At 69.2% G+C, this 57,333-nt stretch carries 51 protein-coding genes and 1 pseudogene (2 of these 52 only partly in view); 29 read left to right on the forward strand and 23 right to left on the reverse strand.

The window, feature by feature from the left end; all coding sequences use genetic code 11:
- Positions 1-73: the 5' end (the start) of a 2-phosphosulfolactate phosphatase gene (locus KCQ71_RS23510; RefSeq protein ID WP_223411063.1), read on the reverse strand. It extends 839 nt beyond the left edge of the window; the window shows 73 of its 912 coding nt (coding positions 1-73); it begins with the start codon at positions 71-73; its stop codon lies beyond the left edge, outside the window.
- The gene (locus KCQ71_RS23515; RefSeq protein ID WP_223411065.1) at positions 70-1,302 is read right to left on the reverse strand and encodes an MFS transporter; all 1,233 of its coding nucleotides are present in this window, start codon (positions 1,300-1,302) and stop codon (positions 70-72) included. The genes KCQ71_RS23510 and KCQ71_RS23515 overlap by 4 nt, the downstream gene beginning before the upstream one ends.
- Before the next feature lie 254 nt (positions 1,303-1,556).
- Between KCQ71_RS23515 and KCQ71_RS23520 the strand changes: the two genes are divergently transcribed.
- Complete coding sequence (locus KCQ71_RS23520) at positions 1,557-3,320, forward strand: nucleoside-diphosphate sugar epimerase/dehydratase (RefSeq protein WP_223411067.1); 1,764 nt, start codon at positions 1,557-1,559, stop codon at positions 3,318-3,320.
- A gap of 120 nt (positions 3,321-3,440) precedes the next feature.
- Here KCQ71_RS23520 and KCQ71_RS23525 read toward each other — a convergent pair whose 3' ends face one another.
- From KCQ71_RS23525 to KCQ71_RS23535, 3 genes are all read right to left on the reverse strand, one after another.
- Positions 3,441-3,776, reverse strand: coding sequence for a hypothetical protein (locus KCQ71_RS23525; protein WP_223411069.1), 336 nt, complete (start codon positions 3,774-3,776; stop codon positions 3,441-3,443).
- Between the two features lie 149 nt (positions 3,777-3,925).
- Positions 3,926-4,750 carry a DUF3027 domain-containing protein gene (locus KCQ71_RS23530; RefSeq protein ID WP_223411071.1) on the reverse strand — a complete coding sequence of 275 codons (825 nt, stop codon included), beginning with the start codon at positions 4,748-4,750 and terminating at the stop codon, positions 3,926-3,928.
- Between the two features lie 23 nt (positions 4,751-4,773).
- Positions 4,774-5,157 (reverse strand): cold-shock protein, encoded by a 384-nt coding sequence (locus KCQ71_RS23535; RefSeq protein WP_223411073.1) that lies wholly within the window; start codon positions 5,155-5,157, stop codon positions 4,774-4,776.
- 349 nt (positions 5,158-5,506) lie between these two features.
- Here KCQ71_RS23535 and KCQ71_RS23540 point away from each other — a divergent pair, with 349 nt between their 5' ends.
- From KCQ71_RS23540 to KCQ71_RS23595, 11 genes are all read left to right on the forward strand, one after another.
- Entirely contained in the window at positions 5,507-6,664 is a 1,158-nt protein-coding gene (locus KCQ71_RS23540) for an aminotransferase class I/II-fold pyridoxal phosphate-dependent enzyme (RefSeq protein ID WP_223411084.1), read from the forward strand.
- Entirely contained in the window at positions 6,661-7,278 is a 618-nt protein-coding gene (locus KCQ71_RS23545) for a sugar transferase (RefSeq protein WP_223411086.1), read from the forward strand. The genes KCQ71_RS23540 and KCQ71_RS23545 overlap by 4 nt, the downstream gene beginning before the upstream one ends.
- A complete protein-coding gene (locus KCQ71_RS23550; protein ID WP_223411088.1) occupies positions 7,271-7,915 on the forward strand; it encodes an acetyltransferase in 645 nt (214 codons plus the stop codon). The genes KCQ71_RS23545 and KCQ71_RS23550 overlap by 8 nt, the downstream gene beginning before the upstream one ends.
- A gap of 77 nt (positions 7,916-7,992) precedes the next feature.
- Positions 7,993-9,189, forward strand: coding sequence for a lipopolysaccharide biosynthesis protein (locus tag KCQ71_RS23555; protein WP_223411090.1), 1,197 nt, complete (start codon positions 7,993-7,995; stop codon positions 9,187-9,189).
- A gap of 115 nt (positions 9,190-9,304) precedes the next feature.
- Positions 9,305-10,438, forward strand: coding sequence for an O-antigen ligase family protein (locus KCQ71_RS23560; protein ID WP_223411092.1), 1,134 nt, complete (start codon positions 9,305-9,307; stop codon positions 10,436-10,438).
- A complete protein-coding gene (locus KCQ71_RS27985; protein ID WP_504739610.1) occupies positions 10,428-11,588 on the forward strand; it encodes a glycosyltransferase family 4 protein in 1,161 nt (386 codons plus the stop codon). The genes KCQ71_RS23560 and KCQ71_RS27985 overlap by 11 nt, the downstream gene beginning before the upstream one ends.
- A 146-nt stretch (positions 11,589-11,734) precedes the next feature.
- The gene (locus KCQ71_RS23575; protein ID WP_223411100.1) at positions 11,735-12,499 is read left to right on the forward strand and encodes a D-glucuronyl C5-epimerase family protein; all 765 of its coding nucleotides are present in this window, start codon (positions 11,735-11,737) and stop codon (positions 12,497-12,499) included.
- Positions 12,500-12,848: 349 nt separating this feature from the next.
- Positions 12,849-13,532: a glycosyltransferase family protein gene (locus KCQ71_RS23580; RefSeq protein WP_223411109.1), complete on the forward strand. Its 684-nt coding sequence runs from the start codon at positions 12,849-12,851 to the stop codon at positions 13,530-13,532.
- Entirely contained in the window at positions 13,529-14,746 is a 1,218-nt protein-coding gene (locus tag KCQ71_RS23585; protein WP_223411111.1) for a glycosyltransferase family 4 protein, read from the forward strand. The genes KCQ71_RS23580 and KCQ71_RS23585 overlap by 4 nt, the downstream gene beginning before the upstream one ends.
- 189 nt (positions 14,747-14,935) lie before the next feature.
- Positions 14,936-16,516 carry a tyrosine-protein kinase domain-containing protein gene (locus KCQ71_RS23590; protein WP_223411122.1) on the forward strand — a complete coding sequence of 527 codons (1,581 nt, stop codon included), beginning with the start codon at positions 14,936-14,938 and terminating at the stop codon, positions 16,514-16,516.
- A gap of 45 nt (positions 16,517-16,561) precedes the next feature.
- Positions 16,562-17,140, forward strand: a complete 579-nt coding sequence (locus tag KCQ71_RS23595) for an arsenate reductase/protein-tyrosine-phosphatase family protein (protein ID WP_223411124.1) — start codon at positions 16,562-16,564, stop codon at positions 17,138-17,140.
- A gap of 13 nt (positions 17,141-17,153) precedes the next feature.
- Here KCQ71_RS23595 and KCQ71_RS23600 read toward each other — a convergent pair whose 3' ends face one another.
- Positions 17,154-18,107 carry a hypothetical protein gene (locus KCQ71_RS23600; RefSeq protein ID WP_223411125.1) on the reverse strand — a complete coding sequence of 318 codons (954 nt, stop codon included), beginning with the start codon at positions 18,105-18,107 and terminating at the stop codon, positions 17,154-17,156.
- A 439-nt stretch (positions 18,108-18,546) separates the two neighbouring features.
- Here KCQ71_RS23600 and KCQ71_RS23605 point away from each other — a divergent pair, with 439 nt between their 5' ends.
- On the forward strand, positions 18,547-20,823 hold the full coding sequence (locus tag KCQ71_RS23605; protein ID WP_223411127.1) for a helicase-associated domain-containing protein: 2,277 nt from the start codon (positions 18,547-18,549) through the stop codon (positions 20,821-20,823).
- 105 nt (positions 20,824-20,928) lie between these two features.
- Here KCQ71_RS23605 and KCQ71_RS23610 read toward each other — a convergent pair whose 3' ends face one another.
- From KCQ71_RS23610 to KCQ71_RS23620, 3 genes are read right to left on the reverse strand one after another with little or no spacing between them, the layout of a single operon-like run.
- Positions 20,929-21,822, reverse strand: a complete 894-nt coding sequence (locus tag KCQ71_RS23610) for a carbohydrate ABC transporter permease (RefSeq protein WP_223411129.1) — start codon at positions 21,820-21,822, stop codon at positions 20,929-20,931.
- Positions 21,819-22,760 carry a carbohydrate ABC transporter permease gene (locus KCQ71_RS23615; protein ID WP_223411131.1) on the reverse strand — a complete coding sequence of 314 codons (942 nt, stop codon included), beginning with the start codon at positions 22,758-22,760 and terminating at the stop codon, positions 21,819-21,821. The genes KCQ71_RS23610 and KCQ71_RS23615 overlap by 4 nt, the downstream gene beginning before the upstream one ends.
- Positions 22,757-24,070: an ABC transporter substrate-binding protein gene (locus KCQ71_RS23620; protein ID WP_223411133.1), complete on the reverse strand. Its 1,314-nt coding sequence runs from the start codon at positions 24,068-24,070 to the stop codon at positions 22,757-22,759. Before KCQ71_RS23620 ends, KCQ71_RS23615 begins: the two co-directional genes overlap by 4 nt.
- A gap of 259 nt (positions 24,071-24,329) precedes the next feature.
- Here KCQ71_RS23620 and wecB point away from each other — a divergent pair, with 259 nt between their 5' ends.
- The 3 genes and pseudogenes from wecB (at position 24,330) to KCQ71_RS23635 (ending at position 28,056) form a co-directional block, all read left to right on the forward strand.
- Entirely contained in the window at positions 24,330-25,490 is a 1,161-nt protein-coding gene (wecB, locus tag KCQ71_RS23625) for a non-hydrolyzing UDP-N-acetylglucosamine 2-epimerase (protein WP_223411135.1), read from the forward strand.
- A 121-nt stretch (positions 25,491-25,611) separates the two neighbouring features.
- Positions 25,612-26,723 (forward strand): annotated as a pseudogene (locus tag KCQ71_RS23630) (IS630 family transposase).
- Between the two features lie 10 nt (positions 26,724-26,733).
- The gene (locus tag KCQ71_RS23635; RefSeq protein ID WP_223411137.1) at positions 26,734-28,056 is read left to right on the forward strand and encodes a UDP-glucose dehydrogenase family protein; all 1,323 of its coding nucleotides are present in this window, start codon (positions 26,734-26,736) and stop codon (positions 28,054-28,056) included.
- A gap of 69 nt (positions 28,057-28,125) precedes the next feature.
- Here KCQ71_RS23635 and KCQ71_RS23640 read toward each other — a convergent pair whose 3' ends face one another.
- Both KCQ71_RS23640 and KCQ71_RS23645 read right to left on the reverse strand, forming a co-directional pair.
- Positions 28,126-29,331, reverse strand: coding sequence for a serine hydrolase domain-containing protein (locus KCQ71_RS23640; protein WP_223411139.1), 1,206 nt, complete (start codon positions 29,329-29,331; stop codon positions 28,126-28,128).
- Positions 29,332-29,438: 107 nt separating this feature from the next.
- Positions 29,439-30,374: a hypothetical protein gene (locus KCQ71_RS23645; protein WP_223411141.1), complete on the reverse strand. Its 936-nt coding sequence runs from the start codon at positions 30,372-30,374 to the stop codon at positions 29,439-29,441.
- 199 nt (positions 30,375-30,573) lie between these two features.
- Between KCQ71_RS23645 and KCQ71_RS23650 the strand changes: the two genes are divergently transcribed.
- On the forward strand, positions 30,574-32,055 hold the full coding sequence (locus KCQ71_RS23650; protein WP_223411143.1) for an alanine/glycine:cation symporter family protein: 1,482 nt from the start codon (positions 30,574-30,576) through the stop codon (positions 32,053-32,055).
- Positions 32,056-32,079: 24 nt separating this feature from the next.
- Here KCQ71_RS23650 and mgrA read toward each other — a convergent pair whose 3' ends face one another.
- Positions 32,080-33,123, reverse strand: a complete 1,044-nt coding sequence (gene mgrA / locus KCQ71_RS23655; RefSeq protein ID WP_223411144.1) for an L-glyceraldehyde 3-phosphate reductase — start codon at positions 33,121-33,123, stop codon at positions 32,080-32,082.
- Positions 33,124-33,297: 174 nt separating this feature from the next.
- Here mgrA and KCQ71_RS23660 point away from each other — a divergent pair, with 174 nt between their 5' ends.
- Both KCQ71_RS23660 and KCQ71_RS23665 read left to right on the forward strand, forming a co-directional pair.
- Positions 33,298-34,665 (forward strand): FAD-binding oxidoreductase, encoded by a 1,368-nt coding sequence (locus KCQ71_RS23660; protein WP_223411146.1) that lies wholly within the window; start codon positions 33,298-33,300, stop codon positions 34,663-34,665.
- Positions 34,666-34,721: 56 nt separating this feature from the next.
- Positions 34,722-35,603 (forward strand): sigma-70 family RNA polymerase sigma factor, encoded by an 882-nt coding sequence (locus KCQ71_RS23665; RefSeq protein ID WP_223411148.1) that lies wholly within the window; start codon positions 34,722-34,724, stop codon positions 35,601-35,603.
- Position 35,604: 1 nt separating this feature from the next.
- Here the strand turns inward: KCQ71_RS23665 and KCQ71_RS23670 are convergent, their stop codons facing one another.
- The 7 genes from KCQ71_RS23670 to KCQ71_RS23700 all read right to left on the reverse strand — a co-directional run bounded on the left by KCQ71_RS23670 (position 35,605) and on the right by KCQ71_RS23700 (position 42,978).
- Positions 35,605-36,264: an aspartate/glutamate racemase family protein gene (locus KCQ71_RS23670; RefSeq protein WP_223411156.1), complete on the reverse strand. Its 660-nt coding sequence runs from the start codon at positions 36,262-36,264 to the stop codon at positions 35,605-35,607.
- Positions 36,261-36,947: an AroM family protein gene (locus KCQ71_RS23675; RefSeq protein WP_223411158.1), complete on the reverse strand. Its 687-nt coding sequence runs from the start codon at positions 36,945-36,947 to the stop codon at positions 36,261-36,263. The genes KCQ71_RS23670 and KCQ71_RS23675 overlap by 4 nt, the downstream gene beginning before the upstream one ends.
- A gap of 8 nt (positions 36,948-36,955) precedes the next feature.
- Positions 36,956-38,251 (reverse strand): alpha/beta fold hydrolase, encoded by a 1,296-nt coding sequence (locus tag KCQ71_RS23680; RefSeq protein WP_223411160.1) that lies wholly within the window; start codon positions 38,249-38,251, stop codon positions 36,956-36,958.
- Positions 38,251-39,318: a 2,5-dihydroxypyridine 5,6-dioxygenase NicX family protein gene (locus tag KCQ71_RS23685; RefSeq protein ID WP_223411162.1), complete on the reverse strand. Its 1,068-nt coding sequence runs from the start codon at positions 39,316-39,318 to the stop codon at positions 38,251-38,253. The genes KCQ71_RS23680 and KCQ71_RS23685 overlap by 1 nt, the downstream gene beginning before the upstream one ends.
- 66 nt (positions 39,319-39,384) lie before the next feature.
- Entirely contained in the window at positions 39,385-41,055 is a 1,671-nt protein-coding gene (locus KCQ71_RS23690; RefSeq protein WP_223411164.1) for an OPT/YSL family transporter, read from the reverse strand.
- A gap of 42 nt (positions 41,056-41,097) precedes the next feature.
- Positions 41,098-41,850, reverse strand: a complete 753-nt coding sequence (locus KCQ71_RS23695; RefSeq protein WP_223411165.1) for an IclR family transcriptional regulator — start codon at positions 41,848-41,850, stop codon at positions 41,098-41,100.
- Between the two features lie 180 nt (positions 41,851-42,030).
- A complete protein-coding gene (locus KCQ71_RS23700; RefSeq protein ID WP_223411166.1) occupies positions 42,031-42,978 on the reverse strand; it encodes a DUF1177 domain-containing protein in 948 nt (315 codons plus the stop codon).
- Positions 42,979-43,108: 130 nt separating this feature from the next.
- Here KCQ71_RS23700 and pepE point away from each other — a divergent pair, with 130 nt between their 5' ends.
- Positions 43,109-43,837: a dipeptidase PepE gene (pepE, locus tag KCQ71_RS23705; RefSeq protein ID WP_223411167.1), complete on the forward strand. Its 729-nt coding sequence runs from the start codon at positions 43,109-43,111 to the stop codon at positions 43,835-43,837.
- A gap of 55 nt (positions 43,838-43,892) precedes the next feature.
- A complete protein-coding gene (locus tag KCQ71_RS23710) occupies positions 43,893-45,548 on the forward strand; it encodes a DNA repair helicase XPB (protein ID WP_223411168.1) in 1,656 nt (551 codons plus the stop codon).
- A 42-nt stretch (positions 45,549-45,590) separates the two neighbouring features.
- Here the strand turns inward: KCQ71_RS23710 and KCQ71_RS23715 are convergent, their stop codons facing one another.
- Positions 45,591-46,361, reverse strand: coding sequence for an AfsR/SARP family transcriptional regulator (locus KCQ71_RS23715; RefSeq protein ID WP_223411169.1), 771 nt, complete (start codon positions 46,359-46,361; stop codon positions 45,591-45,593).
- A 182-nt stretch (positions 46,362-46,543) separates the two neighbouring features.
- Between KCQ71_RS23715 and KCQ71_RS23720 the strand changes: the two genes are divergently transcribed.
- Complete coding sequence (locus KCQ71_RS23720; protein ID WP_223411170.1) at positions 46,544-47,170, forward strand: LysE family translocator; 627 nt, start codon at positions 46,544-46,546, stop codon at positions 47,168-47,170.
- Positions 47,171-47,230: 60 nt separating this feature from the next.
- Here KCQ71_RS23720 and KCQ71_RS23725 read toward each other — a convergent pair whose 3' ends face one another.
- On the reverse strand, positions 47,231-47,683 hold the full coding sequence (locus KCQ71_RS23725; protein ID WP_223411171.1) for a hypothetical protein: 453 nt from the start codon (positions 47,681-47,683) through the stop codon (positions 47,231-47,233).
- Between the two features lie 68 nt (positions 47,684-47,751).
- The gene (locus tag KCQ71_RS23730; protein ID WP_223411172.1) at positions 47,752-48,489 is read right to left on the reverse strand and encodes a FadR/GntR family transcriptional regulator; all 738 of its coding nucleotides are present in this window, start codon (positions 48,487-48,489) and stop codon (positions 47,752-47,754) included.
- 91 nt (positions 48,490-48,580) lie between these two features.
- Here KCQ71_RS23730 and KCQ71_RS23735 point away from each other — a divergent pair, with 91 nt between their 5' ends.
- The 7 genes from KCQ71_RS23735 (at position 48,581) to KCQ71_RS23765 (ending at position 56,684) form a co-directional block, all read left to right on the forward strand.
- Positions 48,581-50,212 carry an ABC transporter substrate-binding protein gene (locus KCQ71_RS23735; RefSeq protein WP_223411173.1) on the forward strand — a complete coding sequence of 544 codons (1,632 nt, stop codon included), beginning with the start codon at positions 48,581-48,583 and terminating at the stop codon, positions 50,210-50,212.
- Positions 50,213-50,285: 73 nt separating this feature from the next.
- Complete coding sequence (locus KCQ71_RS23740) at positions 50,286-51,254, forward strand: ABC transporter permease (RefSeq protein ID WP_223411174.1); 969 nt, start codon at positions 50,286-50,288, stop codon at positions 51,252-51,254.
- A 1-nt stretch (position 51,255) separates the two neighbouring features.
- Positions 51,256-53,265 carry a dipeptide/oligopeptide/nickel ABC transporter permease/ATP-binding protein gene (locus KCQ71_RS23745; protein ID WP_223411175.1) on the forward strand — a complete coding sequence of 670 codons (2,010 nt, stop codon included), beginning with the start codon at positions 51,256-51,258 and terminating at the stop codon, positions 53,263-53,265.
- A complete protein-coding gene (locus tag KCQ71_RS23750) occupies positions 53,262-54,086 on the forward strand; it encodes an ATP-binding cassette domain-containing protein (RefSeq protein ID WP_223411176.1) in 825 nt (274 codons plus the stop codon). Before KCQ71_RS23745 ends, KCQ71_RS23750 begins: the two co-directional genes overlap by 4 nt.
- 77 nt (positions 54,087-54,163) lie before the next feature.
- Complete coding sequence (locus tag KCQ71_RS23755) at positions 54,164-55,117, forward strand: dihydrodipicolinate synthase family protein (protein ID WP_223411177.1); 954 nt, start codon at positions 54,164-54,166, stop codon at positions 55,115-55,117.
- The gene (locus KCQ71_RS23760) at positions 55,114-55,797 is read left to right on the forward strand and encodes an N-acetylmannosamine-6-phosphate 2-epimerase (protein WP_223411178.1); all 684 of its coding nucleotides are present in this window, start codon (positions 55,114-55,116) and stop codon (positions 55,795-55,797) included. The genes KCQ71_RS23755 and KCQ71_RS23760 overlap by 4 nt, the downstream gene beginning before the upstream one ends.
- Before the next feature lie 170 nt (positions 55,798-55,967).
- Positions 55,968-56,684, forward strand: a complete 717-nt coding sequence (locus KCQ71_RS23765) for a head GIN domain-containing protein (RefSeq protein WP_223411179.1) — start codon at positions 55,968-55,970, stop codon at positions 56,682-56,684.
- A gap of 68 nt (positions 56,685-56,752) precedes the next feature.
- On the opposite strand, the gene KCQ71_RS23770 is transcribed toward KCQ71_RS23765, so the two are convergent.
- A protein-coding gene (locus tag KCQ71_RS23770; RefSeq protein WP_223411180.1) for a type 1 glutamine amidotransferase crosses the window boundary here: on the reverse strand, positions 56,753-57,333 show its 3' portion. The gene runs 184 nt beyond the window's last position; 581 of the gene's 765 nt are visible here — the last part of the coding sequence; its start codon lies beyond the right edge, outside the window; the stop codon is at positions 56,753-56,755.

A 57,333-nucleotide genomic window follows, 5' to 3' on the forward strand; every position in this document is an offset into this window, starting at 1 on the left:
CCCGGCCCCACTCGAAGCGGACCCGAGCGCCTGCCTGGGTGTGCGCCGAGTCGGCAGCGTCGGACCGGTTCACAGGATCCCGGCCCGACGGCGGGTGGCCCGGTTCGCGTGCACGGACCAGCGGGGCACCCAGCGCCAGAGCGCGAGCGCCGCCACGGCGCCGAGGGCGCCCATCGCCCCGATCCCGGCCGCGAGGGACCCGAGCGCCGTCCCGGCGGAGACCACGAGCGGGCCAGAGGCGCTGCCGGAGTCGGAGAACAGCCGCCAGATGCCGAGGTACTGGGCGCGTTCGCCCGGCGGCGCGGTGTCCGCGCCGAGCGTCATCAGGATGCCGGAGCCGATGCCGTTGCCGAACCCCATGATCATGGCCACGATGCTGACGCTGACGAGGGTGTCGGTGAAGATCAGGGCGATCATCGCGGCGCCCATGACGAGCATGGACGGGATCGCCACCCAGAGTCTGCCGTACCGGTCCATGACCTTGCCGGCCGGGTAGAACAGGAGCATGTCGACGGCGCCGGAGATCCCGAACACCAGCGCGGTCGCGGAGGGCTCGAAGCCGAGGTGCTCGGTCCACAGCGGCAGCACCGTCTGGCGTGCGCCCCGGACCGCGCCGATGAGCAGCACGGCCACGCCGAGGGTGCGGAACACGGGCAGGTACTCACGCAGCACGGCCCGCATCGGGCGGCGCGGCGCGGCGTCGCGGGCGGCCACCGTGCGCTCGTGGGCCACCTCCGGGGCGATGACGACCACGATCGCCGCGGCCAGGGAGGTGCCCACCCCGAGCCAGTAGGCGTTCGCGGTGTCCGCGCCTCCGTGGATCAGTGCGGCGCCGGCGAACGGGCCGATGAACAGGCCGATCCGGGCGACCCCGCCGAGGGTGGACAGCGCCCTGGCCCGGCGCAGCGGGTGGATCACCTCGGTCAGGTAGGACTGCCGGGCGAGGGTGTACACGGAGTTCGTGGCCCCCACCAGCAGCACGCCGGCACCGATCACGATCAGGTTGGTCGCGAGCGCGATCGTGGCCATCCCGGCCATCGCCACGATCGAGGAGCCGATCATGGCCTTTCGGTCACCGAACCGGGCCGCGAGCATCCCGGCCGGGACGTCGGCGAGGATCTGCCCGATCGGCAGCAGCGCGGCCACCAGGGCCGCGGTGGCCAGGTCCGCTCCGAGGCCGATGGCGGTCACTGCGATCAGCGGAAGCATCGCCCCGACGCCGATCTCGAACAGCAACGACGGCAGGTACACGCCGGGGATCATCGTCCGCAGGGACGTGATGTGGTCGGGGGTGGGTTTCATCGCGGGGTCATCGTCTCGCACCCGTCGGGGCCGGCGCACGGGCGGTCAGTGGTCAAGACGAGTGCGTCGAATCCCAACGGACCGAGCTGAGGCCATGACGCCGGGCGCCCGGGGTGCGCTCCCACGCGCGCGCGCCTAGTTTGGGGACCGGGGCAGACAGGCTGCGGATCGCGTGCCGATGCCCGTCGGCTCACGCTCGATTCCAGTCACTAGTCATTGTCGATCGTCAGACATTTGGGGAATGAGATCAGCCGATGAATTCGGTGTGGGGACGAAGGGCCCTGCGTGCCGTCTGGGACTGCTTCAGTTGGGCGGCCGCCGTACTACTCGTGGTCGGGGCGCGGTACGACTTCACCCTGCCCGATGACCTCTGGGCCTCGGTCGGTTGGTACGTCGCTGCGACCTGCGTGCTCCAGATCGGCGTCGGCACCGCGCTCATGCTGTACCGCGGCCGCTACCGGACCGCGAGCTTCGACGAGTCGATCGGCATGGCGGTCACCGCCGTCACCGTCGGGGCGCTCCTGGCGATCACCTTCGTGGTGCTGCTCGGCTCATCGTTTCCCCGCGCCGTAGCCGTCTTGACCCCGCCCATCGCACTGCTATTCATGGGCGCGGGCCGCTGGATGTATCGGGCGAGCACGAGCTGGCAGAAGAACTCCCGGGTGCGCAACAAGCCGGTGCTCATCTACGGGGCTGGGGATGCCGGGCATCAGTTGATCCGGCTGATCGCTACCGACGACGCGACTCAGTACCGGGTGGTCGGGTTCATCGACGACGACAAGGCCAAGAGGAATCTCAGGCTGGTGGGCGTGCCGGTGCTCGGCCGCCGTGAGCACCTCCTCGATGTCGCGGCGAAGACCGGCGCCACCACCGTGATCTTCGCCGTAACGAACGCGGACGCAGCGACCATCAGGGAGATCTCCGACGTGGTGGTGGGTGGCGGGCTCAAGTTCCTGGTGCTGCCGCCCCTGACCGACCTGATCGGCGGGCGCGTCCGTCTCAGTGACGTCCGGGAGGTCGAGGTGAGCGACATCCTCGGGCGCCGTCAGATCAAGACCGACATCGACTCGATCGCCGGCTACCTCACCGGGCGTCGGGTGCTGATCACGGGCGCGGGTGGTTCGATCGGCTCCGAGCTCGCGCGGCAGGTACACCGGTTCGGCCCTGCCGAACTGACCATGCTCGATCGCGACGAGTCCGCGCTGCACGGCGTCCAGCTCTCGATCTACGGGCGGGGCCTGCTCGACACGCCCGACGTGGTGCTCTGCGACATCCGTGACGAGGATGCGCTGCGAAAGGTGTTCGCGGCCCGGCGCCCGGAGGTCATTCTGCACACGGCAGCGCTCAAGCACCTGCCGATGCTCGAGCAGTATCCGGAGGAGGCATGGAAGACCAACGTCCTCGGAACCCTCAATGTGCTCCGGCTCGCGGACGAGTACGACGTACGGCAGTTCGTCAACATCTCCACCGACAAGGCAGCAGATCCGAGCAGCGTCCTCGGCCACACGAAGCGGATCGCGGAGCAGTTGACGGCATGGCAGGCGGCGCGGGCCGATGGCACATACCTCTCGGTCCGGTTCGGCAACGTGCTCGGTTCCCGCGGATCCATGCTCCATGCGTTCAGCGCGCAGATCGCCAAGGGCGGGCCCGTCACGGTCACGCATCCCGAGATCACGCGCTACTTCATGACGATCCCCGAGGCGTGCGAACTCACGATCCAGGCCGCCGCGATCGGACGCGACGGCGAGGTCCTCGTCCTCGACATGGGTGAACCGGTCAGCATCCTCGACGTCGCCAAGCGCATGATCGCGAACTCCGGGAAGCGGATCGAGATCACGTTCACGGGGCTTCGCGACGGCGAGAAGATGCACGAAGTCCTCATCGGCCGGGCGGAAGCCGACGTCCGGCCGTTCCATCCCCTGATCACGCACGTCCCGGTGCCGCCACTGGCGCCGGAGGGCCTGCCGGCGGTCCAGTCACCTGCCGCAACGGAGGCCGTCGAGCACCGCGCCCGCTAGTCACCGTCGCTTGGGGCACCAGGCCATCTCAGGGGCAGAACCGAGCGGCGACCAGAAGACGAAAGGGCTCGTGTGGACACATCCAAGAGGACATGTCCACACGAGCCCGCGACCCGCAGGTCAGATCAGTTCGTCGCCCCAGCCGTTGCGGATGAGCTCATCGCCCCAACCTGCGCGGATGAGCTCGTCACCCCAACCGTTGCGGATGAGTTCGTCCCCCCAGCCCGCACGGATGAGCTCGTCGCCCCAACCGTTGCGGATCAGTTCGTCCCCCCAGCCCGCACGGATGAGCTCGTCGCCCCAACCGTTGCGGATCAATTCGTCGCCCCAGCCCGTGGCGACGGTGTCGTCGGATTGCGTGGCAGCGATGGCCGCTGGTCCGACGGCAACGAGTCCGAGTGCGGTCGCAGCAGCGACGGCGGCAATTCGGAATCTCAGACGGAAGGTCTTCTTCATATTCAGGCTCCTTTAGACGGGGTAAGGCGCGTGTGTCCACAAATGTGGCTTGCACGATCAAATCTACCCCAGCCCCCCCGTCCGGGCGAGCCCTCCGTATCACACTGAGCGGGTGAATCACCAACCGGCGTGTTGCCGGTCGAGGTGACTCAGTCGACCGGCGCCTCCTCGGGCTTCGGCTCCGCGTCGGGCCCACTCGGCGCCGACTGCTCGATGGCGACGACCTCGATGTCGGTCTCGTCCAGGTGTGGCGCACTCTGCTGCCACTCGTGGCCCTGCGCCGGGACATCGGTCTCGGAGTGGGCACCGCAGCCGTGATCGAGGGCGACGACCTTGCCGTCGTCGGGCGACCACTCGTTGGCGCAGACCCCGAACACGGTGCCGAGCGACCCGGCGATCCGCACAATGAAGCCGCACTCGGCGCAGTTCGCGCCGGCGGCCTTGGTGCCCGCCGTGTCCGGCCCTTGGGAGCCCTCGTACCAGCGGCTGGCCGCGGCATCGATCGCCTTGCGGTTCATCACCCGGTCGCGTCCGAGACCCAGCTCCGCGATCGCGATCCGGTCCTCCTCCGGGTCCCCGGTGGCCAGGTAGCCCGGCTCGAGCCGCTCGTCCTCCGCCACGTACGGGAGCCGGTCGGTCGGCCCGAGGTCCCCGGGCGCCAGGCGGTCCGCCCAGGGCAGCCAGGCGGGGGCCAGCAGGGCACCGTCGCCAGGCAGGAGTCCGCTCTCGCAGATGGTCGCGGTCCGGGACCGCGAGATCCGGGACATGGTCACGTACCAGCGCCAGCCCTCGTAGCCGGGCGAGGTGGCCGCGAAGTAGTGGGTCGCTAGCCGATCCGCCTCCAGCACCATGCCGAGGTGGTCGCCGACGTCCTTCGCACCCCCCTCGAGCAGTGCCTCGCGGGCCTGGTCGACGGCGGCTGCAAGGACGGCGTCCTTGGCGGGCCGGCGGGCGCTGGTGGTGGTTGAGGGCACAGTGAAGGTCTCCGTCATGGGTCTCAGGCGTCGAACTCGTCGGCCACGACGCGCAGCATCTGGGCCACCTTGGTGGCCTCGGCCTTGTCCGGGTAGCGGCCGGCGCGGAGCTTGTTGCCGGCGCGGTCGAGCAGTTTGATGAGGTCCTCGACGATCGGGCCCATGTCCTCGGCGGGACGACGGTGGGCCCGCGCCACGGACGGGGCGGCGTCGAGCACCCGCACCGAGAGCGCCTGGAGGCCGCGGCGGCCGTCGGCAACACCGAACTCCAGACGCGTGCCGGGCTTGGGGGCCGGGGTGTCAGGGGGCATCGCGGAGGCGTGCAGGAAGACCTCGCCGCCGTCGTCGGAGGCGATGAAGCCGAAGCCGCGGTCGGCGTCGAAGAACTTGACCTTGCCGGTGGGCACGAAGATCCCTGACTCTCTTGGTTCGTAGTGCGGGCGCGCCGAAGTGCGCTCGCAGACATGGTGCGGAGCCCAGTTTACCCGGACGCCCCGGCGACACCGAGCCAATGCCGTAATGACGTCCTTGCCCGGGTGGACGCCCGTACTGCGAACCGGGCGCGCCCAGGAATGCGACCTCCCCGGTGAGCGGTAGCCTGAAAATGAGGGCCCCACTCCGCATCCACCACAGATGGGGGCCATAGACCTTCGGGGAGTCTAGACGGGAAGGACCACAGCTTCCGATGTACGCGATGCATGGAGACCCGAACCTGAGCAAGGTGGCCCACGGTCCCTCCGGCCAGGGTAGAGCGATGTGAACGCCCGCATCCATCTGTCGCCGCCAGACGTCGGCGCGGATGAGGAGGCAGCGGTCCTCAGCGCGCTCCGGTCCGGCTGGATCGCGCCGCTCGGGCCGCACGTCGACGAGTTCGAGAGCGACCTCGCCGCGCTCACCGAACGGAAGCATGCCGTCGCATTGTCTTCCGGGACCGCCGCGCTCCATTTGGGACTACTCACGCTCGGCGTTGGGGAACGAGACTCGGTGATCACCTCGACGTTGACGTTCGCAGCAACGGCCAACGCAATCGTGTACACGGGTGCCCGGCCAGTGTTCGTTGACGCCGACAGGACAGGCAACATGAATCCTGCCATCCTTCGACATGCGATCGAAGACCAGGAGCATCGCGGCCGACGGGTAGCCGCAATCCTACCGGTTGACCTCTTTGGAAAGATGGCAGATCACGAATCTATAGGCAATATCGCAAACGAGTTCACGATCCCCGTGTTGACTGATGCAGCAGAATCGTTGGGTGCTTTGAGAGAAGGACGGCGTGCGGGTTCGACCGGCAACGCCGCCGCGGTGTCATTCAATGGCAACAAGATCATCACTACTTCCGGCGGCGGAGCATTGCTCACTGACGATGGCGCCATAGCACAACGTGTCCGGTATCTTGCGACCCAGGCGCGCCAGCCCACTCGACACTACGAGCACGTCGATATCGGATACAACTATCGCCTCTCGAACCTGCTCGCCGCATTGGGAAGTAGCCAATTGCGCCGACTGCCCGCGATGATAGAGCGGCGTCGAGCTCACCGCCTGATGTATCGTGAAATGTTTCGCGAGGTCCCTGGAGTGAGCGTCTTTGGTGGACCCGATGGTTCAAACGGCAGCGAAACCACTCAGGACAACTTCTGGCTCACGACAATCGTGGTTGACACCGAGACCGCTGGCTGGAGCGCTAACGACCTCATCACGCACCTGGAGGGCGCCGATATAGAAGCTCGCCCGATCTGGAAGCCGATGCATCTCCAGCCCGTATTCGCAAGCAACGACCGTTACGTCGATGGCACCAGTGAGTCGTTCTTCGAGCGCGGACTTTCCCTACCGAGCGGTTCATCTCTCGGACCGCCCGACACCCAACGGATACGTACGGCGGTCGAGAGGTTTCTGGAGGGTGGCCGAAGAACATGAGGTCCAGCCGATACGCACCGATCAAACGTTTCGGAGATGTCATCCTGTCCGCACTGGCTCTGGTTCTCACTGGGCCACTACAACTCACACTCGCCTGCCTCCTGGCAGCGACCCAAGGTCGCCCGGTACTTTTTCGGCAACCACGCCCGGGACTCGCCGAGGAAGAATTTGTTCTCGTCAAGTTCCGAACCATGCGCGACCCAGTGTATGAGCACGAACCGGACGCGCTTCGGATCACGCGAATCGGCCGAATCCTGCGCGAGACCAGTCTCGACGAGTTGCCGAGCTTCTACAACGTCCTAGTCGGGAACATGAGTATCGTCGGGCCACGCCCGCTTCTGCCGGAGTACCTACCGCTATACACCAACGATCAGCGACGTCGGCACGACGTTCGGCCCGGAATCACCGGATTTGCCCAGCTGGCTGGCCGAAACGCCGTACCATGGACCAGACGGATGGAGCTTGACGTGGAGTATGTCGAGCGCATGTCGGCTTTCCTCGACGCGTCCATCGCCGTGCGGACGCTGTACCTTGTTATACGTCGACGGGGAGTTTCCGAACCTGGGCATGCGACCTCGAGCCGATTCGACGAAGGGCCGCGCACGCATGGCTGACGGAACCGTGGTCTTCGGAGCCTCTGGATTCGGTCGGGAGGCGATCGACGTGATCCTCGATATCCGGGCCGCCGACCCGATGGCGTTACCACCACTCCTCGGCGTGATGGACGATCGTCCGAACGGACGGAGTCTCGAGAAACTCGCGGGTATCGGAGTGCCTTACCTCGGCCCCATCGCTCGATGGTCGGAGTACCAGGGCTCGGCACACTATGTCGTCGGCATCGGCGACCCTCGAACTCGGTACGACGTGGTTTCGCGGACAGACCCGTCTTCCGAGAGCGCGGCGACAATCGTGCACCCGTCAGCAACCGTGGGCCACGCCACGCACTTGGGCCGCGGCGTGATCGTCTGCGCCGGTGTGCAGATCTCAAACAATGTGACACTCGGCGAGCACGTCCACATCAACCCGAATGCCACAGTGGGTCACGACGCCCGTCTCCTTGACTTTGTCTCCATCAATCCCGGAGCGGTCATCTCCGGCGACTGCCTCATAGGCGATCGAGTGCTTGTCGGTGCCAACGCCACAGTGCTTCAAGGTCTCGAGATCGGCGCGGAGGCGATCGTGGGCGCCGCAGCGTGCGTTGTTCGTGACGTCTCGGCAGGACGCACGGTCAAGGGCGTACCCGCCGTATGAAGCGTCCCATCTCTCCCCGCCGCTCCACGGACTCGTCCGTGGGCGTCCGAGCCTCGGCCGAAGGCTCAAGGGCACCCTTGAGCACCGGGCACGCCATCGGGTTGGTCACCATCTCCCGCTTCGGGACACTCGGCGTCTCTCTCGTCGGTGGCGTCCTCCTGGCTCGCTCCCTCGAGGTGCCGGCTCGTGGCGTGCTGTCTGTTTCAATCACGCTCGTCTCCCTTCTGGCGTCCGTGGGCGCTGCCGGCCTCGAGACGGCCGCCCTACGGTCTGCGGGCGGCAGCGACGGCAGCGCCGTCCTCTACTCATCGATCAGGCGCTCGGCGCTCGTCACATGTGCGTGCGTGCCAGTCTCGCTTGTGCTGCTCATGTTCAAAGTGCCCATCGCCGGCCTCCAGCCCTTGGAGGCAGCGATTGCGGTTCTGACCATTCCCGTCATTGTCCTGAGCCAGCTCCTCAGCAACTGCTCCCTCGGAATGAGGCGCTACCGCGTCTGGGTCGCCTCCACCGTCGGGACCGTCTCCGCCTATGTGATAGGAATCGCGGGCCTCACAATCGCCGGCGTCACGTCGCTCGGCGCATACCTCGCAGCTTTCGCTCTCGGCTATGTCTTCAGTGCAATGGTGCTCTTGACCTCATTACGAGGTGCGGCTAGAAGGCCATCTCGAGACGCCGCCAGCAGAGTCGCTGCCAGCGCCAGCCGCATGACCGCAATCACGTTACTGCAGATGGTCTTCCTTCGCGTACACGCGCCACTTGTTCAAGCTCTCGGATCGAGCGGAGCTGCTGGCCTCCTCGCGGTTGCGACTCCACTGGTCGACGCCCTCTTGTTCCTTCCAGTCGCTGCCGGCCTCGTCCTTCTCCCCCGCTATGCGGCACAGAACCGCGGCTCAGCGAGACCGTTGCAGGACGCGCTCAGGGTCTCTCTCATCACAGCACTCGGAGCGATTGCGCTCGGTCTCCTCGCACCTATCGTCGTACCGTTCCTCTATGGGGCGGACTACGCGGACGCCTCCACACTCGTTCAATGGATGCTTCCCGGAGCCGTTGCATTTGCGTTCGCACGCGTGCTCCAGAGTCATCTCTTGGCGACCGAGAGTTACGCCACACTCGTACTCGGAAGCCTACTCGCCGTCATCTTCTCAGTGGCAGTGCAACTCATCCTGTCGCCCCACCTCGGCGCTACGGGCGCCGCCATCGCTATAGCCGCTGGCTACGTCACAATGACGGTCACGTTCTCTATCGGATACGCACGGAGACCAGCGAATGCGTAGTTCGGCAGGAAATCCTCAAGGGGGCAGTCGCAACCGAACTCGGGCGATCTGGCGTCCAAATCTGCCCGACAGTCCGAGCATGGGGCCGCGACCTTCGCAGGGATGGCCCATCGCCGTGCTGACGGCGACAATACTCACGACGCCCTTGGCCGGCGCCTCCAGTTTCCTATCATACGTCGGCCTTCCGATGCTCGGCGCTGGGGTCCTCCTCAACGCGCTACGTCGTAGGAGCACGACGGGAAGTCCGCCGAGTTCGGGTCCGGTGCTCTTAGCAACTTGGCTTGTCCTGACGACACTGGTGACAGCGCTCTTCTCTGACCGAGCCGAGGTAGCACCTCTGGCGCTGGTAGGGCTGGTTGCACTGACGGCCTGCTTAGCCGCCAGCTACTACCGATCGGCAAGCGACCTCCGTGTAGTTGAGTCGACGATTCTCGTGGCGACATCAATCCTCGCGATCGCGTTCATTGCTTTTGCTGGTCCCCGAGTCATTGGTGGAGGCGCCAACTCCTGGGCGCTCATCTATGAGAACTCGAACTGGATCAACTCCAACACACTCGGTCTTGTCTTCGCCATCGCAATTGGGGCCGGCGTCGGGCGGACTCTACGAAACGAACGGCGCCTCCTACCAGTACTCGCCGTCACGCTCTGCACCGCAGCGCTCGCCTTGACATTCTCGCGGAGCGCATACCTCGCCGCAGGCGCGATTCTGCTGCACGTGCTCGTGGGCAAGCGGAAGGCATTCCTCCTACTCCTACCAGTACTCCTGATTGGCTACGCGAACCTTCCGATGGCGGTCCAAGACCGCGTCACGTACACCACTGCTGGGAGCGGCCTGGATCCTTCGTCCTCGGTCAGGCTTGAGTTGTGGAGAGCAGCGCTAGCCATCGCTCGCGACAACCCGGTACTTGGCGTTGGCTTCCACTCGATCCGCCCCGCACTGGTCGAGTATGGTGCGCCTGACGGGCTCGCGTTTCCCCACAACGCTTATTTGACACTTCTACTGGGAGCCGGTGCGATCACCTTCGCCATAGTAATCGCGTGGATCGGCGGATATTGCGTGCGGCTTGTGAGGCAGTCTCGCCAGGACCCAACGGGGTCCGCCTGGACACGCCTCCTCACGTTGACGGCCGCGCTGGTTTGCTCATTCTTCGGCGAGCCGCTTCTGAGCCCGATCCCGACGATCATGCTCCTGGCACTGTTGACCGCGCCGTTCGTGAAGCCCGATCCTGGGAGGACCCGTGACCTATAGAATTCTCCAGATCAGTGGAACCGCGACGGGTGGCGGATGGTTCATCGATCAGGTCTCGGAGTTGGCCGATCGGGGCCACCACGTTGAAACCGTTGTCACGAACGACGGCCCGTTGAAGGATCAACTCGAGGCGCTCGGCATGCGGGTACACGTGATCCCATTTCGGGGATACCGACCACGAGACTGGTGGCGCGTTTGGAGAGCATATAGGCATTTGGTGAGATTGATCCGCGATGGAGAATTCGACGTGGTGCACGCTCATTTGTACAAGACAATGATCACATGCCGCATGATTCTGCGCGGGCGGTCGCGCCCCGTATTGATCTCACAGGTGGCAGGGACTGTCCACCTTAAGAGCACACTGCTGTCCGCAATCGATCGCGCCACCCTGCGGTGGGATACGACACTGGTTGCATCGTGCACGGACTTTGCGGAGACGTACCGGCGAATCGGTGCACGTAATGTTCGAACGAATTTCTACGGATGCCACACGGAGAACTTTGCACCTTCGGACACGCCTTCACCCTTTCGCGAAGAGTTCTCCTTGGATAGATCCGATATTGCTGTCGGCATGGTTGCACACATGTATCCAACGACTCTGCGCGCGTTCAGAGATGTCGGCGTGAAAGGACACGAGACGTTCATTGATGCGGCAGCGATTCTTGCAGAACGTTTTAGGGACGTTCGTTTCTTCGTCGTAGGCGACGAGTTCAGCGGGGACGGCAGCTATCGCCGCGCTCTGCAACAGCGAGCGTCGAAGCTCGTCTCGACGAACAGACTTCAATTCCTAGGCCACCGGACCGACATGCGGAACGTCCTTTCAGGTCTTGACATTCTGAGCAACCCATCCCTGAGCGAATCCGCCTCGTATACGATGATCGAAGCCGCACTGATGGAGAAGCCGGTTGTCGCGACCCGTGTCGGAGGACTGAAGGACACTGTGCTAGACGGACGAACCGGTCGGCTCGTGGACCCAGCGGAGGCCACCCAGTTGGCCGAGGCCATCAGCTCGTTGATCGTGGACGCAGACCTGCGGCGTGAATTCGGTAGGGCAGGGAGGCGTCACGTCCTCGGGCTCTTCGACATCCATGCAACGGTCGATGTTCTCGAGGCCATTTACGCGGACACCATCGACGGAGAGCACTCGTGACGAGTCGGTGGCCACGCCTCCTCCTGAAGGCTACGAGAGGGACTCGGGCCCGCAACTATCCGCTCTTTCCGCGCGATACCTGGACAGCGCGATACCCGCTGGACTGGCGCAGCCTCGCGGCATCGACTGACGCCCGTGGTGCAGTGATGGTCGGTCAGGAGGATGGCGAGCCCTGGCTTCATCCGGTTGCGACCAGTTTCGCCCTGCTTGCCCGGCTCCAGACCACTCCAGGGCCCTCGGAGGTCAAGATCATCGAGGCTTCCGTTCGTAGCCTCATAGAGGCTCAGTGCGCAGATGGCTCGTGGCGCTACCCCGTGGCCGTGCCGAGATACGGAGCACGCCCGGGATGGTCCTCCGGCATGGCCCAGGGACTGGCGATCTCTGCCTTGACCCGGTCCGCCGGGGTACTCACGAGCGCCGCGCTCGGCGTCACGATCGAGGCCAGTGTCCGTCGCGCTCACGATCACATGATGCTGCCGACCACCGCAGGCGGTTGCTCGGTATTCGACGCCGCAGGCGCACCATTCTTCGAGGAGTGCCCGGTCGAACCAGTTCCGTACATCCTGAACGGCGCCTGCTTCGCACTGATCGGGCTCTGGGACTTCGAGCGGACCTTCGGAGGAGAGGCTGGCGCCGCAGCGGCGCGCCGACTGTCCTCATTGTTGCCAGCATGGGATCTGGGCTACTGGTCGCGCTACGACCTCCGATCGGGCGCACCGAGTTCGCCCGATTACCACAGCCTCCATGTTTCCTTGCTGCGGGTCCTCGACGACCTGTACACCGAGGACTTCGCTGAGTACGCAACCCGCTTCCAGCAGTACCGCACGTCCCGCCCCCACAGATGGAAGGCCCTAGCAGTGCTTGCTGTTGAGCGGCTGTTGGTCCCAGTCGAGGTACGGCATGAGACGTGACACGCGAACAGTACGGCTCGTCGCGCCGCGGCGATCACCACATACGCAGACTTGGGTGCGCGCATTCACGTCACGGGGCTGGGAGGTCGAACTCGCATCTTTGACCTTTGGCCGCAGCGCCGTGTCATGGTGGATGCTCCCCTGGCGCGCACTCAAGGGCCGATTCAGTCCGAGACCAGCCGTGACGGTATTCCAGTCCATGGGCGCCCACGGACTCCTGGGTGCGCTCCTACCCCGGTCTCGACGGACCGTTGTTGTGCCCTGGGGTAGCGAGGTTGAGGCTGCTCGACGCTCGCGGTGGCGCTCCTGGATCGGAGGCTTCATTCTCCGGCGGGCCGACGTCGCACTGGTGACATCGAACGACATGGCGGAGACACTGCGGAGTCTCTGGCCGTCCTCGGCTCCGGAACTCATCGTCATCTCCTGGGGCGTTTCCGACGCCGCGCTGCGGCAGCATGACCACACCGCGGCGCGGCGCACGGTTGAACGAACAACGACCGCAGACCACAACTCGACCGTCGTGCTAGCCCCACGCGGCGTCGGCGGCGTCTATCGCCATCACCTTGTCCTTGAGGCATTCCGGCAAGCGCGCCGAACGAGGCTCGATCTCCACCTCCTCGTGATCGACACGAGGCGAACGGATGCCACCGAGTACGAACCGTCCGACAGCGATGGAGTCACCATCCTCCCGATGCAGCCGCGGTCGGAACTGCACACACTCCTCGCCGGAGTTGACGGTGTCGTTTCGATCCCCGCAGCAGACCAGCGCTCGACATCCGTACTCGAGGCGATCGCACTAGGTGCTCGCGTCCTTCTGAGTGACATTCCAGCGTACAGAGAACTTCTGGTCGAAGGCGCGGATGTCGACATTCTCGGAGAACCTGTCCTGGAATCCCTCACTTTGGCCTTTCGCTCGATTCAGCCGACGACACTCGCCGCACGGGAAGCGAACCAGCAATGGGCGCGTGCCCATGAGCGCGAGTCGATCCAATTCGATAGGATCGTGACGGCGTGCACCAGGGACGCCCGATGAAGATCGCCCTCGTCAACCAGTACGTGGTCCCCCCGGGCGCGGGTGGTGGCTCCCGCCACTTGGACCTGGCGCGAGAATGGGCGGCAGCGGGCGACTCGGTCGAAATTCTCTCAGGTTCCTTCAACCATTTCGCCCAGGAGGCTCCGCATGGGCACCGAGACACACTCTCGGTGCACGATGGCGTTCGCATCCACCCACTCTGGACACCGGGTTACCGCGGGAACGGCCTGCGCAGAATTCTCGACATGGTCTGGTTTGGGGCGCGGGCAGCGTTGTGTCGCAAATCCCTGAGCGGCGTTGACATCGTGATCGGGTCCTCTCCTCACCCGTTAGCAGCCTGCGCCGCCGCCATCCTCGCGAGACGCTTGCGCGTCCCATTCATCTATGAGGTTCGCGACCTTTGGCCCGAGACTCTGATCGACCTCGGATCGTTGGACCGCGAAGGGGTTGCCGCCCGTTCGCTCTTCGCGATCGAGGCAAAGCTCGTGCGTACTGCGGCAGTCACGGTCGGGGTGCCCCCACTGATGCGGTCGTACCTCGATTCGCGGAACCTCCACCCCCGCCAGTACGTGCACATCCCAAACGGGGCGGTCCTATCCGACGAGGTATCGAACGAGCGGTCGCATCGCGTCTCACGAATGATCGATGATCTGGGTAGCAAGGGTAGAACGGTCTTCGTCTACGCGGGTTCACTCGGGCGGGCGAATGGCGTGAAGGCGGTGGTCGTCGCAGCCACTCGCCTCGAGTCCCGCGGCGCCGACCTCGTTGTGCTCGGGGACGGACCAGAGCGTCGCAGTCTTGAAGAGCTCGTGGCAAAACTGGGCTCCACCAATGTCCACTTCACAGGCCAACTGCCCAAGCCGGTAGCCCTTGCATGCATGAGCGCGTCCACCGCGTCCATCTTCCACCTCCTCGATGCGCCAGTCTTCAAGTACGGTCTCAGTCCGAACAAGCTCATCGATTACCTTGCTGCTGGTCGCCCACTGATTTACGCCGGACCCCAGGTCGAAAATCCGGGCACCCGATCGGGGGCGTGCGTCATAGCACGCCCGGGCGACTCCGCGTCGATCGCCGAGGCGATGCGATCGATCATCTCCATGCCCGTCGAAGTACGCGACGCGTTGGGGACCAAGGCTCGCGACCACGCAACTCGGGAGCACTCAATTTCAACTCTCGCGGTCCGATACCGCGATGTCCTGAATCGAAGTGCATGACCGGTGGACCACCATCGGCCCATCACGGAGTCCCGGTCCTCGAGGACCTGGACAGCCTCAAAACCGTCACGGCATCAGCCCGCACGGTGGGCCGTGCCCGCACCCCGTAGTATGAGCGGACGTATCGTCCGGCCGGGGTGATGTCATGGCCGGGTTGGCTGGATGCAACCCAGTGTGCTTGGAGAATTCGTGGATCTGCGGGACTACCTGACACTGATCCGAAAGCGTTGGACGAGTGTGGCGATCGTGACGCTCGTCGTTCTCGCGATGACGTCGATCGTCACGGTGCTATCTCCGACGAACTACACCGCTCGGACCACCATCTTCTTCGCGGTCCAAGGCGGTGGATCCGTGAGCGACCTGGTGCAGGGTTCCACGTATGCCGAGAAGCAGGTCCAGTCGTATGCCGAGGTAGCCGTCGCTCCCATCGTCCTCGCGCCAGTGATCGACGAACTGGGACTGAACACCACCGTAGGCGCACTGGCCCAGCAGATCACGGCAACCGTGCCCGCTGGAACGGTCATCATCGAGATCTCTGTGGCAGATGAGAGCCCAAGTCGAGCAGCCGACATTGCCAACGCCATCGGCTCTGAACTCTCCGATGCGGTCGCCGCACTGTCCCCGAGCGGACCGGATGGCATCGAATCGGTTCGTGCAACAACTATCTCCTCAGCGACCGTGCCCGTCGCCCCAAGTTCTCCCAACGTCCCGCGGAACCTGTTGCTGGGACTTCTCCTTGGAGGCGCTCTCGGGGTCGGGCTCGCGATCCTCCGGGAGGTGATGAACACCAAGGTCCGAACGGAGGAGGACGTGTCACGGGTCACAGATGCCTCGATCGTCGCCACGATCGGTTTCGACAGCGACGCATCGGCCCATCCACTGATCGTCCAAGCCGATCCGCACTCGGCTCGGGCCGAGGCATACCGTCGACTGCGCACGAACCTTCAGTTCTTGGACATCGCGGATCGCTCGCATTCGATTGTCATCACGTCGTCCCTACCCGGTGAGGGCAAATCGACCACATCCATCAACCTCGCGATCGCGTTGGCGGAGGCGGGCACACGAGTTCTGTTGGTCGACGCAGACCTTCGGCGACCACAGATCGCAAAGTACATGCAACTCGAAGGTCGGGTCGGATTGACAACAGTCCTGATAGGTCGTGCTCAGCTCGCTGACGTGGTTCAGCCATGGGGTGCCGGGAATCTCCATGTCTTGCCCTCCGGACGCGTGCCACCGAACCCGAGTGAACTGCTCGGTTCGGGGGCGATGGAGACGCTCATGGAGTCTGCCGCCCAGGAGTACGACGTGATTCTGCTGGATGCGCCACCCCTGCTCCCCGTAACAGACAGTGCCGTTCTTGCTGGCAAGGCTGGAGGAGCGCTCGTAGTGATCGGGAGCGATGAGTTACACCTGAGCCAGCTCGAGGACTCGCTCGAGTCACTAGAAGCAGTCGACACCCGGCTCCTGGGTCTGGTGTTGAACAAGGTACGAAAAGCGCACGCGGGAAGCTACGTCGAATATGACTACCGGTCCACATATGCGTCACACGCCACACGCGGCAAACGAGGCAAGGGCCACGGCAGGCGAGGCAACCCGCGGCCGACGCCCCAGTTGGAGTCCTCCCCACGGACCACGCAAGCCGACGTCATGGACCCTCAACCCGTCGCCAGTGGCTCGCACACCACGAGCTCATCGGGAGCCGCGCCGCCACCGACGATCCCCCCTCGGCGCGCCAGCACCGACGCTAGACGTGGCACCGGCCAGCGCTAGCCAGACGGCTACCGCAGCGTTCTACCGAGGCACAGGCACATCGATATGACGAGACCCGAGCACTTCCCTTTCGCCGTCCTCGTGATCTGTACCGGCAACATCTGCCGGTCCCCCGCCGTCGAACGGCTCCTGACCGCCGGGCTCGACGCGAGTGTCTACGTACGCAGCGCGGGCACGCACGCGATGGTGGGGGAGCCGATCTCCGCACCGATGGGGCCACTGGTCAAGGAAGCCGGGGCCAACCCCGACCACTTCGCGGCGCGGCAGGTGACGGAGAACGCGGTCCGTCAGGCGGATCTCGTGCTGACCATGACGCGTGAGCACCGGGGCGCGGCCGTGGACCTGTGGCCCGGAGCCGTGCGCCGCACCTTCACCTTGCGGGAGTATGCCCGGGCGCTCGGGATCATCGACCTGCGCAAGGTTCCCGCCGGGCTGAGCCAGGGACAGCGCTTGGCTGCAGTGACGCCGATGGCCGCGGTGATGCGTGGGCAGGGCCAGCCGCACGACCCGAAGGAGGACGACGTGATCGACCCCTACCGGGAGTCGCCCGAGGTGTACCGGCAGGCGTTCGAGCAGTTGGAGCCGGCCGTGCGGACGATCGTGCGGGTCGCCCGGGGCGAGTGAGCCGGACTGGCGGTCACCAGGTCGTGCCGGCGTCGGCCGAGACGAGCACCTGCTCGCCGGCCCACAGCCAGGCGACGTCCTCGTTGAGGGCGAGGGCCACGGCGCCCGGCTGGGCGTCCGGCACCGGAACACAGGCGGCCGTGTCGGTGAGCCCCGCGACGTCCTCGGTGACGAACCTGACCGCGACCCCGTCGCACCCCTCCTCCAGCGAGGCGAACAGGTAGCCGAGGTTGTCGGCGTTGCTGCTGAGCTGAGGGGCCAGGGCCACTCCTCCGGCCAGGTTGCCCGCCGCCGCCCAGGTCGCGCCCGCGTCTCCGGTCAGGTGCACGGCGCCGTCCGTGCACAGCACCGCGGCTTGGGTGTTGGTCAGGCCGGCCACATCCACGACCTGCGTCGTGCACGGCGCCGCGGTGCCGCCTGGGCCGTGCACGGCGTTCCGGTCCGCCGGCTCGAGGTACCAGGCGCCGGGGAGTTCGTTGTCCTGGCTCTCCCACTCGGCCCCCGCGGAGGCCGTGATCGTGAAGGACGGCTCGCAGTCTTCGGCGCCACCGATCGCGAACGCGGTCGTCTCGGCCAGAGCCTTGAGCCGGACGACCGGGGCAAGGCCCGGATCGGTGGTTGCCCACGTCTGGCCACCGTCGCCGCTGAACTCCACCAGTCCCGGGGTCTCGCAGTCACCCACCGTGGCCCGCCACCCGATCTCCACGGAGGCGATCGTGAGGAGCCGGAGCGCCGGGACCGGCTCGACCGGCGCGGCGGTGGTGGGCTCGTCCTCGGGCGCAGTGGTCGTCGTCGACGGCACCGGCTCCGGCGCGGTGGTGGTCGGCTCGGGCTGGGTCGGCGGAATGTAGGGGTCGGCGCTCGGCGGCGTCCGCGGTCGGAACAGCAAGGCGATCAGAATGACGTTCAGCACCACGAGCGTGGCAAGGGCGATTGCGGCCAGTCGGTTCTCCTGGAGCCATCGCATGATTGTGGATCCTAGGTGAGGGCGGCAACCGGCCGCCCGTGGAGGCGGCCCCATCACCCGCCCGCGCCCGGCGAACTGCCGGGGTGAGGGCGCAACCTCACCCACCCTTCACCCGCGAGCACCACCCGGCCCCGAACGGCCATGGGGAAGTCTGGGACCCGTCCCGCCCCCGACACCGAGGTCGTCCGTCATGAGCACCAGCGCCAGGATCCGCCACCGCACGGTCCCGGTCCCCAGCAGCCCGCAGCTCGAGCGCGATCGCGTCGACGCCCGGCCGGCGGACCCCCCCGACGGACCAGCGCCCGCAGACCCGGCCCGCGACGGCGAAAGCGGGACCGGCGCCGATGCTGCGACCCCGCTGACCCATCCTGCTCCCATCGGGCGGTGCTCTCCCGCCCCCGGAGCCGAAAGCCCAGCGTTGACCCGTAGAATTGTGCGGATGACCACCCGCCAGAACGCCGCCGGTCAGCCCGCCGCCGGCGACGCCCTCTCGGCGGCCCTGCGCGGTTGGGACGACGCCCGCCTGCTGAACCTCCTGGCAGCCCGGCCGGACCTGGCGAGCCCGGCGCCGAGTTCGGTGACCGCGATGATCGCCCGGGCCGGCTCCCGTGCATCCGTCAGCCGCGCCCTGGCCAATCTTGACGCCCCGACCCTGACGGTCGCCGAGGCGCTCGTGGTGGCGGACGAACCCGCGGGTGTCCCGGCGGCCCGGCTCGCTGCGCTGCTGGGCACGGACGTGACCGGCTACCTGCAGCGCCTGCTCGACCTCGCGCTGGCCACCGGCGACCTCGACGGCGCCCGGGCCGTGCCTGCCCTCGCTGAGGCGATCGGACCGCACCCGCTCGGCCTCGGCCCGAGCCTGACCGACCTGCCGGTGAACCTCGCCGACGGCTGGCCCACCACCAACCGGGCGCTCACCGCCGTGCTCGCGAAGGCACCGCCCGGTCCGGTCCGGATGCTCGAGGCACTGACCTGGGGCCCGCCGCTGGGCACCGTGACCAACGACATCCCGCCGGCGGCCCGGTGGCTGCTCGATGCGCACGTGCTGTTCCGGATCGCGCCGACCCAGCTGGTCCTGCCCCGCGAGGTGGCGCTGGCCGCCCGGGCCGGCCGCCTGGTCCGCGAGTTACGCACCGCCCCTCCCCTGCCCGAGGCGACGCGCCGCCCGCCGGCGACGGTCGCCTCCGAGACGGTGCGCGTCGCGGAGGAGGCGATGCACGCCGTCGGGCTGGTCCTGGACGCCTGGACGAAGGACCCGCCGGCCGTGCTGCGCTCTGGCGGCCTGGGCGTGCGGGACCTGCGCCAGGTGGCGAGCGCGCTCGAGGCGTCGAGCACGCGGGCGGCGTTCGTGGTGGAGCTCACCGGGATGCTCGGCCTGCTCGGCCACTTCCACGACGTGGACGGCAGCGTCTGGGCGCCGGTCGCCGAGGCCGAGGACTGGCGCGAGGAGCCGATGCCGACCAGGTGGGCACGGACCGTGCGGGCCTGGCTGGACTCGCCACGGACCCCGTGGCTGGCGGGCTCCCGCACGGACAAGGGGGTGCTCCGCTCGGCGCTGGAGCCCGAGCTGGAACGGGCCTGGGCGTCCCCGCTGCGGCGACGGGTGCTGGAGTCGGTGCGCGCCTGGCCGGAGCACGCGGCACCGGACGCCGCGGCCGTGCACGCCCACGTCGCCTGGCACACAGCCAGGGCGGCGCCGCCGTTGAGTGCCGTGCAGGCGATCCTCGACGAGGCGGCCATGCTCGGGCTGACCGGCGCCGGCGCGCTCGGCGAACCCACCCGGCTGCTCCTCGACGGCGCCGGCGAAGGCGAGCTGGCCGTCGCGTTCGCGCGGGACCTGCCACCGTCGGTCGACGAGATCTTCGTGCAGGGGGACCTGAGCGGCATCGTGCCCGGCCGGCCGAGCGCCACGCTGGCGACCCTGCTCGCGACGAGCGCCGACGTCGAGAGCCGCGGCGCCGCGCTGACGGTGCGCTTCACGGCCGCGTCGATCCGGCGGGCCCTGGATAGCGGGCTCACCGCCGAGGTGCTGCTGGGCCGGTTGCGGGAGGTCTCCCGCACACCGTTGCCGCAGCCCCTGGAGTACCTGATCGCGGACACGGCACGCACGCACGGGCAGGTGCGGGTCGGCTCCGCGCGGGCGTTCCTGCGCTCCGACGACGCCCGCGCCCTGACGGCGGTGCTCGCCGACTCCCGGCTGGCGCACCTTGGGCTGCGGCTGATCGCCCCGACGGTGCTGGCCGCGCAGGCGAGCGCGCACGACGTCGCGGACGCCCTCCGCGCGACGGGTAGCGCCCCGCTCCTCGAGGGCGCCGACGGCGAGCTGCTGGTGCTCTCCTCCCGTGCCGTCCGCGCGGCTCGGCCGGTCTCCGGGCCGGCAACGCCGAGCCCGACGGCGGTGCCGCTCGCCGAGGTGGTGGCCGGCATGCACGCCGGGCAGGAGCGGGCCCGGCGGCTGCTCACGGAGCGCGCCGCCCAGCCGGACCTCACCGACCCCGGCCGGTCGGTCGACCTGCTCCGCGCCGCGGCGGCGCACGGCACCGAGGTGGATCTGGTGATGGCAGGCCCGAGCGGGCGCACCGAGCGACGCCGGGTGCGCCCGGTGAGCGTGGACGGCGGCCGGGTGCGGGTGCGGGACCTGAGCCGGGACTCCGAGATCACGGTGGCGGTGCACCGGATCGCGGCGGTGCGGCCGGTAGGGCCGACCCCGACCTGAGTGCGGCCGTTCCGAGCACACCCCGAGCGAGGTCAGGGCTCGTGGACCTCGCGCCGGTGGCCGAGGGTCACGACCCGGCCGGTTCGAACAGACTGCTTCGGACCGTCACTTGATCCCGGTGTTCGCGATCCCCTGCGCGATCTGCCGCTGGAAGAACAGGAACAGCACGATCACCGGGATCATCGAGACCACGGACATCGCCAGGATCAGGTTGAACGGGACCACCTCCTGGGCGTTGAAGCGGGCCAGGGCGACCGGGAGTGTGTAGACGTCCTCGCTCTGAGCGACCACGAGCGGCCAGAGGAAGTCGTTCCACCGCCAGATCACGGAGAAGATCGCCACCACCGCGAGAGCGGGCGTGCACAGCGGCAGCACGATCTGCACGAACGTGCGCAGTTCCCCGGAGCCGTCCACCCGGGCCGCCTCGATCAGCTCGTCCGGGATGGTGAGCATGTACTGGCGCAGCAGGAACACCCCGGTCGGGGTGGCCGCGGCCGGGATGATCAGCCCCCAGAGGGTGTTCACCATCCCGAAGCTCGCCACCACCTGGTAGACGGGGATCAGGATCACCTGCAGCGGGATCATGATCGTGGCGAGCGTGAGCAGGAACAGGGCGTTGCGGCCCCGGAAGTTGTACTTCGCGAGCGCGTACGCGGCCATCGAGTTGATCACCAGGGTCAGCAGGGTCGCCCCGATGACCACGATCACGCTGTTGCGCACATAGGTGAGGAAGTCGAACCGGGTGAGGGCGTCGGTGTAGTTCGTCAGTGCCCAGGAGTCCGGCAGGAACGTCGGCGGCACCTGCGCGAGTTCGGTTCGGGTCTTGAACGACCCGAGCACCGTCCACACGATCGGGACCAGCACCACGATCGTGACGGTGCTCAGCAGCACCACCCGCAGCGCGTCCACGTGGGTCCAGCGACGATGGCCCACCGATGTCCAGGTGCGCCTGCCGCTGCCGCCCGGCCCACCACCGGACTCGGTGACGTCGGAGCTCATACCGCCTCCCGCCGTCGGCCGATGAACCAGTTCACCAGGGTGAGGCAGAAGACCGTGACGAACAGCAGCACGCTGCCCGCGGAGGCCAACCCGTACCGGATCGGGGACACGAACCCGTTCTCGTAGATGTACTGGACGATGAGGGTGGTCGCCCCGACCGGCCCGCCGCCGGTGAGCGTGTAGATGAAGTCGAACGCCTGGAACCCGTGGATCGTGGAGAGCACCAGGACCACGAGCAGGCTCGGTTGCAACAGCGGCAGCGTGAGCGAGGTGAGCTGCTGCCACGCCCCGGCGCCGTCCATCCGAGCGGCCTCGTACAGGGACGGGTCGATGCCCTGCAGGCCGGCGAGCAGGATCAGGATGTAGAAGCCGACGTTCATCCAGACGCCCACCACGATCACGCTGATCATGGCGAGGTTCGATTCCACGAGCCAGCCGGTGTCGCCGCCGCCGAACGGGGTCAGGATCGTGTTGACGAGGCCGCCGCGGCGTTCCAGCAGCCAGTTCCAGACCAGGCCGACGACGACCGGTGAGAGCAGCACCGGAAGGAAGAACACGGCCCGGAAGAACGACTTGCCGCGCCCCTGGGCCTGCAGCAGCACCGCGAGCGCGGTGGCGATCAGTAGGCACAGCAGCACGAATGCGAGGGCGAACACGACGGTGTTGCGCACCACTTCCCAGAACTCGTCGTCGGTGAGGATGCGCCGGTAGTTGTCCAGGCCGACCCAGTCGAAGTTCCGGCCGTTGGAGGACTCGTAGAGGCTGATGTTGAAGCCGTTGATGGCCGGCCAGATCGTGAACAGGCCGAAGATGATCATGTTCGGCAGCACGAACAGGTACGGCGCCATCCGCAGCCCGAGCGGGACGCGGCGACGGCGGGGGCCGGCCGGCGTAGGTGCGCCGGCCGGCCGCGTGGTCGCCTGGGCGGGGGTGGTCACGAATCGAGTTCGGCGACGAGCGCCTCGATCTCACCCTGCAGGCCGGTGAGCGCCGTGGGCAGGTCGCTCTGGCCCGCGACGACCTCGTCCATCGCCGTGATCAGGGCCGTCGCCGAGCCGCTGAAGGCGGGGTCGGCGTTCGCGGCGAACGTGACGTCCGGGGTGCGGACCAGATCGGCGAGGAACACGTCCATGTCCGCCTGGCGGTCCGGGTAGGTGACGCCGTCCTCGGCGAGGTCGGCCCGGGTGGGCAGGAAGCTCGACGCGGCGACGAACGCCTCCTGGGACTCGGTGTTGTTCATGAACTCGATAAACGCTGCGGCCAGCGCCGGGTTCTCCGAGGCCGAGAACGCGGCCATGAACTTGCCGCCCGGGAAGCCACCGCACTCGGTGGCGCAGGGGTTCGGCGCGGCGGCCCACTCGAACTCCGCGGCCTGCGCGAACTGGGCCACCTGCCAGTTCCCGGACAGGTACACCGGCACGTCCTGGGCGAGGAAGATCTCGTTCGCGCCGGCGTACCGGGACCCGGAGCCGAGCCAGAAGTCCCGCGGCATCGTGTCCGCGGCCATCATGTCGATGAGCGGGGTGAGCGCCTCCTCGGCGGCGGCGACGTCCAGGCTGGCCTCGCCATCGCTGACGAGCTGGGTGCCGTACTGGGCGAGCACGGTCGAGACGCGGTGCCCGGACTTGTCCATCGCGAACGCGTACGGGGTGCCGGTCGCTGCCTGTACCTCCTGAGCGGCGGCCGTCATCTCCTCCCACGTCCACGGGTCCTCCGGGTCAGGCAGCTCCACGCCCGCCTCGTTGAACAGATCCACGTTGATGAACGGTCCGTTCAGAGTGAGGTCGGAGGGCACGGCGAGCAGCTCGCCGTCGTCGCCGGTCACGGCCTGGACCGGGCCGGGCAGGAACTCCTCGACGTAGTCCTCGCCGAGGTACGGGGCGAGGTCGAGCAGGTCCGCGCGGAAGTCGGTGAGGCCCGTCAGGCGGACCACGTCCGGGGCGTTGCCGCCGGACAGGCGCGCCTGCACGGAGGTGACCAGGTCCGCGTACGGCAGGATCTCCAGCTCGACCGTGACGTCGTACTCAGCCTCGAACTGAGCGATCAGATCCCGGGTGGCCTGCTCGTCGGGTCCGTCGGTGAAGTAGACGTAGCTTAGGGTCTCGCCGGCGAAGTCGGCGGGGTCGGCGGACTCGACCGGGGGCTGGGTGGTGTCGCCCTCGCCGGACGGAGCACCGGGGGCGCAGGCCGCCAGGGCGAGCACCGCTGCCGCACCGAGACCCAGGATCGTCAGCTTTCGACGCGTCATGTGTGTTCGTCCTCCTCCACTCACGCCGACGCCGTCGGCGGCCGATCTGCACTGACCGGTCGTTTCATCGTGGACGCGAACCCGTCGTGATGCAACGCGACCGGGCCCAAACTCCCGGTGAACACCTGATACCGAAACGGTCACGGCGGGCTGCGGGGCGGTCTCATGCGGGAGAGGCGAGCAGCACCATCGCTCTATCGCTCTATACGCTCACGGGGACAGCGCACCGCGCCGCCACCTAGCCAGCAGGGGACCTGTGATGACCGCCCACACGATCATGACCATCTACGGCACGCGCCCGGAGGCCATCAAGGTGGCTCCGGTGATCCGAGCCATCGAGGAGTCGAGCGCCCTCGACTCGGTCACGGTGGTGACGGGTCAGCACCGGGAGATGCTCGACCAGGTCAACGAGATCTTCGGAATCGTTCCCGACCACGACCTCAACGTCTTCGCACACGGGCAGACCCTCAACGCGCTGATGGCGAAGGTCTTCACCGGACTCGACCCCATCCTCGCCCAGGTCGCCCCCGCCGCGGTCCTGGTCCAAGGGGACACCTCAACCGTGGCGGCCGCCTCGATCGCGGCGTTCTACCGCAACATCCCCGTCGTACACCTCGAGGCAGGACTACGCAGCGGCAACATCCAGTCCCCGTTCCCGGAGGAGGCCAACCGCAAGATCACCGGACAGGTCACCTCGCTCCACCTGGCCCCCACCAGCACCTCACGGGCCAACCTCCTGCGCGAGAACATCGACCCGGCATCGATCGCTGTCATCGGAAACACCGTCATCGACGCCCTGCTGCACACCGTGGCGCAGGGGGCGCCCTTCACCGACCCCCGCCTGCAGGATCTCGCCGACGCGGCACAGCCCGTGCTGCTGGTCACGACACATCGCCGAGAGAACTGGGGCGGCGCGATGGAAGGGGTCGGTCGCGCCCTTGCCCGTCTGGCCACGGCACTACCGCAGTACACGATCGTGCTGCCCGCGCACCGCAACCCGATCGTCCGTGAAGCCGTCCTACCCCACCTCGAGGGCCTGACCAACGTCCTGGTCACCGAGCCACTCCCCTACGGAGAGTTCACCAGGCTCCTCGCCCTGTCCACGATCGTGCTCACCGATTCCGGCGGGGTCCAGGAGGAAGCGCCCAGCCTGGGCAAACCGGTCCTGGTCATGCGCGACAACACCGAACGCCCCGAGGCAGTCGAAGCCGGCACGGTCCGCCTGATCGGAACCGACGAGGAGCGCATCGTCACCGAGGTCGCCGCCCTGGCCACGGACCCCACCCACTACGAGTCGATGTCCCGGTCCGTGAACCCCTACGGCGACGGGCACGCGGCCGAGCGAGCCGTCGCCGCCATCGGCACCCTGCTCGGAACCGGGGAACGGCTGCCCGAGTTCACCCCGATCGCCACTCCCTGACCGGAGCCGCGTGCCGGGCGCGGCCACGTCGCCCGTCGATACGCCGGTCAGGTGCGGATCGCCCGACCTAGTGCCGCGTGTCGTTAGTTTTTGAGCACTTTGGTTCTTGAAATGAGGGGGCATGGCGAACCGTCCTGCCCCGGCCTTGGAGTTGCGTGATGGCGACCGGGAGATGTTGGAGTCCTGGCTGCGGTCTCGTTCGGTGAAGGCCGGCCTGGTCAAGCTGGCGCGGATGGTCTTGCTGGCCGCCGATGGTGTGGGCAACCAGGAGATCGCGGCTCTGGTGGGTGCCTCGCGCACGACGGTGATCACCTGGCGTAGCCGCTACCAGGCCCGTGGGGTGTCGGGCCTGGTCGATCACGAACGCTCCGGACGTCCCCGGCAGGTCGATCACGCGGCCGTGGTGACCGCGACGCTGACGCCGCCGCCGAAGAAGCTCGCGGTCACGCACTGGTCGTCCCGATTGCTGGCCGGGGAGCTGGGGATCAGCCATAAGACCGTGGCCCGGGCGTGGAAGGCCTACGGGATCAAGCCGTGGAAGGCGGAATCGTTCCGGTTCTCCACCGACCCCGAACTCGTCGGGAAGGTCAACCGATATCTGCGGGCTCTACTTGGGCACGAGCGCTGACATCCCGGCGAACGCGATCGTGCTGAGCATTGACGAGAAGTCTCAGATCCAGGCCCTGGACCGGACGGTCCCGATCCTGCCGATGCAGCCCGGTCGGATCGAACGCCGTTCGCACGACTACTACCGGCACGGCACCACAACCCTTGTTCGCCGCCCTGGAGATCGCCACCGGCCGGGTGACCGCGGCGCTCAAGCCCAAGCCCCGCCACCAGGAGTTCCTCGCCTTCCTGCGTCAGATCGAGCGGACCTACCGCGACGCCGTCGATGAACAGGGCCAACCCCTCGAGATGCACCTCGTGATGGACAACTACGCCGCCCACAAGCACGCCAAGGTCAAGGCCTGGCTCGCAGCGCACCCGCGGTTCAAGGTCCACTTCATCCCCACCCACGCCTCCTGGATGAACCTCGTCGAGGTCTGGTTCGGCCTGGTCGAACGCCAGGCCGTGCGCCGCGGCGTGTTCAAATCGATCAAGGACCTCAACGGCAAACTCCGCGCCTACATCGAGGGCTGGAACAAACGCGCCCACCCCTTCATCTGGACCAAGACCGCCGACGAGATCCTCACGAAGGCCAACCGTCCAACAACTTCAAATACGCGCCACTAGGATGGCAATCATGCATATCTCGGTGATCGGTTGCGGCTACCTCGGAGCGGTGCACGCGACCTGCATGGCGGAACTCGGACACGACGTGGTGGGGATCGACGTCGACGCCGAGAAGGTCGACCTCCTCAACAACGGCAAGGCCCCGTTCCACGAGCCGGGGTTCGACGAGATCCTCGAGCGTCAGGTCACAGGCGGGCGGCTGCGCTTCTCCACCGACTACGCCGACGTGCGTGGCGCGCAGGTGCACTTCATCACGGTCGGCACGCCGCAGTCCGAGGAGGGCTACGCCGCAGACATGACCTACGTGGACGCAGCGGTCACGGACCTGATCCCGCATCTGGTCGCGCACCCGGACGGGCCCACGGTGGTGACCGGCAAGTCCACGGTCCCGGTCGGCACCGCGGCGCGGCTCGCCGCCCAGCTCGCCGGCTCCCCCGCACATCTGGTCTGGAACCCCGAGTTCCTGCGCGAGGGCTTCGCCGTGCAGGACACGCTCACCCCGGACCGCATCATCTACGGGCTCCCCGCCGACCCGGACGCCGCCGAGGCCGCCGGCGCGGTGCTCGACGCCGTGTACGCCCCGATGCTGGCGGCGGGCATCCCGCGGCTCACGGCGGACTACGCCACCGCGGAACTGGTGAAGGTGGCCGCGAACTCGTTCCTCGCCACGAAGATCTCGTTCATCAACGCGATGGCCGAGCTGTGCGACGCCACCGGCGCGGACGTCACCCTGCTCGCCGAGGCGATCGGGCACGACGACCGGATCGGCCCGAAGTTCCTGCGCGCCGGCGTCGGCTTCGGCGGCGGCTGCCTACCCAAGGACATCCGGGCGTTCATGGCCCGCGCGGGCGAGCTCGGCGTGGACCAGGCACTGACGTTCCTGCGCGAGGTGGACACCATCAACACCCGGCGCCGCACGGCCGCCGTGGAGCTCGCACAGCGGATCCTCGGCGGCTCGCTCGGTGGCAAGCGGGTCGCCGTCCTGGGCGCCGCGTTCAAGCCCGACTCCGACGACATGCGCAACTCCCCCGCCCTGGACATCGCGAACGCCATCGCCGGCCAGGGTGCCCGGGTGATCATCACCGACCCGGCGGCCGGACCGAAGCTCGCGAAGGAACGGCCGGACATGGAGGTGGCCGCGGATGCGTTCGCGGCCGCGAAGGACGCGGACCTGGTGCTTCTGCTCACCGAGTGGCGTCAGTTCCGCGACCTCGACCCGACCGAGCTGCGTGAGGTGGTCGCCTCCCCGCTGATCATCGACGGGCGCAACGTCCTCGACCCGGTGGCGTGGCGGGCCGCCGGGTGGACCTACCACGGGGTGGGCCGCCCGTAACGGGTCGTACTCTCACGTCGAGAGTGACGAAGTGGCAGCCGCCACAGCACTCTCGCCCGCGCGGATGGCTCAGGTCAGCGGCACCGACTCGGCCAACACCGACCAGAACGCGTCGATCATGGCTGTCGGGTGCGGGAAGGACAACGCCTCGTTCGTGAGCAGGACCGCGCTGAGGCCGCGCGCGGTGTCGTTGCGCCAGGCGGAGCCGAGGCCACCGTCCCAGCCGTAACTGCCCACGACCGACGGAGTCGGCGCCAGCGTGACGCCGACGCCCAGTCCCCAGCCCGTGCTCCCGTCCGGGCTCGGGCCGTGGGCGGCGATCTGGGCCTTCGTGAGCCGGTTCGTCGTCATCGCGGCGACACTGCCCGGCAGGAGCACCCGGGTCCGTCCGATCGCGCCGCCGTCGCGGAGCATCGCACCGAACGTCAGGAGGTCGTCGACCGTGGAGACGAGCCCGGCGTCGCCGCCCTCGAACACCGGCGGCGATGCCCACTGCCCGTCCGGGGGGTCGTAGACCCCGACGGTCCCGGTCTCGGGATCCGGCGGCCAGAAGCAGGCACCGAACCGCTCGGACGCCGCGGCGGGAACGCTGAAGCCGGTGTCCCGCATGCCGAGCGGTCCGAGCACCCGCTCGGCCAGCACCGCGCCGAGGGAGGTCCCGGTGGCCCGGGCGATCAGGACCCCGAGCACCTCCGCGCCGGTGTTGTACAGCCACCGCTGTCCCGGCTGGTGCCGTAGCGGGAAGCCGCCGAGGACCGCGAGCCACTCGTCCGCCGGCAGGTGCTGCTGCGGGGCCGGCGGGCCTGTGGCCACGCCGGCCTCGGCCATCGCGGTGTCCAGCGGTGCCGGCGATCCCAACGCGCGGAAGTCCATGCCCTGGCCGAGCTGGAACGAGAGCAGGTCCTCGACCGTGATCGGCCGGCTGGCGGGCTCGGTCTCCTCGAGCGGGCCGTCGGGGCGTCGCAGCACTCGAGGGTCGGCGAGCTCGGGCAGCAGGTCCCCGACCGGCGCGTCGAGCGCGAGGGTGCCGTCCTCCACCAGGGCGAGGGCGGCGACGGCGGTGACCGGCTTGGTCACGGAACTGATCCGGTAGATGGTGTCGGCCGCCGTCGCCCGGCTGTGCTCGGCGTCAAGGCGACCGAGTGCGCCGACCCGGCGCTCGCCGTCGACGTCGATCCCCCAGGTGAGCCCCGGTGGGCTGCCGCCCTCGACGATCGGGGCGAGCGCGGTGGTCAGCGCCTCGGCGGCACGGTCTGCGGTATCGCGGTGGCTCATCGGTTCCCTTCCGGTGGTGTTCGCCCATACGGACCGCCAACCGGGCCGGAACTCATCGCGCGCACCCGGAGCGGTTCCCACCACCGGACGCACCGCGGTCCCTCGACTTAGAACGTGTACGCCAACTTCTTCATACTGTTGCCGACCGGCGCATCCTGCTGGTTCCAGCTGGCGGTGATGACCAACCCCTGGAGGGTGTACTTCCCCGGGTTCCCGGCCTTCGCCGTCAAGGTGCCGTTGACGACCTTGAGCCGGCAATGCTTGCGGATGCGCTCGAGGATCTGCGGGTGCTGGGTCTTGAGTCTCGGGATCCGATCCGCGACCCACGCATCTGACATCTGCAGCAGGGCACCGCCGCCGGCGCCGACGCCTCGGACCGCGAACCGATTGTGGGTGAGTTTGGCCCCCGGACCCTTGGCCTCGACTACGAAGTAGGCCTTCTGCGCCTTCGAGAACCACAGTTGGTCGATGCCCGCGCCGGCCGCGAAGCCGACGAGCATGACGGCATCGGGGATGTACGTCTTGACCTTCTCCGCGGCCACCGCCTCCCCGAGGAGCTCGGTCCGGTGTTGCGCGGTCTGCCTCAGCCTCTTGGACTTGTTCTCGATCGCGGCGTAATGCCTCCCGAGCGGGTCCGCGAGCGCCACCTTGTTCCGCAGACGGAGCAGCAGGACCAACTCGTCCTTTCCCAGATCGTTCATCAGGTTGCGGTGATGGATGGCGGCGTACTTGCGATACCCGTGATACTTACCGGCCATCTTCTTGGACAGAGCGTTCCACTTCTTGCGAGTCACCAGTCTCGCCCGGTCCTTGGAGGTCTTGAGCTCCAGGCGCCCGGCGAGCCCGAGGTCGGGATTTGTGCCCGACGAGAGTTGCTTTCCCCGCTGGACCGCCAGAGTCGCCAGCCGATTGCCGCCCAGCCGTTGCAGTGCCAGGACATCCTGTGGCGTGCGCGGTGCGAGCACGGGCGCCGCTGGCTGCCGTGAGGATCGGCGTGCGGGGCCCGGAACGAGCGTGGTCTCGATCGGGTGCCAGGTTCTCATCACCTCGTCCTACCAACCGGGAGCGGGCACCCCACGGCCCATGGCGCAGCCGGTCGGTCATCGCAACGTGCACGTTCGGGCAGCACCTCGGCTGCGGTCGCGGCGCGTCTTGCCGAGGGCCGCGTCGAACGTGCCCGTCCTCGGCAGGGCGAGCCCACCGCCCCGTGCGGTCTCCCCCGTCGAGCGACATACTGTCGCGATGGACGCCCTCAACGACGCGGTGCTGGCCATCGGCGACTCGTTCTGGACCTGGTTGGTGCTGCCGATCGTGGTGGTCCTCGGCCTGTACTTCACGGTGCGCACCGGTGTGGTGCAGCTGCGGACCCTGCCCCAGATGTTCAGCACACTGACCGATCGCACCCCGAAGGACGACGCCGGCGAGCCGCAGTCCGTCTCGGCGTTCCAGGCGTTCACCGTCTCCGCCGCCTCCCGCGTGGGCGTCGGCAACATCGCCGGCGTGGGAACCGCGATCGCCGTGGGCGGTGCCGGGGCGGTGTTCTGGATGTGGACGATGGCGTTCATCGGCGGCGCCTCCAGCTTCGTCGAGTCCACGCTCGGCCAGCTGTACAAGGTGCGCGATTCCGACGGGTTCCGTGGTGGCCCGGCGTACTACATCGAGCGAGGGCTGAAAGCACGCTGGGCCGGCATCCTGTTCGCCGTCATCCTGATCGTCTGCTTCCCGTTCGCGTTCTCCTCACTCCAGGCGAACACGATCACGGCCACCGTGGCCACCACGATCAGCCCGGATGCGGCCGCGCCCGGTTGGGTGGCACCCGTGGTGGGCCTCGTGCTTGCTGCGCTGACCGCGCTGGTGGTGTTCGGCGGGATCCGGCGGATCGCGAGCATCACGTCCGGCCTCGTCCCGGCCATGGCGCTGCTGTACCTGCTGATGGGCCTGGCGATCGTGGCCCTGAACATCACCAGGTTGCCTGAGGTGTTCGGGTCCATCTACGCGGACGCGTTCGGGGCGAACGAGATCGTGGGCGCGGCCCTCGGCACGATCGTGCTGCAGGGCATCAAGCGCGGCATGTTCTCCAACGAGGCCGGCCTCGGTTCGGCACCCAATGCGGGCGCCAGCGCGGCCGTCACCCACCCGGTGAAGCAGGGTCTGGTGCAGACCCTCGGCGTCTACTTCGACACGTTCCTGATCTGCTCGATCACGGCCTTCATCATCCTGGTCTCCAGCCCGGACCTGGCGAACGCCGAACGCGGCATCAGCCTGACCCAGACGGCCGTGATCGGCAACCTCGGCAGCTGGTCCACCTATCTGTTCGCGCTGATCATCTTCCTGCTCGCGTTCAGCTCGATCCTCGGCAACTACTACTACGGTGAGTCGAACATCGAGTTCATGACCGGCAGCAAGCGGATCCTCACCGCCTACCGCTGCCTGGTGGTCCTGGCCATCCTCGGCGGTTCGCTGGCTGCCGCGGACCTGGTCTGGAACCTCGCCGATCTGGTGATGGGAGCCATGGCTCTGGTGAACCTGATCGCCATCGCCCTGCTCTCCGGGGTGGCCTTCCGCCTGATGCGTGACTACGCCGCGCAACGGCAGGCCGGCCGTGACCCGGTCTTCACCCGAGACCGGATGCCGGATCTGGACGGCATCGAATGCTGGGAGGACGAGCTCTCGGTCACCGGCCCGATCCCGGTGATCGAGGCATCCGCGGCCCGCCAGAGCTGAGTTGACGGCGCTCGTTCGGCAGGCTCAGCCCTTGCGCGAGGACGACCAGAGATCGACCGGCGAGTCGGGCTGCTTCTCACCGAGCACGGACTCGATCGCGTCGAGCTCGTCGCCGGAGAAGTCGAGGTTGTCGAGGGCCCCGAGGCTGTCCTCCAGCTGACCCACGCTGCTGGCCCCGATGAGCACGGAGGTCACCCGCTCGTCGCGCAGACCCCAGGCGAGTGCGAGCTGGGCCAGGCTCTGCCCGCGACCGGACGCGATCTCGTTGAGCGCGCGGATCTTGGCGAGGGCCTGGTCCGTGAGCTGGTTCGGGTTCAGTGACTTGTGCTGGCTTGCGCGCGAACCCTCGGGGATGCCGCCCAGGTACTTGTCCGTGAGCATGCCCTGGGCGAGCGGGGAGAACGCGATGCAACCAGCGCCGACGTCCTCGAGGGCGTCCAGCAGGCCCTCGGTCTCGACCCACCGGTTCAGCATCGAGTAGGACGGCTGGTGGATCAGCAGGGGGGTGCCCAGGTCGGCCAGGATCTGCGCGGCGCGGCGGGTGTCCTCGGGCGAGTAGGACGAGATCCCGGCGTAGAGCGCCTTGCCCTGCTGAACCGCGGTGTGCAGGGCGCCCATCGTCTCCTCGAGCGGCGTGGTCGGGTCGAAGCGGTGCGAGTAGAAGATGTCGACGTACTCCAGGCCCATCCGGGTCAGGGACTGGTCCAGGCTGGCGAGCACGTACTTGCGCGAGCCGCCGCCCTGCCCGTACGGGCCGGGCCACATGTCGTAGCCCGCCTTGGAGGAGATGACCAGCTCGTCGCGGAACGGCCGGAAGTCCGCCGCGAGGTGGCGGCCGAAGTTGGCCTCCGCGGAGCCGTACGGCGGGCCGTAGTTGTTCGCGAGGTCGAAGTGGGTGACGCCCAGGTCGAACGCGCGGCGCAGGATGGCCCGCTGGCGCTCCATCGGCACGTCGTCGCCGAAGTTGTGCCAGAGCCCGAGGGAGATCGCGGGCAGGTCCAGGCCGCTGCGGCCCACCCGGCGGTAGGTGGCGTTGTCGTAGCGGTTCGGCTCAGCGGTGTAGGTCATCGTTCCTTCTTCGGTGAAGCGGGGGCAGGGAGGGCAGGAGCGCGGACGTGCGGGCGTCCGCCCCGGTGTTCGGGTCGTGTACCCACCGTAGTGCCGGTCACATTCCGCGACCGCTCGTCGTCCTCCAGGTGAACCGTCATCCGACGGTGTCATCGCAAGAGGAAGGAACACCCCATGACGTCAGCTCTGGACGCCTTGCGTCAGGACTTCAGCGGGTCGGTCATCGGTCCAGGGATGCCGGAGTACGACGGCGCCCGTCGCACGGCGCTGACCTTCGGCACACCCGACGTGGTGCTGCGCCCGGCCAGCACGGCCGATGTGCGTCGCGCCATCAGGTTCGTCGCCGCGGAACGGATACCGGTTGCGGTCCGCGGGGGCGGGCACGCGTTCGCCGGGTTCGGCACCCTCGACTCCGGTGCCGTCCTCGACCTCTCGAACCTCGCGGACGTCGAGGTCGACGCGGACTCAGGACGGGTGCGCGTCGGCGGCGGCGCGACGTGGGCCCAGGTCGCGAGCGCCCTCGCGCCGCACGACCTGGTCATCTCCTCCGGGGACACCGCGAGCGTGGGGGTCGGCGGTCTGACCCTCTCCGGCGGCATCGGCTGGCTGGTCCGGGAACACGGGCTGACCCTGGACAGCCTCGTCGCGGCCGAGATCGTGACCGCGGACGCAGCGGTCCTCACCGTGGACACCGACCGGCATCCCGAGCTGTTCTGGGCACTTCGCGGCGGGGGCGGGAACTTCGGGGTCGTGACGTCCTTCGAGTTCCAGGCACGACCCGGAGCAGGTCTCCAGTTCGGTCGGATCGCCTTCCCCGCCGACGAGGTGGGCGCCGTCCTACCCGCCTGGGCGGACATCATGCGCACGGCGCCGCACGAGCTGACCTCGATCGTGAACCTCGCCAATCCGTTCGCGGGTGGCCGTGAGGCTCCGGTGGAGGTGGTGGTCGCCGTCCACGGCGAGGACGCGAGCGCGGCCGAGGCGGTGCTCGACCCGATCCGCAGGCTCGGCACCATCGTCGCCGACGACGTCACCCGGCACCGGTACTCGGACATCCTCGTCGACGGAGCGATGCTGCCGCCGGGCCTGCGCATCTCGGCGAGCAATGCCTTCGTCGCCCCGGGTGGGGCGACGGACGCGATGGAGGTCCTCGCCCGCCGGGCGCGAGGCGAGGCACCGCCCGCGATCGCCGTGCGCAGTCTCGGCGGTGCGATGTCGCAGGTTCCGCCGGACGCCACGGCGTTCGGCCATCGGTCGGCGGAGTTCCTCGTCGTCATCGCGGCCGCCGGCCCGGAGGCGGTCGTCGACGCAGCCGCCGGCCGCATCCGGGACATCTGGCGGGACCTCGCTCCGCACGTCGACGGGGCCTACGCGAACTTCCTCGATACGGCGACCGCCGCCGATGTCGAGGCCGTCTACCCGCCCGACACGCTCCGCCGACTGCGCGGGATTAAGCGGACGTACGACCCGGGAAACGTGTTCGCCGGCAACCACAACATCACCCCGGCGCCCGCGAACACCGCCGAACCGGCACTGCGGTAGCGTCGATGACGGCGCACAGCGCGAGCCGGCAGCGAACACCGGCGGCAAGGAGTGGGATGACCGGCGCAGGTACCCCCGGGCAGGAACGGAGCGAAGCGGGCGAGTTCGAGGCGCATCGTCGCTATCTCACGACGGTCGCGTACCGGATGCTCGGTTCGTTCACGGACGCGGAGGACGCGGTCCAGGAGGCCTGGCTGCGCCTTCAGCGGACCGATGCGGCCACCATCGACGACCTCCGTCCCTGGCTCACGCAGGTCGTGAGCCGGATCTGCCTGGACACGCTCCGCTCCCGCGGGCGCCGCCGTGAGGAGCCGCTGGGCTCGGTGCCCGATCACGAGCCGGTGACGCGCGCCGATGACGACCCGGCGGCGCGGGCCGAGATCGCCGACGCGGTCGGCTACGCCCTCATGATCGTGCTGGACCAGCTCTCGCCCGACGAGCGTCTGGCCTATGTCCTGCACGACGTGTTCGGGCTCCCGTTCGGTGAGATCGGCGAGGTCCTCGACCGGACCCCGCAGGCGGCGCGCAAACTCGCGAGCCGGGGCCGGGCCCGGATCCGCGGCACCGAGTCCGGCCGGCAACTGCGCCGCAGCGGCGAGGACCGGGCCCGGCAACGCGCGGTGGTGGAGGCGTTCCTCGCGGCCGGCCGGGACGGCAACTTCGACGATCTGCTTGCGATCCTGCATCCCGACGTGGTGCTCCGGGTCGACCTGAGCCCGGAGGCCGGCGGGGTGCGCATCGTCCGCGGTGCGGCCGAGGTCGCGAGCGGCGCGAAGCGCCACCGCGTGGGCGCCGCGGATCGCGAGTTCCGGATCATCGAGATCGCGGACACCTTCGGCGTGCTCACCTACTCCGGCGGCAGGCCGACCGCGCTCCTGGTCATCACGTCGGAGAACGGCCTGATCACCCACCTGCACGCCCCGGCCTGGCCAGAGTAGCTCAAAGAGGTCTGACGTCGAGCGCGTCGGCAGCAACCAGCCCCGCGGCCCTGATCGCATCCACCACCGGCAGTCCGGTGGCCGCTCGGACCGGCCCGGCCAGGTTCAGCGTGGTCAGACCGGTGCAGGCGAACAGGATCGTCGTGGCGCCGGCGTCCCGAAGCTCGATGGCTGCCTCGACCGCCGCCCGCGCGCCCGCTGCCGTGGTCAGTTCCGTGGTGCGGCGCACCCCGGCAGGCACGCGCGACGCCACGAGCCGGTCGCCGAGCACGGAGGTGACGGACTCGGGCACCTCCTCGGTGATACCGAGGACCCCGACGGCGCCACCCATCGCCAGCGCGATCGCGGCACCCGCCGATCCGGCCCCGATGACCGGAACCTCCACGGCCGCACGGGCCCAGGCGAGCCCCGGGTCGGCGGCGCACGAGAGGATCACCGCGGCGGCGCCCTCGGCCACCAGGGCCCGGGCCGCAGCGGGCATCTTCTGGGCGGCGGCCGCGAACGTGCGGTCGTCGTAGACGCCGTGCGGCTGGTCCGGTAGGCACGCGGTCACGGTGCCGTAGCCGTAGGCCTGCTCGAGGACCCGGCCGTGCGCCTCCAGGAACTGCCAGTCATCGGAGGTCACCACGCGGATCACCCCGACGGTGCGGGGCGCGGTCACAGCACCGCGCCGAGGAGCCTGGCGGCGACGGAGCGGATGGTCACCACGGTGACGTCCGGCCCGACGGCGGAGGTCGCCGCCGCGCGCATGGTCTCGTCGAAGCCCATGCAGTCGAGCACGATCAGGTCCGCCTCCGGAGCGAGCGTCGCCGCCGCTGCGGCGATCGTCTCGACCGGGTCGGTGTACGGGCTCGCTGCGGTGGCCCCGCTCGGGCGCACCCCGATGCTGGCCTCCCAGTGCTCGTAGGCGTCAGCCACCTGCTCGGGCAGCGGGCGCACCACCCCCAGCCGCGCGCCGGCGCCGAACCCGCCGAGCAGGCCCCGGACGCCGTCGTGCGCCAGTCGCTCCACCCCGAAGAGCGGGCGCTCATGCACCAGTGCCGGGAAGAGACCGCCGCACATCAGCAGGCTCAGGTCGGCGCCGTCCCGCTCGGCGCGGGTGACGGCCTCCTGCAGCAGGGGTACCGCCCGGTCGTGACCGAAGACCGCCGAGCCGCCGTCACGCAGGCGCGACGTGAGCGCGGGCTCGCCGGGGCGTGGAGCGAGGGCGGCGATCTGCTCGGCGTCGAGGTCGTCCAGGGCGCCGTACTCGCGGAAATCGTCCGCCGGCAGCACGGGGAGGATCTCGGGGGTGACATCGGTGCGAGGTGCCTGGCCGATGGTGATCAGGGCGAGCGTGGTCATGGTTCCCCTCAGCGTCGGAGCGTGCGGATGAGCCGGTCGAGCAGGTTGCGCCCGTCCACCCGGATTCCGTCGTGCTGGTAGTCGTTGGTGATGATCGGGCGGAGCCCGCGGATGGCCGCGGCGGTGGCCAGGGAGGTCTGCCGCGGGACGAACATGTCGTCGTGGTAGATCGCCGCAGCGACCGGGACGGAGTTCTCGGCCAGCACGTCGGGGTCATACAGCGCGGGCAGGTCCGCACGCCGGGCGAGCAGGTCCGCGGCGTCCCGGAGCGGGACCAGGGCCGGGTCCTCCTCGAACTGCCACGGGTAGATGTGCTCGCCGGTGAATCGGAACGGGGCATCCGGGCCGGCGTCGAGCGCGAACTCGGCGAACTCCGCCCGGACCCGGTCGGCCGCCCATCGCGTGGCGCCGCCGGTGGCCGCACCCTGGGCGTAGATGCTCTCGTGCAGCACGGCGTACAGCGGGCGCGGTGCGAAGCTCAGGGCCCTGCCGACCTCGTCGAGGAAGGAATCGGCCAGCCGACGGGTGCCGTTGACCGTGGTGAACGGCGCCTCCATCCCATAGTGCAGCGAGTCGAAGCCGGTCTGGGTACCGAGGCTGATCCCGAGGGTGCGCAGCCTGCGGGAGCTGAGCCGCTCCCCGGTGGGCAGGATCTCCTCCTCGCCGTCCAGGTGTGCCGCGACCGCCCGGGCGGTCTGCTCGTCCTGCGGGTGCCGGGCGAAGTACTCCCGGTTGCGGCGCGCGGTGGCGGCATACGTGAGCCGGTAGGTCTCCTCGACGGGGGTGCGAAGGCCGGGTAGCCCGGCTGTGATCATGGCCTCCCGTATCCCCGCCGGGGCCTGGGACAGGTAGGTGGTGATGACGAAGCCGCCGAAGCTCTGCCCGAGCAGCGTCCACGGCTCGTCCCCGAGGAGCTCGGTCCGCAGCGCCTCGGCGTCGGCCACGATCGCGTCGGCCCGCAGGTGCGACAGGTACTCGGCCTGCGCCGCCGCGTCGCCGGTGAGGGTCTGCCGGTTCGCCGGCGTCGATCGGCCGGTGCCGCGCTGGTCGAGCAGCAGCACCCGGTAGTCCTCGAGCGCGCGGTCGAGCCAGCCACCGATCGAGTCGGGCCGGTTGGCCCGGTTACCCGGCCCACCCTGGAACCAGACCAGGTACGGACGGTGGGTTCCGCCGTCGCGCACGATCTCGCGGGCGAACACGCTGATGGTGCCGGGCGTGACACCGGTGCGGTCGAGCGGGACGTCGAGCTCGTGCTCGCGGACGTCGTGGCCATCGATCCGGTAGCCCGCCGTGGTCAGGGACATCAGTAGCCCTCGACGCCGAGCCTGCGGCAGATCTCGACGAGCTCGGGATGCACGTAGCGCCCGTCCTCCTCGATCGCGGTGCCGTCCACGAAGATGCTCGGGGCCACCGCGGACCCGTCGCTGTGCGCCGGCGCGACCCACGGCTCGCCGCCGATCCAGGCTCCCTTGGTGCCGATGCCGAACTCGACGCAGCCGAACACCCGCTCGTCCTCGACGATCCGGCCGGTGGACCGGGTCACGCCGGGGTTGTAGCCGAGCGACCAGTGCGCTACCCGGTACATGTTCGGGTCGTTCTGGGCGGCGAGCCAGTTGCGGTAGATCTGGGCGTCCCGGCCCTCGCCGGCCACCTCGGTGACCACACCGTTGGCGACGGTGAGGGTGATCGGGTTCGTGATCAGCCCGTTGTCGTCCGGCGGCCAGGCGGCGCCGTCGAAGACGATCGTGCCGTTCTGGCTCTCCTCGATCGGGTTCCAGGAGATCTGACCGGCGAGCATCACGGACATGCCGGGCTTGTCCGCCGGGATGCCGCGCACGTGGATGGGGCGGTCACCGGTGCGGCCGGTGATGTCCATCCCGTTGGCGGAGGTGATCCGGATCTCCTCACCGGCGCTGAGCAGCTCGACGAGCTTGTCCCCGAGCTCGCGGACGCCGGCGTAGTCGACCTTCGCCACGGTGTCCACGAGCATCTGCACGTCCAGGCCGGTCAGGCAGGTGTAGCGGGTGCCTCGGGCCATCGCGGCGCGGAACGCGTCCGAGTGCATGAGGTAGCCGAGCTGGAGCTCGATCCAGACGTCCGCGCCGAGGGCGGCGCCGGCGACCGGGGCCGGGGGCTCGACCGCGGAGGCCCACCGGGTCTCGTACCGGACGATCACGGGGTGCGCCCCGGCGGCCATCGCCGCGCCGCCGAGCAGATCGGCCACGCGCATGTCCGAGGACGTGTCGGTGGTGATCAGGACGTTCTCCCCCGGCTTGACGCACATGATCTCCTCGATCAGTTTGCGTGCGCCGACCATGGCCTCGAAGGACAGGTACTCGCTGCGGGATTCGATTCTGTTGGTGACCTCCATGGGTCACTCCCTTCGTTTCGCTGGACGCGACGGCGGAACCGTCGCTGGGTTGTCGATGGGCGGGCGTCAGCGGAAGACGCGGCCGAGGGAAGCGAGCGCGTCCCCGGCGATGAGGCCCGCTCCGACGAGGGAGAGCTCCTCCTCCGCCTCGGGGCCCTTGACCTGCCGGACGACCAGGCGGACCGCGAGCGCGCCCGCGACCAGGAAGCAGGCCCACGGCACCGAGAGGAGCAGACCGGTGGCGAGCATGACGCCCATCTGTCGCTTGGGGCCGCCGATGGCCTGGATGAGGGCGCCGGGGATCGCCCAGATCAGCAGGTTGCGCACGGCATCGGGGTCGGTCAGACCGGCCGTGATGGTGTCCGCGTAGACGACCGCCACCGGCGGGATCAGCCCGTCCTCGAAGTAGGAGCGCCACAGCAGCGCGACCACGACGAGCGCGACGACGAACCCGACGATCGCCGAGTAGTACTGCTGGCGACGCCCGTCCCGCTCGTACGCGTCGTACTGCGGGTGACGGGAGTGGACCTTGCGGAGCACCCAGCCCGCCTTGAGGTCGTAGCCCATGTCCGCGAACGCCGGGCCGGTGGCCGCGCAGTAGCCGACCAGCACCACCAGGGGAACCTCCGGGAGCCCGACGACCAGGCCGATCACCAGGAAGATCAGGGTCACCGCGAAGGCCGGGAACCAGCCGGAGTGCATGGCGGCGAGGCCGACGATGATCTCGTGGACGAACGCGGCGAACGCCGCGAACAGGGCCCAGCCGATGATCGCCGGGATGCTCATCTCGGTGATGAGTCCGGTGATGATGGCCAGCAGCACGGCGCCGGCGAGGAACATCACCACGCCGGAGGACAGTGCCCGCCGGAGCTGGCCGGGGGTGACCGAGTCGGCGTCGGCGGGGTCGGCCGCGGCGGGGTCGGCGGCCGCGGCCTTCGCCGCGGTCTCGTCGCCGGCCCGCTGTGCCTTGTTGCGCCGGTTGCTCAGCAGGACCCCGGCCTGGATGAGGGCCACGATGCCGGCGCCGATCATGACGCCGTGCGGGATGAACTGACCGCTGAGGGAGAAGTCCGCGAGGCCGGGCAGCAGGGTGATGAACTGGTTGACGGCGAGCCCGATGGCGAACATCAGCAGGGCGACGACGTTGCCGATCAGCGCGACGCCCGCGGCGGAACCGCTGAGCCCGACCCAGGCCAGTACCGCGCCGACCACGCCGCCACCGGCGAGCACGGCGGCGCGTTTGCCGCCCTTGTCACCGGCCTTGATGGTCTCGGCAGCGGCGATCCCGGGCGGCCACGCGGCAGTGGCCGGCAGGAACCGGGAACCGAAACTGCGGTAGAGCACCCAGGAGTCCACGCCGAGCCCGACGACGGCGCCGATCAGCAGCGGCCAGACGAGGTCGATGCGCCCGTACGCCCAGCCGATCGCCATCGGCGTGAGAAGGGCGTTCGCGGCGCCGAACGTGGCCGAGGAGATCGCGGTCTGGGCCAGGTTCTGCCGGTTCGTGTCGCGGAACTTCCCGAAGAACCCGATGCCGACCCGGCCGATCACCATCGCGATCAGCGCGCCCACCACGGAGGTGTTCGCGGAGATGCCGAGCGTGGTGATCAGGTGCAGACCGATGTAGGCACCGAGGACCGAGAGCAGGACGGTGAGGATGAGCGTGGCGGGCGCGAATGCCCGGGGGTGTACCAGTCGCTCCTCGGTCGCGGTGCTGGGCGTGGGTCGTTCGGCCATGGATGGCCTCCTTCATGGGGGGTGCTTGCCGGGGACGCCCGGTCAGCTCTGGAGGGTCGCTCCGATGTCGCTGGCGGCGTGGCGGACGGCGTCGATCAGCTCTGTGGAGCGATCTGCCATGTACTGCGGGGGGCCGAGGGTGGTCACGGATCCGAAGACCGCGCCCTCGAGGAGGATCGGCGCGGAGATCGCCATGACCCGCTCGTCGAACTCACCGGTCGAGACGGCATACCCGAGGCTGCGGACCTGGTCGTGGCGGGCCTGCAGCGCGGCCACCTCGACCGCCGGCGGGTCCTCGTCGCCGGCGGCGACGAGGATCTCGCGGGCGTCCAGCACCGTCGAGGACGCGAAGATCGCGTGCCCGGTGGCACCGAGGTGACCGGGGTAGGTGCGCCCGAGCGCGGTGTTGTACCGCACCATGCCCGGACCGTCGACGGCCGCCACGGTGCGGTACCGGGCGCCGTCGGGCACGCAGACGACCGTGCTCTCGCCGGTGACGGCCGAGAGCGCGGCCAGGTGCGGCTCGATGCGGTGCCGCACGCCCTCGCTGTGTTCGGCGAGGTGACCGAGCACCACGAGCGCAGGGCCGAGGGAGTACCGGCGGGTGGCCGGATCGAGCACGGTGAACCCCTGGGCGGCCAGCGTGGCGAGTGCCCGCTGTGTCTGGGACTTGTCCAGGCCGAGTTCTCGTGCCAGCTCGGAGACGCCTCGCGTCGGGTTCTCGTGGGTGAAGGCCCGAAGCACTGCGAGCGCGCGGCCGACCGTCTGCAGGTGCCCTGCGTTGGGTGCGGCCATGCGAATCTCCCGTTGCTCATATCGGGTCGAGCGAACCGATAGTAGCAACACTCGCACGAGCATGTAACAACGGGGTTAACGCCGTCGACCGTCCCGGACCCGAGCTCACCGGCAGACGCGGACGGGGCGGGACCGCGAGCGAAACTCGCGCGATCCCGCCCCGTCCCGCGGCAACTGGGCTCAGGCGGTGCCCACGCCCTGCAGGTGCGTGGCATCCCCGTACAGACGCGTCAGGGTCGTGAACTCCTGCTCGTCGCAGAAGGACAGCGAACCGTCGCCGAATCCCTTCGCGACCTCGAGGGCGTACCGGGCCGCGAGCGCGATGTCGACCTCGTGGCTGGCCCCGGTCGCCGAGCCGGCCACCGCCGTGACCGCCGTGAGCGCGACACCCACCACCGGCACCTGTGCGGCCACGGCCGGCTGCAGGATCGAGTTGATGTGATAGAGCCCGTTGGCGTAGGGCGTGATGTCCTGGGTGGACAGCGGGAACACCTGGGCCGGCTCACCGCAGACGCTCTCGTACACGGAGACCAGGTCCGGGCTGACCGGCAGGATGTAGCCCTGCCGCACGGTCGGTGAGATCGCGATGCCGCGGTGGTTGATGACGCGGTTGCCCTTCGTGGTGTCGATCGAGACGATCGCGTCCATCTCCGGCAGCACCTCGTTGTCGTTCATGATGCCCATGTCCACGGGCGAGTCCATGAACGGGACCGGCTCGTGCGGGCGGGTCGGCGCCCACGCGCACACGTGCGTGCCGATGATGACGTCACCGGGCAGCCGGTCGCCCCGGGCGTACATCTCGACCACCTTCGCCGCGGTGGCGAGGGCCGCCGTCGCCCCGTCTCCGTCGGAGACGTACCCGATCCGCTCGGGGCGGGCGCCGATCCCGCCGAGGCGGCCGATCACACCGAGGGTGCGGGCGTCACCGCCGGACGCGCGTCCATCGGTGCCGGGCACGCGGACGGTCACGAAGTCGGTGTGGCCCTTGTCGCCCTGCACTCTCGTCACGTCGATGCCGATCGCCTCGACCGCGTCGCCGGCGAGGTCGCGCAGGTGCGCGGCGACCCGTTCGCCGTCGACGCGTGGGTCGTCGAGGAGGTCGAGGATGGTCAGGACGTGCTTGAGCATGGGGGCTCCTGTTCATCGGTCAAGCGGTTGGCAGCACTGGGCGGTGGGCCCGGCGCGGCCTCAGACTAACCACCCCGATCGGGCCTGATGTTTCGCGCCGGGTGCCGGCGGCCCGGTCGGGGGTGGCACGATGAGCGGGCCCGACACCCACCGAGAGGCGACGATGGAACTCCTGCTGCTGTCCAACTCCACGGCCCCGGGCCGGGGCTACCTCAAGCATGCGCGGGACGCGATCGCGGAGGCGTTCACGGGGGTCTCCCGCATCGGTTTCGTGCCGTTCGCGCTCGCCGACCACGACGCCTACACCGCGCAGGTGCGCCGTGGGCTGTCCTTCCTCGACGCCGAGGTGGTGGGCCTGCACGAACGTCCGGGCGACCCGTTGGCCGGCCTCGACGCGGTGTTCGTCGGCGGCGGCAACTCGTTCCGGCTCGTGGACCAGCTGCAGCGGCGCCGCCTCGTCGAGGCGATCCGGGACGCCGTCACGGGAGGGCTGCGCTACCTCGGTTCGAGCGCCGGCACGAACGTGGCGACCCCGAGCATCCGGACCACGAACGACATGCCGATCGTGGAGCCGGCCTCGTTCGCTGGGATCGGCCTGGTGCCGTTCCAGATCAATCCGCACTACCTCGACCCGGACCCGAACTCGAGCCATCAGGGCGAGACCCGCGACGAGCGGCTGCAGCAGTACCTCGAGGAGAACGACGTCCCGGTGCTCGCGATGCGGGAGGGCACCTGGCTGCGTCGCAGCGGCGCCGCGCTCACCCTCGGCGGCGAGGCCACCGGCGCGCGGCTGTACCGCAGGGGCGAGCCGACGGCGGAGGTCACCACGGGCACGGACCTGAGCGACCTGCTGGGTTGAGTGGGGTCGCCCACACCCCAACGCAATCGGGGCGGACGTGGTGGAGAATGGACGGATGCCTGATGGCCCCCTGATCGTTCAGTCCGACAAGTCCCTCCTCCTCGAGATCGACCACGAACTGGCCGGTCCGTGCCGCCGCGCCATCGCCCCGTTCGCGGAGCTCGAGCGCGCGCCCGAGCACATCCACACCTACCGGCTCACCCCGCTCGGGCTCTGGAACGCGCGCGCCGCCGGCCATGACGCCGAGCAGGTCATCAACACCCTGCTCGAGTACTCCCGCTACCCGGTGCCGCACAACCTGCTGGTCGACATCGCCGAGACGATGTCCCGGTACGGCCGGCTCCAACTGACCACCCACCCTGCGCACGGGCTCGTGCTCACCGCCACCGACGTCCCGGTGCTGGAGGAGGTGCTGAAGTCCAAGCGCACCGCCGGCCTGGTCGGCGCCCGTCTGGACGCCAGCACCGTGGTGGTGCACCCGAGCGAGCGCGGCCACCTCAAGCAGGTCCTGGTCAAGCTCGGCTGGCCCGCCGAGGACCTCGCCGGCTATGTGGACGGCGAGGCTCACGAGATCGGCCTCGAGGAGAACGGGTGGGCCATGCGCACCTATCAGAGCGAGGCCGTCGAGAGCTTCTGGCACGGCGGCTCCGGCGTGGTGGTGCTGCCCTGCGGCGCCGGCAAGACGATCGTCGGCGCCGGGGCGATGGCGCAGTCCGGAACCACCACCCTGATCCTCGTCACGAACACCGTCAGTGCCCGCCAGTGGCGCGACGAGCTCGTCAAGCGCACCACCCTGACCGAGGACGAGATCGGCGAGTACTCCGGCTCCCGCAAGGAGGTCAAGCCGGTCACGATCGCGACCTATCAGGTGCTGACCACGCGCCGGAAGGGCGTGTACACGCACCTGGAACTGCTCGACGCGCGCGACTGGGGCCTGATCGTCTACGACGAGGTGCACCTGCTGCCCGCGCCGATCTTCCGGATGACGGCGGACATGCAGGCACGCCGTCGGCTCGGCCTGACCGCCACCCTGGTGCGCGAGGACGGCCGCGAGGACGAGGTGTTCTCCCTGATCGGGCCGAAGCGATACGACGCCCCGTGGAAGGACATCGAGGCGCAGGGCTACATCGCCCCCGCCGAGTGCATCGAGGTCCGGCTCGACATGCCGCACCACGCCCGGATGGCGTACGCCGTCGCCGAGCCGGAGGACCGGTACCGGATGGCGGCGACGGCGAAGGGCAAGCTGGACGTGGTGCGTCAGCTGGTCGCCAAGCACGACGGCGACCAGATCCTGATCATCGGCCAGTACCTCGACCAGCTCGAGGAACTCGGCGAGAAGGTCGGCGCCCCGGTGATCACCGGCGCCACCACCGTGCCGGAGCGGCAGCGCCTGTTCGCCGCGTTCCGCACCGGGGAGATCACCACGCTCGTGGTCAGCAAGGTCGCGAACTTCTCCATCGACCTGCCCGAGGCGGCCGTGGCGATCCAGGTGTCCGGATCGTTCGGCTCCCGCCAGGAGGAGGCGCAGCGCCTCGGCCGGGTGATGCGCCCCAAGGCGGACGGGCGCACCGCCCACTTCTACGCCGTCGTCACCCGCGACACCGTGGACCAGGACTTCGCCGCCCACCGGCAACGGTTCCTGGCCGAGCAGGGCTACGCCTACACGATCATCGACGCCGAGGACCTCGCCCCGGTCGAGGACGCCGGCTGACGCCTGTCGGCGACACCGGCCGCTCCGTGCCGAGGGAGCCGGCTACCGGCGGCTCGCCGGCTCCCCACCGTCGTCGCCGACTCGGCGGGCGTCCCGCAGCAGACCCCGTTGGATGGTCTGCAACTCCGCGGATGGGTCGACCCCCAGCTCGGACGAGAGCCGGGACCTGAGTTCCTCGTAGCGATCCAGTGCCTCGGCTCTTCGGCCCGAGACCTGCAGGGCCCGTAGCAGTCGCGCCCAGAGCGTCTCGCGAAGCGGGAAGCGATCGGTGAGGGCTCGCACCTCGCTCACCAGCGCAGGGTGCCGGCCGGTGGCCAGGTCGAGGTCGACGCGTCGTTCGAACGCCCACAGGTAGCGCTCGACCAGGCCGGGCGATTCGTAGCGCCGCAGCCATTCGGTCAACGCCTCCCCTGTGGGTCCATCCGGCCAGAGCGCGAGCGCCGCCTGGAGAAGCTGCCGCTGATCCGAGGGGACCGTGCACTCCTCGGCCTCCTGGACGAGCCGCCGGAACTCGACGGCGTCGACCCAGACAGGTGGGACGCTCAGCCGGTAGCCGGAGGGATCGGTCACGATCATCTCCTCGCCCAACACTCGGCGGAGGCGACCGACGTAGGTCTGCAGACTGCCGCGCACGTGGACCGGCGGCGTCTCGTCCCAGATACCAGCCGCCAGCCGCTCGAACGTCACGATGCGTCCGCCACCCAGTGCCAGCAGCACCAGCAGCGTGCGCACCCGCCGGCCGGGCAGTTCCACGGGTCGACCCCCGAGCAGGACCTCGAGCGGGCCCAACAGCCGGATCTCTGCCCCCGCCACAGCGCACCTCCGCTCGTGCAGCGGCCTCACGGTATCAAAACGCGCGGACGCCCTCCATCGACCCAAGGACCGGCCCGGCAGCGAAACGACAGCCGGATGACAGCGGTCCGGCACCGGCGAAACCTAGGTTCGACGCGCCAGACCGGCCGGCTCGGCTCGTTGGCGCCGTCGATCGGGGAAGAATGCCAACCGCTGCCACCATGCTGGGTTTCTGCGCTGCCACGCTGGCGATCCTGGTCATCCCGGGGCCCTCCGTGATGTACGTCGTGGCACGCAGCATCGCGCACGGTCGACGCGCCGGCCTGTACTCCATGTTGGGACTTGAGGTGGGCGCGCTCCTGCATGTCGCGGGGACAGCCGCGGGCCTCGCGGCCCTGCTCGCCTCGTCCGAGTTTGCGTTCACGCTGCTCCGCTACGCCGGCGCCGCGTACCTGCTCCACCTCGGTGTGCAGCAGCTTCGGGTGCGCCACGAACAGGTCGACTCCCCTGCCCACCGCACGTCGCCGGCATCGCGGCTGCGACTCTTCCGGGACGGCGTCCTGGTGGACCTGCTCAACCCGAAGACGGCACTGTTCTTCGTTGCCTTCCTGCCCCAGTTCGTGGACCCGGGACGAGGTCCCGCGACCGTCCAGGTGGTCGTTCTCGGCCTGGTCTTCGTCCTCCTCGCTGCCCTGTGCGACAGCACCTACGCCGTGGCGGCCGGGCGACTGGCCGCCCGGCTCCGTGACTCGCACCGCACCCGGCGCCGCATCGACCGGATCAGCGCCGGCGTCTACGTCGGCCTGGCGGGGATGGCCGTGCTCGTGTGAGCCGGCTGCACCGATCTCCGGGCGGTGACTCCCGCGACCTTGTGACTCGCGACCGCGGTCTCACCCGGCCTGGCTGGCGGCCTGGTTGGCGCGGGCCCGCATCAGGAAGGCGATCCAGAGCAGGAATACCGTGTCGGTGACCGGCACATCCTCGGCGATGTCCAGCGTGGGCTTGATCGACCAGAACCCGCCGACGCCGCTGCTGCCGACCCATTGGCCGTCCCGAGTGACCACGTACGCGCGTCGGAACGCACCCTCCGGCGCGATCTCGTACCGGGTCGTCGGGCCGATCGCGATCACCCAGTTCTGACGCCAGAAGCTCGGCCGGGCAGCGCGACATCGAGCCGCCGGTTCGCCCACGATGGTGCCGACGCGCTCTGAGCCGTCCTTGCCGAACTCCCAGGGCACGCCCTCGATGACGACCTGCGCCCGCTCGGACCAGAACGACCGGTCCACGTCGGCCACGACCCGCTGATCCAGCAGCACGTGGTCCTCGTCCCAGATGGCCTGCATCGATCCACCCTGACACGCCGGGTCCGGCCGACCAACCCCATTTGCGGCCTCCTCGCGCCCGGGCCGCCTCACTCGGACCGCTCGCGCCGGGCCCGATCCACCGCCCGGCGCAGTGGGGCGTAGTGCGCGCGCACCGCCTCCCGGTAGGCGTCCGCATCGCCGGCCTGCACCGCCTCGAGCATCTGACCGTGGGCGCGGGCGGTCTCGACGATGTCCGCGCCCGGCGCGACCCCCAGGTGCGGCTGCAGATCGGTGTGGATCGTCCAGAACGCCCCCACGAGTTCGGTGATGAGCGTGTTGTCCACCTTGTCCAGCAGCAGGTGGTGGAACGCACGGTCCTCCTCGAGGAAGAGTTCGCCGGCGGCAGCCTTGCGGGTCATCGCCTCGACCAGGCGGGACAACTGCTCGTCCTCGGTACCGGAGTGCTCGGCGATGAGCTTGTCCGCCATCGACAGATCCAGGGCGGTGCGCACGTCGAGGACCTCACGCAGCGTGCGCAGATCCTGGTGCGCGTCCGAGCGGGCCCGGAAGATCAGACCGTTCACCAGCGGGGCGAGCGAGAGCCCGCCCACGAACGTGCCGTGACCGTGCCGGACCTCCACGATGTCCAGGCTGGCGAGCGTGCGGATCGCCTCCCGCACCGAGGAACGCGAGGTCCCGAGCCGCTCACACAGCGCCGTTTCGGTAGGCATCGGGTCGCCTGGGCGAAGTCCCTCGGCCAGGATGAGGTCCTTGATCGCCTCCGTGGCGGACCAGGCGGACTTGCGTGGCCGCGCGATCGCGCCGGTCTCCGGGGCTGTCGTCATGAGAGTTGCTCTCCGCTCGGTGGGTCGTTTAGCATCACCCTACCAACATCGGACATCAGACATCAGATGTACCTCTCGAAGGGTGAGCTCAATGAAGACACTCAACACCACCGTCGACCGCCGGTCCTTCCTCCGCGTGGGTGGCAGCGTGATGGCAGCGGCCGCCGTGGTCTCGGCCATCGGCGCGTGCGCCCCGGACAACGGCGGCGGGCAGGCAACGGACGAGGAGACCACGGGTGGCGGCGCAGCCGCGAACCCGGAGGGCACCATCGACGCCGCGATCAGCTACGAGCTGGGCTCGAACGGGTACGACCCGATGACCACCTCCGCCGCGCTGACCGTCGCCGCGAACTGGCACATCCTCGAGGGCCTGACCGAGCTGGACCCGGCCACCGGCGAGACCTACAACGCGCTCGCGGCCGCGGACCCGGAGCAGGTGGACGACACCACCTGGACGGCGACCCTGCGGGAGGGAGCCACCTTCCACGATGGATCCCCGGTCACCACCGAGGATGTGGTGTTCTCCTTCGAGCGCGTCCTCAACCCGGACAACGCCTCGCTGTACTCGCAGTTCATCCCCTTCATCTCCTCGGTCGAGGCCACCGACGAGACCACCGTGACGTTCCACCTCGCCTATCCGACCGGCATCCTGGCCGAGCGGCTGTCCGTGGTGAAGATCGTTCCGAAGGCCGTGGTCGAGGCCGACCAGACGGCGTTCGACACCCTCCCCACCGGCACCGGGGCCTACCGGCTCACCGACGGCGGCGCCGGCGGCACCCTCACGTTCGAGCGGTTCGACGACTACAACGGCCCGCGCCCGGCGGTGGCCGCCGCGATGAACTGGCAGGTGCTGCCCGACGCGACCGCCCGCGTGAACGCCCTCTCCTCGCAGTCCGTGCTCGCGATCGACTCGGTCCCCTACCTCGACATCGAGACGCTGCAGGGACAGGGCAACGACGTCGAGTCGGTGCAGGGCTTCGGCCTGCTGTTCATGATGTTCAACAACGGCCAGGCACCGTTCGACGACGTGCGCAACCGGCAGGCGTTCCTGTACGGCCTGGACATGCAGAAGATCGTGGACAACGCCCTGCTCGGGAACGCCACCCCGGCGACGAGCTTCGTGCAGAAGGAGCACGCCAACTACAACGAGGCAGAGGTCGTCTACAGCTACGACCCGGACAAGGCCATGGCCCTCCTGGAGGAGACCGGGCTCGCCGGCCAGTCGATCACCCTGCTGTGCACCGACCACGACTGGGTGAAGAAGTGCACCCCGCTGATCAAGGAGGACCTGGACGCGCTCGGCCTGAACATCACCCTCGAGGAGGGACAGTCGGCCGGCCAGTACACCAAGATCGACAGCGACCCCAACGCCTTCAGCGTGTTCGTGGCTCCCGGTGACCCGAGCGTGTTCGGCAACGACCCCGATCTGCTGATGCGCTGGTGGTTCGCCAACGCCGTGTGGACCGACACCCGGATGCACTGGCAGGACAGCGCGGCCTACACCGAGTGCCAGGAACTGCTCGACTCCGGCCTTCAGGAGCAGGACGAGGCGGCCCGCCAGGAACTCTGGAACCAGACCTTCGACCTGATCAGCCGCGAGGTCCCGCTCTACCCGCTGTTCCACCGCAAGGCGCCAACCGCCTGGGACGCCGAGGGTCTGACCGACTTCCAGCCGATCTCGCTGACCGGCCTGTCGTTCCAGAACGTCGGCACCACCGAGTGAGCCCGGTCCCGGCCCCGGTGCGCCACTCGCGCCGGGGTCGGCGCCCGCGTCCCTGCTCCGAAGGAGATCCCCTGTGGCCAACCTGATCCGGCTGATCGGCCGGCGCCTGATCGCGCTCCCGATCATGGTGGTCGGAGTGACGTTCCTCGTGTTCGTGGTGATGTCGTTCTCGCCGATCGACCCCGCCCGCCTGGCGCTCGGCGAGTCCGCCAGCGAGGACGCCCTGAACAACTACCGGGAACTCAACGGGCTGAACGACCCGCTCTGGGCGCGCTACTTCACGTTCCTGTGGGGACTGATCAGCCAGGGCTACATGGGCGTCACCGCGGGCAACCGGGACGTGACCGACGTGGTCATGGCAGCGCTGCCGATCACGCTGCAGATCACCTTCATCGGCCTGCTGATCGGCGTCGCCATCGCCGCCGTGCTCGGCGTGGTCGCCGCTCTCTTCCGGGACCGCTGGCCCGACCAGATCATCCGGGTCATCTCGATCCTGTCCCTCGCGACGCCGTCGTTCTGGCTCGCGATCCTGCTCATCCAGTGGCTCGCCAACGTGCCCGGTGGCTGGGGCATCTTCCCGGCCCTGATCACCGAGTGGGTGCCGTTCTCGGAGGACCCGGCCGCCTACTTCAACCAGATCGCCCTGCCGGCGCTCGCGCTCGGCATCCCGGTCTCCGGATCACTGACCCGGGTGGTGCGCACCGCTATGGTCGAGGAACTCGACCGTGACTACGTCCGCACCGCCATCGGCGCTGGCATCCCCAAGCACGTCGTGGTGGGCCGCAACGTCTTCCGCAACGCCCTGATCACCCCGATCACCGTGCTCGGCCTACGGGTCGGCTACCTGATGGGTGGCGCCGTGATCATCGAGATCATCTTCAACATCAAGGCGATGGGACAACTGATCCTCGACGGGGTCAAACGCAACGACGTGTTCCTCGTCCAGGGGGTCACCCTGACGGTCGCGATCGCGTTCATCGTCGTGAACATCGTCGTCGACGTGATCTACGTCCTCGTCAATCCCCGGATCCGGAGCGTGTGACATGCGACGCCGTCTCACCGAACGCCTGAGCGTCCCCGGCCTGCGGTTCACAACCCGCCTGCGGCCACCCACCATCCTGGCCCTGGCCTTCATCGCACTGGTGGCCCTGGCCGCGATCTTCGCGCCGCTGGTCGCTCCCTACGACCCGCTGGCCTCGGGCACCCCGGTGCAGCCGCCGAGCGGCGAGCACTGGTTCGGCTCGGACGCCAACGGCCGCGACATCCTCTCCCGCATCGTCTACGGAGCCCGGTACTCGCTGGAGATCGGCATCGGCGCCACCCTCCTGGCCCTGATCGCCGCCGCGGTCCTCGGGTCGATCGCCGCCACGGGTGGCAAGACCCTGTCCGAGGTCGTGATGCGGATCATGGACGTCATCATGGCGTTCCCGGGCATCGCCCTGGCGGCCGTGTTCGTGGCCGTGTTCGGCAACTCGGTCGGCGTCCTGATGATCACCATCGCGTTCCTGTACACCCCGCAGCTGACCCGGGTGATCCGGGCGAACATCCTCTCCCAGCTCGGCGAGGACTACGTGGCCGCCACCCAGGTGATGGGGGCACGCATCCCGTGGATCCTGATCAAGCACGTGGCCCGCAACTGCGTCGCACCGATCCTCACCTTCGCCACCGTGCTGGTCGCCGACGCGATCGTGCTGGAGGCCTCGCTGTCCTTCATCAACGCCGGCATCCGCCCGCCCGACCCCTCCTGGGGCAACATCATGAGCGAGGGCAAGCAGCTGCTGCTGTCCGGCCGGTGGTGGCCCACGTTCTTCCCGGGCCTGATGATCCTGCTCACCACGCTCGCTCTGAACATCCTCTCCGAGGGCCTCACCGACTCCCTCGCCACCCCGAAGGCGAAGGCCAGGGTCAACGTGGCCGCCGACGAGCGCAAGCTCGTCGAGACCGTCGCGGACGAGCCTGCGACGGCGGAGGCGCCTGACGAGGTTCCCGTCCTTGGTCTTGGCGCGAGTCAGGAGGACCTCGACCGGCGCCTGTCCGAGTTGCGGGTGTCCGAGACGGTGCGCACCGACCGGCTGCGCTACACCGGGGATGCTGCCCCGCTGCTGGAGGTGGAGAACCTCTCCATCTCCTTCCCGGCCGCGCACGGTGACGTCGCGATCGTCGACAACGTCTCCTTCTCGGTCCGCCCCGGAGAGACGATGGGGCTGGTCGGCGAGTCCGGCTGCGGCAAGTCGATCACCTCGATGGCGGTGATGGGCCTACTGCCGCCCACCGCGAAGATCGAGGGCCGGATCGGCTTCGACGGCCAGGACGTGCTGTCGATGGCTCCGAAGCAGCGCAACGCCCTGCGCGGGCACGAGATGAGCATGATCTACCAGGATGCGCTCAGCTCGCTGAACCCCTCGATGCTGGTCCGCGCGCAGTTGAAGCATCTCACCCGCCGCGGCGGCAAGCGCACCGCCGACGAGCTCCTCGAGATGGTGGGCCTGGACCCGGTCCGGACCCTGAAGTCCTATCCCCACGAGCTCTCCGGTGGGCAGCGCCAGCGGGTGCTCATCGCGATGGCGCTGACCCGCAACCCGCGCCTGGTCATCGCCGACGAGCCGACCACGGCCCTGGACGTGACCGTGCAGCGACAGGTCGTGGACCTGCTCAACGATCTGCGCGAGCAGCTCGGGTTCGCGATGGTGTTCGTCTCCCACGACCTGGCCCTGGTGGCCAAGCTCGCCCACCGGATCACCGTGATGTACGCCGGGCAGGTGGTGGAGCGGGCATCGACCTCCGACCTCCTGATCGACCCGCGCCACGAGTACACCCGAGGGCTGCTCGGCGCGGTCCTGTCCATCGAGGCCGGCGCGGACCGGCTGCACCAGGTGCAGGGCACCGTCCCCTCGCCCGGCGACTTCGTGGCCGGCGACCGGTTCGCCCCTCGCTCCAGCCACCCGGAGCTCGGCCTGACCCAGAAGCCGGTGCTCCGCACCGTGCCGGGAACCGACCATGTCTTCGCGACCACCCCGGACGCCGAAGCCCTGCTGGACGGAGCCGTGCGATGACCACCGCGACCGATCGGACCGAGGCGACGGCCGCCGTCGGGAATGTTCTCGAACTGCGCCAGGTCAACGTGATCCACAAGGCGCGCACAGGCAAGTTGTTCCGTCCGGACACCGTGCATGCCGTCAAGGACGTGGACTTCGGCGTAGCCCGGGGTGAGACCGTGGGCATCGTCGGTGAGTCGGGCTGCGGCAAGTCGACCCTGGCCCGGGTGATGGTCGGGCTGCAGCCGGTCACCAGCGGCGAGGTGCTCTTCCGCGGCGCGCCGCTCGGTCACGGCAGCCGGGCCCGCCGGACCCTTGGCCGGTCGGTGTCCGCCGTGTTCCAGGATCCGGCCACCGCACTGAACCCGCGGATGACCGTCAAGGACGCGCTCATCGACCCGCTGAACGTGCACCGGATCGGTTCCCCGCGCGAGCGCGAGCACCGCGTCCGCGACCTCCTGCATCTCGTCGGGCTCCCGCAGTCGGCCCTCGCGGTGCTACCCCGGCAGATCTCCGGCGGCCAGCGACAGCGGGTCGCGATCGCCCGCGCGCTCGCGCTCGAGCCCGACGTGATCGTGGCCGACGAGCCGACGAGCGCCCTGGACGTCTCGGTGCGGGCGCAGGTGCTGAACCTGCTCACCGACCTGAAGAGCGAGCTCGGCCTCGGGCTGGTGTTCATCTCCCACGACATCAACACCGTCCGCTACGTCTCCGACCGGATCGCCGTCATGTACTACGGCGCCATCATCGAGACCGGGGACGCCGAATCGATCTTCGCCGACCCGCAGCAGGACTACACCCGCACCCTGCTCGCCGCGACCCCGTCGCTCCTCGAGTGACCGGGTCCCCGTTCCCCCCAGACCACGCGCAGCTGCGCACCACCGCCCGAACCGGGCACCATCAGGAAGAGAACGCGATGACCGCCGCCGCACCCGTACCCGCCGAGGCCAGAGCCTTCCAGGGCGTCATCCCCCCGCTCGTCACACCGCTCACCGCGGACGGCCGGCTCGACGTGCCCAGCCTGGGCCGCCTGATCGAGCACCACATCGCCGGCGGCGTGGACGGGCTCTTCGTGCTCGGGTCCAGCGGCGAGGTGGCGTTCTTCGAGGACGAGATGCGCGACGAGGTGCTCCGCGAGTCGGTGCGCCTGGTCGGCGGCCGGGTGCCGGTGCTGGCCGGGATCATCGACACCCAGACACGCCGGGTGCTCGCCCAGCTGCGCCGCGCGGAGGCGATCGGCGTGGCCGGCGTGGTCGCGACCGCACCGTTCTACGCGATCACCGGACCCGAGGAGATCGAGAACCACTTCCGCGCGATCGCCGCGGCCACCGACCTGGCCCTGTTCGCCTACGACCTGCCGGTCTGCGTGCACGTCAAGCTGGACCCGGCGATGCTGGTGCGGCTCGGCGCCGACGGCGTACTGACCGGCGTGAAGGACTCCTCCGGTGACGACGTGGGGTTCCGCCGGCTGGCCATGATGAACGATGCTGCCGGTGCCCCGCTTACCCTGCTCACCGGGCAGGAGACCGTGGTGGACGGCACCTATCTGGCGGGCGGGCACGGCTCCGTGCCCGGGCTGGGCAACATCGACCCGGGCGGCTACGTGCGGATGGACCGGGCCGCCCGCGCCGGCGACATCGACGCCGTGCGCGCCGAGCAGCAGCGGCTCGCCGCCCTGTTCGAGATCGTGTTCCAGCCGGAAGGCAAGACCGGCCCGGCGGCCGGCGTCGGGGCGTTCAAGACCGCGCTGTACCTGATGGGCATCTTCTCCACGAACACGATGAGTTCCCCGATGACCGCCCTGGAGGGTGAGAACGTGCAGCGGGTCCGCACGGTCCTCGCCGGTCTCGGCGTCGAACTGGTCCGGTGACCCACCCGCTGGTGGCGCCGCTGCGCGGCGGCCTGATCGTCTCCTGCCAGGCCTATCCCGGCGAGCCGATGCGGCACCCGGAGACGATGGCGCAGGTCGCCGCGGCAGTCGTCGACGGCGGCGCGGTCGCCGTGCGCGCGCAGGGCCTGGCCGACGTCCAACTCGTGGCGGGCCGGGTGCAGGTGCCGGTGATCGGCATCTGGAAGGACGGCGACGCCGGCGTGTTCATCACCCCGACGCTGCGCCACAGCCGCGCCGTGCTCGCTGCCGGCGCCGACATCCTCGCCCTCGACGGCACCGAGCGGGAGCGGCCGGACGGCCTGACCCTCGCCGAGACGGTGCGGCGGGTCCGGGAGGAGTCCGACGCCCCGATCATGGCGGACTGTGACACCGTCGCGTCCGCGGTCGCGGCGGCCGAGGCGGGTGCGGACCTCATCGGCACCACGCTCGCCGGGTACACCGATGCCAGGCCGAAGACCGACGGACCCGACCTGGACCTGCTCGCCGAGGTGGTGGCGGCGCTACCCGGGGTGGCCGTGGTGGCGGAGGGGCGGATCCACACTCCCGCGCAGGCCCGGGCCGCCGCCGAGGCGGGGGCGTTCGCCGTGGTGGTCGGCACCGCGATCACCCACCCGAGCACCATCACCGGCTGGTTCGACCGCGCCCTGCGCAGCAGCTGAGAGCCGCCCGCCGGCCACCGCGGGCGATCGAGCCCCTACTGGTGCACCCTGGCGCCCCGGGGGTGCACCTCAGGGTCAGATCGGGGGATATCCCCATGACGCCCGCGAGCTCCGGCTGAGAGGGTGGAGGTGGCCCGCTGGAGGGGCGGGCCACCAACTTCGGAGGATCAATGCACCGCTCGCGCGTCGCCGCAGTCACCGCCATCGCCGGCCTGTCCCTGGCACTGGTCGGGTGCGGTTCCGGCTCCGGCCCCCGCGTCACCGAGGAGCGCGACGACATCGACGCCGACGTCCGCGCCATCGAGCTCGAGGGCAGCGGAGACCTGTTCCTGGCGGTCGGGGACACCCCGGAACTACTGGTCACCGCACGCGAGAGCGTGCTGGAGGACGTCAGCACCGAGAACCGGGACGGCGTGCTCGTCCTGAACATCGACGACGGCTTCCGGCTCTTCGGCGGCATCGGCTCGGTGGACTACGAGGTGACGCTGCCCGCCGTCGAGGCGCTGAGCATCTCCGGCGCGGGGGCGATCGACGGCGAGGTCGCCCCGGGCGAGTCCCTGACCCTGGACATCCGCGGGGCGGGCGACGTGCGGATCGAGGGCGTGGACGTCCAGGACCTGACCGTCACCGTCTCCGGCGCGGGCAGCGTGGAACTCGTCGGCACGGCGGTGAACCAGAACGTCACGATCCAGGGTGCCGGGGACTACCTGGCCGGTGACCTGGAGTCCGAGCACGCGGTCGCGACGGTCTCGGGCGCCGGCAGCATGGATGTCTGGGTCACCGGCACCCTGGACGCAGAAGTGTCCGGCGCCGGGGACATCACCCACACCGGTGGTGCCGAGGTGACCGAGGAGATCAACGGCGCCGGCTCGATCTCAGGCGACTGATTCCGCACCACCGCACCCGACGGCCGGAACGCAACTGCCGCCGTCAGGCCGGCGAACTCGGCTGCGCCTCAGGCGACCCGGTCGTGGACCGCGAGCACCTGGGCCACGAAGCCCTCGCCGATCTCGCGGGTCAGGGACGCCAGCGCGTCCTCGGCAGCAGTAAGGTCGGCGGTGAGCGCCGTGGCGTCCACGTCCTGGTGGGTGGCTGCCCACCGCAGCATGAGGTCCGGGCCCGCCTCGGGGTGGAATTGGACGCCTAGGGCGCTGCCGAGCCGGAACGCCTGGAACGGGTACTGGTTCGAGCTGGCGAGCCAGACAGCTCCCTCGGGCAGGGTCGTGATCGCGTCGGCATGCATGGACGGCGCCGACACGGTGCGGCCGAGGGCGGTGACCACCCCGCGCAGGACCGGGTCCTCGGCGGCGTCGGGACGCAGCCGGAGCGCGATGACGCCACGCTCGGGGCCGATCGGGGCGTCCACGCTCACCTGGCCGCCACCGGCGACGGCGAGCACCTGGGCGCCGAGGCAGATGCCGAGCACCGGCACCTCCCGCTCGATCGCGGCCAGCATGAGGTCGCCCTCGGCGGCCAGCCACGGCGCTGCCTCGGTGTCGTAGGCGTTGTTGGTGCCGCCGAGCACGATAAGACCGT

Origin of the sequence: Occultella gossypii, assembly GCF_019947135.1 — a bacterium.
In the GTDB taxonomy this organism is placed as follows: domain Bacteria; phylum Actinomycetota; class Actinomycetes; order Actinomycetales; family Beutenbergiaceae; genus Occultella; species Occultella gossypii.

Bases quoted from the DNA above. Each gene is read 5' to 3' on its own strand.
- KCQ71_RS23520 (WP_223411067.1), top strand. From the start codon at position 1,557: ATGAATTCGGTGTGGGGACGAAGGGCCCTGCGTGCCGTCTGGGACTGC.
- KCQ71_RS23600 (WP_223411125.1), bottom strand. From the start codon at position 18,107: ATGCGATGGCTCCAGGAGAACCGACTGGCCGCAATCGCCCTTGCCACG.
- KCQ71_RS23685 (WP_223411162.1), bottom strand. From the start codon at position 39,318: ATGGAGGTCACCAACAGAATCGAATCCCGCAGCGAGTACCTGTCCTTC.
- KCQ71_RS23690 (WP_223411164.1), bottom strand. From the start codon at position 41,055: ATGGCCGAACGACCCACGCCCAGCACCGCGACCGAGGAGCGACTGGTA.
- KCQ71_RS23620 (WP_223411133.1), bottom strand. From the start codon at position 24,070: ATGACGCGTCGAAAGCTGACGATCCTGGGTCTCGGTGCGGCAGCGGTG.
- KCQ71_RS23730 (WP_223411172.1), bottom strand. From the start codon at position 48,489: ATGACGACAGCCCCGGAGACCGGCGCGATCGCGCGGCCACGCAAGTCC.
- KCQ71_RS23755 (WP_223411177.1), top strand. From the start codon at position 54,164: ATGACCGCCGCCGCACCCGTACCCGCCGAGGCCAGAGCCTTCCAGGGC.
- KCQ71_RS23645 (WP_223411141.1), bottom strand. From the start codon at position 30,374: ATGAGAACCTGGCACCCGATCGAGACCACGCTCGTTCCGGGCCCCGCA.
- KCQ71_RS23605 (WP_223411127.1), top strand. From the start codon at position 18,547: ATGACCACCCGCCAGAACGCCGCCGGTCAGCCCGCCGCCGGCGACGCC.
- KCQ71_RS23650 (WP_223411143.1), top strand. From the start codon at position 30,574: ATGGACGCCCTCAACGACGCGGTGCTGGCCATCGGCGACTCGTTCTGG.
- KCQ71_RS23665 (WP_223411148.1), top strand. From the start codon at position 34,722: ATGACCGGCGCAGGTACCCCCGGGCAGGAACGGAGCGAAGCGGGCGAG.
- KCQ71_RS23525 (WP_223411069.1), bottom strand. From the start codon at position 3,776: ATGAAGAAGACCTTCCGTCTGAGATTCCGAATTGCCGCCGTCGCTGCT.
- KCQ71_RS23750 (WP_223411176.1), top strand. From the start codon at position 53,262: ATGACCACCGCGACCGATCGGACCGAGGCGACGGCCGCCGTCGGGAAT.
- KCQ71_RS23725 (WP_223411171.1), bottom strand. From the start codon at position 47,683: ATGCAGGCCATCTGGGACGAGGACCACGTGCTGCTGGATCAGCGGGTC.
- KCQ71_RS23660 (WP_223411146.1), top strand. From the start codon at position 33,298: ATGACGTCAGCTCTGGACGCCTTGCGTCAGGACTTCAGCGGGTCGGTC.
- KCQ71_RS23765 (WP_223411179.1), top strand. From the start codon at position 55,968: ATGCACCGCTCGCGCGTCGCCGCAGTCACCGCCATCGCCGGCCTGTCC.
- KCQ71_RS23635 (WP_223411137.1), top strand. From the start codon at position 26,734: ATGCATATCTCGGTGATCGGTTGCGGCTACCTCGGAGCGGTGCACGCG.
- KCQ71_RS23700 (WP_223411166.1), bottom strand. From the start codon at position 42,978: ATGCTCAAGCACGTCCTGACCATCCTCGACCTCCTCGACGACCCACGC.
- KCQ71_RS23575 (WP_223411100.1), top strand. From the start codon at position 11,735: ATGGTCGGTCAGGAGGATGGCGAGCCCTGGCTTCATCCGGTTGCGACC.
- KCQ71_RS23640 (WP_223411139.1), bottom strand. From the start codon at position 29,331: ATGAGCCACCGCGATACCGCAGACCGTGCCGCCGAGGCGCTGACCACC.
- KCQ71_RS23695 (WP_223411165.1), bottom strand. From the start codon at position 41,850: ATGGCCGCACCCAACGCAGGGCACCTGCAGACGGTCGGCCGCGCGCTC.
- KCQ71_RS23680 (WP_223411160.1), bottom strand. From the start codon at position 38,251: ATGTCCCTGACCACGGCGGGCTACCGGATCGATGGCCACGACGTCCGC.
- KCQ71_RS23675 (WP_223411158.1), bottom strand. From the start codon at position 36,947: ATGACCACGCTCGCCCTGATCACCATCGGCCAGGCACCTCGCACCGAT.
- KCQ71_RS23550 (WP_223411088.1), top strand. From the start codon at position 7,271: ATGGCTGACGGAACCGTGGTCTTCGGAGCCTCTGGATTCGGTCGGGAG.
- KCQ71_RS23585 (WP_223411111.1), top strand. From the start codon at position 13,529: ATGAAGATCGCCCTCGTCAACCAGTACGTGGTCCCCCCGGGCGCGGGT.
- KCQ71_RS23595 (WP_223411124.1), top strand. From the start codon at position 16,562: ATGACGAGACCCGAGCACTTCCCTTTCGCCGTCCTCGTGATCTGTACC.
- KCQ71_RS23720 (WP_223411170.1), top strand. From the start codon at position 46,544: ATGCCAACCGCTGCCACCATGCTGGGTTTCTGCGCTGCCACGCTGGCG.
- KCQ71_RS23735 (WP_223411173.1), top strand. From the start codon at position 48,581: ATGAAGACACTCAACACCACCGTCGACCGCCGGTCCTTCCTCCGCGTG.
- KCQ71_RS23545 (WP_223411086.1), top strand. From the start codon at position 6,661: ATGAGGTCCAGCCGATACGCACCGATCAAACGTTTCGGAGATGTCATC.
- pepE (WP_223411167.1), top strand. From the start codon at position 43,109: ATGAGCGGGCCCGACACCCACCGAGAGGCGACGATGGAACTCCTGCTG.
- KCQ71_RS23610 (WP_223411129.1), bottom strand. From the start codon at position 21,822: ATGAGCTCCGACGTCACCGAGTCCGGTGGTGGGCCGGGCGGCAGCGGC.
- KCQ71_RS23745 (WP_223411175.1), top strand. From the start codon at position 51,256: ATGCGACGCCGTCTCACCGAACGCCTGAGCGTCCCCGGCCTGCGGTTC.
- KCQ71_RS23710 (WP_223411168.1), top strand. From the start codon at position 43,893: ATGCCTGATGGCCCCCTGATCGTTCAGTCCGACAAGTCCCTCCTCCTC.
- mgrA (WP_223411144.1), bottom strand. From the start codon at position 33,123: ATGACCTACACCGCTGAGCCGAACCGCTACGACAACGCCACCTACCGC.
- wecB (WP_223411135.1), top strand. From the start codon at position 24,330: ATGACCGCCCACACGATCATGACCATCTACGGCACGCGCCCGGAGGCC.
- KCQ71_RS23515 (WP_223411065.1), bottom strand. From the start codon at position 1,302: ATGAAACCCACCCCCGACCACATCACGTCCCTGCGGACGATGATCCCC.